Genomic DNA, 55469 nt, shown 5'->3' on the forward strand with positions numbered 1-55469 from the left:
GGCTCATCTTGATCTCGATCATCCGTACCTGCGGGCTGCGCGCCTGTTCGGCGAAGCGCTCGGGGTCGAAGCGCCCGTCTGGCGTGCGGCAGCCGAAGTAGCCGCTGCCCAGCTCCCAGACCAGGTCGCCGCCGTGTTCGCGGTGGTACGGGCTGATGCTGCCTTCGCCGGTGTCATGGGCGAAATTGCCGAGCTTGGCCCCCTGGTTCAACGCACGGATGGCATTGGCACTGAGCGAGCCGAAGCTCATGGCCGAGATGTTGAAGATCGACGCCGAGTAGGGCTGGCTGCACTGCGGGCCGCCGACCTCCACGCGAAAGCTCGCCGGGTCGGCCAGTGGCGCCGGGCGCATGGAGTGGCCGATGAACTCGAAGCCAGACTCATAGACATCGATGAGGGTACCGAACGGTTTGTCCGAGGCTTCGTTCTTGGCCCGTGCGTAGACCAGCGAGCGCTGTGCCCGGGAGAAGGGCAGGGCGTCGCTGTCGGCTTCCAGCAGGTACTGGCGGATTTCCGGGCGGATGCCTTCGACCAGGTAGCGGATATTGCCGAGGATCGGGTAGTTGCGCCGTACCGCGTGGCGTTGCTGCAGCAGGTCGAACAGGCCGATCAGGCTGAGCACGGCGGTGGCCAGGGTGAATGGCCACAGCCACTCGTGGTGGAGGAACGGCAGGCTGGCCAGGGTGAACAACACGCAGGCAGCGAAGAAGGCATAGCGACTGAGAAGTGACAGGCTCATACGGGGTCCTTGCGAATGGCTCGGTCAGGCTCAGGGCCTGGGCAAACCCCGACCATAGCCCGGTTGGACGGCGCTTTGCCAGCGTGCAGGGGAGGAGAAAAATGAAAATTCGGGTATCGAAAATCATTCTCGATAAATTATGTTATAAAGTATCAATTCAAACCTGAGGTGATTCACCATGAAACCCGATATTCATCCCGCCTACCGTCCTGTGCTGTTCCATGACACCGCTGCCGATGTGTATTTCCTGATCGGCTCCACCGTGGAGACTGACCGTACCCAGGTGCACAGTGATGGCCAGACCTATCCCTATGTGGCCCTGGATGTGTCCAGCGCCTCGCATCCGGTCTACACCGGCCAACAGCGCAAGGCTACCGTCGAAGGGCGGGTGGCTGGGTTCAACAAGCGCTTCGCCGGGTTTGCCGGCAAGGTCAGGTGATACGGTTGCGCTGCTTCATTCGCAGTTAAGGGACCTGGTTGCCATTTGGGGCGCGAAGCGGCCCCAAATGACTGTGGCCATCCACCTCGCCAAGCCGCATCAGCCCGAATACACGTCCCGCAGCAATTTCTGCCGCCAAACCTCCTGCTCCGCCCCTGGCGCCTCGACGAGAAACCGATACTGCCCGGCAACCCGCGTCGCCACTGCCACTCCGTCCCGGTACAGTAGGCGATTGCCGCCCACCGCCGGCACCTTCGCCCCCGGCAGCAAGGTTCCGAGCAGGTTCAACGGGTCGCACGCACTGACCATCACCAAGGCGCCGTCCATGCCCCGGCGCCTGACCTGGCGCAACAGCCCGACCGCCTCCGGCAGGGCGAACTGCTCGCCGGCCAGCCCGGCGATGAAGCGCCCACCGCGAATCTCCCCTCGCGCCTCCAGTCGGTGATAGCAGCGCAGCAGGTCGCGCCAGGGCGGCAGCACATCGCTTTCCCGTTCCAGCAGGCGCCAACAGATCACCCCGTAGCGCCGCAGCAAGGTACGGGCGATGTGTTCCAGGCGCTGCTCGGTGTCCGCAGTGCCGCCCCCACGCCGGAGCAGCGCCCAGCGTCCGGCATGGGCCATGCTGCTGGACAGCGGCGGATGGCCACGGCGGCTGTTGCGCGACGTGCGCTTCGCCGCCGGCAGGATCAGGCTGCGCAGGCCGCTGAAACTGTCGGCCCCGACCAACCCCGAACCCACCAGCTCCTGCAGCGCCGTTTCCAGTTCGCTGGGCAGCAGATGGGCCTCGTGGGCCAGTTCGTCGAAGAACAGCGCACCCTGCTCCTGAAGAGCCTGGTGCACCCGTTGCGCACGCGGCGCCAATTGCTCGGGGTCGGGGGTGTTGGCCAGGCTGCGCCACAGCCCGAGGTGTTCGCGGGGCAGCAGCACCAGGGGCGTGCTGGACAGCGTACTGGTGGACACCGTGGCGGCCAGCCGGCTCCAGGCCCATTGACCGCTGCGGCAGGCATCGTCCAGCCAGTGCCGGCTGTAGTCCTCGATCCGCGCCGGCAGCAGCTCCGCCTCCCAGGCCCCCGCGGCGCTGGGGAAACCCTGCAACTGGCCGAGCGCCTCGGCCACCGCCTGCGGGCCGCGCAGCCGCGTCCCGGTGGCCAGGTGCTGCCAGTCGAACAGAAAACGCATGAAGTCCTGCAGGCTGACCGGTTCGATCTCCCGGCGCAGGCGTTTGATCGTGTAGCGGTGGATGCGCGCCAGCAGGTGCCTTTCGCACCATTGCTGCGCTTGCTGGCCGGGGCTGAAGTGACCACGCAGCACATAGCCTTCGCCCTCCAGGCGAGCCAGCGCCTGCTCGATGTCCGGGCTCGGCTGGCCCAGGGGCGCGGCGATCTGCGTCACCGTCAACGGGCCGAAAGCGCTGAGCCGGGCACGCAGCAGTTCGGTCAGCGCGGTATCGGCGTCGATCGGTTGGTCGAAGCCGGGCAGCAGCCCCAGGGGTGGTTCGAGACGGCCCAGGGGATACAGGGCCGTCAGCAGGTCGAGGCGTTCGCGGGCCAGCCACAGGGCCTGCCCTGCATCCTGCAGCAGGCAGGCGCGACCGGCCTTCGCCAATTGATCGAGCAAGCTCTCCCAGCCAGCATTGGCCTGTGCTTCCGCCCGGCTGATCGCACCCAGGCTCATCAGCGCTTCGTGCATCTCATCGGTGCTGGCCGGTTGCGGCCAGGCTTCGTCCCTTACGGCGGCGATGGCCTCGGGATCCAGCGCGCCCAGGTCGTCGCTGCTGCTTGTCTCGTTCCAGCGTCGGTTGAGCACGGCCTGGGTGCGGCGCTCCTCCAGCGGGGCGTCGTCGAGGAAGGTATACGGCCGTGCATTGAGGATGGCCGAGGCCAGTGGCGAAGGGGCGGGCAGGTCGCGGCTGAGCAGGCGCACCTCGCCGTTTTCCATGCGCCGCAGCAGGGCCAGCCAGCCTTCGCAATCCATGGCGTCGTGCAGGCAGTCGTCGAGGGTCTGCGCCACCAACGGATGGTCGGGGATCTGCCGCTCGCCGACGATGTTCTCGAGGCAAGCGATCTGGTCGGGGAACACCGCGGCGACCAGGTCCTCGCTTTTCATTCGTTGGATCTGCGGCGCCACTTTGCGTCCGCCGACATAGCGCGGCAAGGCCAGGGCCACGGCTGCGTTCCAGCGCCAGCGCACCCCGAACAGCGGGGCGTCGAGCAGGGCCTGGACCAGGATCGGCTCGGCGCTGCGGCTCGCCAGGTAGCGCCAGACCTCGTCCAGCTCGAAGCTGTGGCTGGTGGACAGCGACAGCACGATGGCGTCCTCGCTGGCCGCGGCCTGCAGTTCGAAATTGAAGGTCCGGCAAAAACGCTTGCGCAGGGCCAGCCCCCAGGCACGATTGATACGGCTGCCATAGGGCGAGTGGATGACCAGCTGGGTGCCGCCGGACTCATCGAAGAAGCGCTCCATCACCAGGGTCTGCTGGGAGGGCAGGGCACCGAGGACCTGGCGGGTACGGCCCAGGTAGTCGAGCAACTGGTTGGCGCTGTCCGGGGCCAGTGCGTAGTTTTCCTGCAGCCATGCCAGCACCGTGGCGATGTCGCCGGCGCTGCGCTGCAACTGTTCATCGAGCCGTGCCTGCAGGCGGGCGACCGCGGCGGACAGCTCGTCACTGCGCCCGGGAGCTTCGCCCAGCCAGAACGGGATGGTCGGCGGCAGGCCATGGGCGTCCTCGACCCGTACCCGCCCGGGCTCGACCCGCAGGATGCGGTAGGAGGCATTGCCCAGCTGAAAGATGTCACCGGCGATGCTCTCGACCGCGAAGTCTTCGTTGACGCTGCCGATGTTCAGCGCCTGCGGCTCGAGCAGCACGGCATAGTCGGCGGTCTCGGGGATGGTGCCGCCGCAGGTCAACGCGGTCAGTTGGCTACCCCGGCGCCCGCGCAGGGAACCGCTGACGGCATCGCGGTGCAGGTAGGCGCTGCGCACGCCCTGGCGGCCATTGAAGCCTTCGGCGAGCATGCGCAGCACGGCCTGGTAGTGTGCTTCGTCCAACTGCGCGTAGGGCGTGGCCTGGCGCAGGCAGTGGTACAGCGCCTGCTCCGCCCAGGGCTGGTTGCTCACCTCGGCGACGATCTGCTGGGCGAGCACGTCCAGCGGGGCCCGGGGGACATGCAGCTCGTCCAGTTCACCACGGCGCACGCAGTCGAGCAGGGCCACGCATTCGATGAGGTCGTCCCGCGAGGTCGGAAACAGCCGTCCCTTGGGCACGCCGTCGATCTGGTGCCCGGAGCGGCCGACGCGTTGCAGGAAGGCCGCGATCGAGCCGGGCGAGGCGATCTGGCACACCAGTTCGACGTCACCGATGTCGATACCCAGTTCCAGCGAGGCGGTGGCCACCAGGACCTGCAGCTCACCACCCTTGAGGCGTTGTTCGGCGGCCAGGCGATATTCCTTGGCCAGGCTGCCGTGGTGCGCCGCCACCGCCTGCGTGCCCAGGCGCTCGCCCAGGTGACGGGTCAGGCGTTCGGCCAGGCGCCGGGTGTTGACGAACACCAGCGTGGTGCGGTGCTCGCGGGCCAGGGCGGCGATGCGGTCGTAGACCAGGTCCCAGACATCCGTGGCCATGACCGCGCCCAAGGGTACGGGCGGGACTTCGATGGCCAGGTCGCGGCGGCGGGCGTGGCCGATGTCGACGATGGCGCAGGGGCGCTCGTGCCCCACCAGGAAGTGTGCGACGCGCTCCACCGGTCGTTGCGTGGCAGACAGCCCGATACGCCGCAAGGGCCTGGCGCACAGCGCCTGCAGGCGTTCCAGGGTCAACGCCAGGTGGCAGCCGCGCTTGTTGCCGGCCAGAGCATGGATCTCGTCGACGATCACCGTGTGCACGTTGGCCAGGCCTTCGCGCCCGGACGCCGAGCCGAGCAGTACATAGAGCGACTCGGGGGTGGTCACCAGGATGTGCGGCGCCAGCTTGCGCATGGCGGCACGCTCCTTCTGCGGGGTGTCGCCGGTGCGCAGCGCGGTGGTGATGCGCGGCGCTTCGAGGCCCTGGGCTTGCAGGGCCTGGCTGATGCCTTCGAGGGGAGCCTGCAGGTTCAGGCGGATATCGTTGGACAGCGCCTTGAGCGGCGAAACGTACACCACCTGGGTTTGGGCGGGCAGGGGGCCGGCGTGCGCCAGGCCCTGGCGGAACAGTTCGTCGAGGACGGCGAGGAAGGCGCTCAGGGTCTTGCCCGAGCCGGTCGGCGCGGCGAGCAGCATCGATTGGCCAGCATGGATCAGCGGCCAGGCGCGGGCCTGGGCGTTGGTCACGGTGGCGAACTGCTGGCCGAACCAGGCGCCGACGGCGGGGTGGAACAGTTCGAGCACCGGGTGGTGCTGGGCGGGGAGGTTCATGTGTCGTTTATGGCGGGCCTGGGACAGGTTGGCAAGGGGCCGTTCGTCCGCTGAAAGGGCTGCAACGCAGCCCCGATGTCGCTTGACTGGGCCTTGCCCGCGAAGCGGATGGCACGAGGCTTGTCAGCCAGGCCACCCCATGTGATCCTTCCGCGCCTTCAGCCAGCCCAAGAGCCCAGCCCATGAGCAAGATCATTCGCATCGCCGCCGCCCTGCTGATCGACCCCCAGGGGCGTACCTTGCTGGTGCGCAAGCGTGGCACCCAGGCCTTCATGCAGCCGGGTGGCAAGATCGATGCCGAGGAGTCGCCCGCAGCGGCCCTGGTGCGCGAGCTGCATGAAGAACTGGGGTTGCGGATCGACCCGCAGCAGGCCGTCTACCTGGGCAGCTTCAGCGCCCCGGCGGCCAACGAGCCGGGTTTCGAGGTGCAGGCCGAGTTGTTCCGGGTCGACAGTGCCGAGGCCGTGGCCCCGGCGGCGGAGATCGAGGAGACGGTGTGGCTGGCCGCCGACGAAGTGCCGGCCCTGCCCCTGGCGCCGCTGACCCGTGACCTGATCCTGCCGCTCTACCGCAAGGCCCTCAACGCACCGCGCTGACCCCGTCGAGGGTGGCGAAGGACGTATCCTTGGCCGTCAGCAGGAAGTCGCGCATGTACGGCGCATCGAGCATGTCGGTGCGTACTGCCGCGTAGAGCGTGGCGAACAGGCCCTTCTCGCCCAGGCGCTTGCCCTTCACGTAGCCCCGTGAGCTGTATTCGTGCAGCGCCCAGTGGGGCATGCCGCACACGCCACGGCCGCTGGCCACCAGTTGCATCATCATCACCGTCAGCTCCGAGGTACGCACCGCGGCCGGCTCGATGTCGGCCGGCTCCAGGAAGCGGGTGAAGATATCCAGGCGGTCGCGCTCCACCGGATAGGTGATCAGGGTCTGGTCGGCCAGGTCCTGGGGCACGATATAGGGCTTGCTGGCCAAGGGGTGCTGGTTGGCCACGGCGAGCATGGCCTCGTAGGTGAACAGCGGTACATAGGTGATGCCGGCCAGGTCCAGCGGGTCGGAGGTCACCACCAGGTCGAGGTCGCCCCGGGCCAGGGCCGGCAACGGTGCGAAGGCGAAGCCCGAGGCCAGGTCCAGTTCCACCTCTGGCCAGGCGTCGCGGAACTGGTCGATGGTCGGCATCAGCCACTGGAAGCAGCTGTGGCACTCGATAGCCATGTGCAGGCGCCCGGCGGTGCCACCGGCCAAGCGGGCGATGTCGCGTTCGGCGCTGCGCAGCAGCGGCAGGGTGGCATCGGCCAGTTGCAGCAGGCGCAGGCCGGCGCTGGTGAAGCGGATCGGCTTGGTCTTGCGCACGAACAGCGGCAACCCCAGGCGTTCTTCCAGTTCCTTGAACTGGTGCGACAGTGCCGACTGGGTCAGGTGCAGGCGTTCGGCGGCCTCCACCAGGCTGTCGGCCTCGCGCAGGGCATGAAGGGTTTTCAGGTGGCGGATTTCCAGCACTGCAGCACTCCGGGGAAACACTTGGTAAAAAATACAGGGTGTTGAGTTTCCCTCATGTTGCAGGTGCTGTCGACTGGCAACGCCCGCTGACCGCTCGGCGCCATTCATCAAACTGTCACGCAACTGTGGCAGCGCGCCCGCATGAATTTCATCAGACTCGCGCTCTACTGGGGATTTGCATTCTGGTGTTTCTTTTCATGCGGGTTTTACTGGTTTTCTTCTTCTTGCTGTGTAGCGTGCCGGCCAGCTTCGCCGTTCAGCGCTGCGACGCCCAGGTGCCGGTGCAACGGGCCGAGCTGGGCGAACTGAGCCTGGTGTACCAGAGCGTCGGTGCACCGTCGGACCCTGCCTTGCTGCTGGTCATGGGCCTGGGCGGACAATTGATCCACTGGCCCGACGACGTGGTCGAGGCCCTGTGTCGCCAGGGCTTTCGGGTGATTCGCTACGACAATCGGGATGTCGGCCTGTCGCGCTGGAACCAACTGCCGGCCTCGGCCAACTTGACGGTCGAGCTGTTGCGCTACCGCCTGGGGCTGCCAGTGGCTGCGCCCTATACGCTGACCGACATGGCCGGGGACGGTTTGCGCCTGATGGATGCACTCGGGGTCGAGCGGTTCCATGTGCTGGGGGTGAGCATGGGCGGGATGATCGCCCAGCACCTGGCGGCCATGGCGCCCGGGCGTGTGCGCAGCCTGACCCTGGTCATGTCCAGCTCGGGCGCCGAGGGCCTGCCGGCGCCCAGCCCTGCGTTGGTGCAACTGTTGGCGCGCCGCGATGCGCCGAACCGGGCGCTGGCCATCGAGCACCAGGCCGACCTGCTGGCGGCCTTGGGCAGCCCCGAGGTCGCCGATGACCGTGCGGCCCTGCTGCACCAGGCGGCGATGGCCTACGACCGGGCCTTCAACCCGGAAGGGGTGAAGCGCCAGATCATGGCGATCCTCGCCGAGCCGAGCCGGGTGGCGCTGCTCAACCAGTTGCGCGTACCCACGCTGGTGGTGCATGGCACGGCCGACCCGCTGTTGCCGGTGATGCATGGGGTGCACCTGGCTGCGCATATCCGGGGGAGCCAGCTGCGGCTGATCCCGGGTTTGGCCCATCGCTTCCAGGAGCCGTTCAAGGCGCCGTTGCTGGGGGCGGTGCTGCCTTACCTGAAGGCGCATCGTGAAGACCTGACCCACCTTGCCAGGCTTTGACGCTGCACCGTCTCGAGGCCGGTCAGTTAAGCGGCGGGTTGTCATTTTCGGGGCTGCCGGCGATGGGGCCGGTACAGACGCGACCAGTCTCAGTGAAAGCGCATCCACAGTGTCACCAGCACGGTCGCCGCCACCAGCCAGGCCAGCGTGGCCAGGGCCAGCGAGGTCTCCAGGCGCATCCGGTCGACCAACAGGTACAGCGCCGCCAAGTAGACGAAATAGGGAATGATCGACCACATGCCGAACAGGATGGTGGTCTTCAGGTCCGCCAGCGGTCGCCCCTTGCCCACGATGTAGTGGGCGATCAGGGCAAAGGTCGGGAACAACGGCACCAGGCCTGCGATGTAGTAGTTGCGGGTCTTGGAGAGGATGGCCAGGAGCACCACCACGGCGGCACCCAGGCCGGCTTTCAGTACGAGGTCCACGTCGGTTTCCTTCGGCTCAGGCGAGGCCGTATTTCTTCACTTTGTCGAACAGCGTGGTCTTGGCCATGCCCAGCTCCTGGCTGGCTTGGCTGAGGTTGCCCCCGGTGCGTTGCAGGGCATCGCTGAGCAGGTTGCGCTCGAAGGCCTCCACCGCTTCGGCGAAGCCCAGGCCTTGGCTGGCACCGCCGCCGCTTTTCTTGAATGCCGGCAGGCCCAGCGCGTAGCGTTCGGCGACATTGCGCAGTTCGCGCACGTTGCCCGGCCAGTCGTGGGCCATCAGACGCGACAAGGTCTGGCTGTCCAGCTCCGGCACCTCGCGGTCGAAGCGCAGCGCCGATTGCTGGAGAAAGTGCTCGAACAGTTGCAGGATGTCCTCGCGGCGCTCGCGCAGCGGCGGCAGCTCGAGGGTGACCACGTTCAGGCGGTAGTACAGGTCGCTGCGGAACTGGCCGCTCTGGCCCATGGCGTCGAGGTCGGACTTGGTCGCGGCGATCACCCGGCAGTCCACCGGGATGCTCTGGTTCGAGCCCAGGCGCTCCAGGGTGCGTTCCTGCAGCACGCGCAACAGTTTGATCTGCAGGTTGAGCGGCATGCTCTCGACCTCGTCGAGGAACAGGGTACCGCCATTGGCATGCTCGATCTTGCCGATGCGCCGCTTGCCGGCACCGGTGAAGGCGTTGGCCTCGTGACCGAAGATCTCGCTCTCGAACAGGTTTTCCGGCAGGCCGCCGCAGTTGAGGGCGACGAAGGGCTGGCCCTGGCGTCGGCTGAAGTCGTGCAGGCAACGGGCGACCAGTTCCTTGCCGGTGCCGGTCTCGCCCTCGATCAGTACGTTGGCCGAGGTGTCGGCGACGTTGGCGATCAGCTCGCGCAGGTTCTGCATGGCCGGCGAGCGGCCGATGATGCGCCCTTCGAGCGTGCTCTGGCCGGCCAGCTGGCGGCGCAGCGCATGCACTTCGCGGGACAGCCCGCGTTGCTCCAGGGCCCGGCGCACCACGTCCACCAGGCGCTCCGGGGAGAAGGGTTTCTCCATGAAATCGTAGGCGCCGTTGCGCATGGCTCCGACCGCCATGTCGATATCGCCATGGCCGGTGATCAGCACCACCGGCAAGCTGCGGTCGCGGGCCTTGAGCCGGCCGAGCAGTTCCAGGCCGTCCATGCCCGGCAGGCGGATGTCGCTGACGACGATACCGGCGAAGTCGTCGCCGATGCGTTCCAGCGCCCGTTCGGCGCTGCCCACGCCTTCGCAGGCGATGTCTTCCAGGGCCAGTGCCTGTTGGCAGCCGAGCAGCACATGCGGGTCGTCTTCGACGATCAGGACGGTGAGGGGCGCTTGGTTCATAGAGGCTCAGCCAATTCGGTTGGGGGCGTGACCAGGGGCAGGGCGAGGACGAAGGCGGTGCCGCCGCTGGCGGGATGCTCGACGCCCAGGGTGCCCTTGGCGGCGGCGGCGAGGCTCGCCGACAGGGTCAGGCCCAGGCCCAGGCCGTGCTCGCCCGGTTTGGTGGTGAAGAAGGGTTCGAACAGGTGCTTGCGTGCCTCGGCATCGATGCCGTGGCCGTTGTCGCGCACCCGCAGGCGGTACTTGTCGCCCTGCGGTTCGCCTTCCAGCCACAACTGCGGCTGAGGCTGGCCGGCCATGGCGTCCAGGGCGTTGCCGATCAGGTTGACCAGGATCTGCTCCAGGCGGGTCTGGTCGATGGCCAGCCGCTGGTCGTCGAACTGGCTGTGCAACTGCAGGTGGCAGCTGGCGATGCGGTTACCCAGCACCTGCAAGGTGGCCTCCACCGCTTTGGCCAGCGAGGCCTGGCCGCTGTCGTCGCCGCGGCGGGCGAACGAGCGCAGGCTGGCGGTGATGCGGCCCATGCGGTCGATCAGGTCGTTCATGGTGCGCAGGTTGGTGCTGGCGGTCTCCAGGGCACCGCGCTCGAGAAAACGCACGGTATTGCCGGACAGGGTACGCAGGGCCGCCAGGGGCTGGTTCAATTCGTGGGCGATGCTGGTGGACATCTGCCCGATGGCCGCCAGCTTGCCGGCCTGGACCAGTTCGTCCTGGGCGTGGCGCAGGGTCTGTTCGGCATGCCGGCGCTCGCGGATCTGGCCCTTGAGCCGCTCGTTGCTGGCGCGAAGGTCCGCGGTACGCTCGGCGATCCGCCGCTCCAGCTGGCTGTTGGCCTCTTCCAGGGCCTCGCGGGCGGCCAGGCGGGTGGCGATCACCTTGCGGCGCTCGTTCCAGGCGATCGCCAGGATGGCCAGCAAGGCGAAGGCCGCGCCCACCAGGATGCCCTGCACCGTGGATTCGCGGTGCAGGTCCTGCAGCGGAGTGAGCAGGGTGAAATGCCAGGGGGTGTCGGCCAGGCGCCGGGTCTGGGTCAGGTAGGCCACCTCGTGGGGCTTGCTGCGGCCGTTCTCGCTGTTGGCCGGGAAGGTCAGCTTCTCGACGCCATCGGCCAGGGTTTCGCGAGCCAGGGGCTGCAACTCGTTCAGCGGCCACCAGTAGTACTGCAGGCTGCGCGCCAGGCGCTCCTTGATCTGCGGGGTCAGCGGGCGCACCGACTTGAGGCGGCGGGCCGGATCGCTGGAGAGGATGATGATGCCGTTCTCGTCGCTGACGAACGCCTCCAGGCGGGCGCGTTGCCAGCGCTCCTCGAGGGTGTCCAGGCGGACCTTGATCACCGCCACGCCGATGATCTTGCCATGCTCCTCCAGGCCGTGGGCCAGGTAGTAGCCGGCCTCGCCGGTGGTGCTGCCGATGCCATAGAAGCGCCCAGGCTCGCCGCGCACGGCATCCTGGAAATAGGCACGGAACGACAGGTCCTCGCCGAGGAAGGAGTCGGCGTCGCGCCAGTTGCTGGTGGCCTGGACCCGGCCGTTGGTGTCGAGGACGAAGATCGCCCGGCTGCGGCTGCGGCGGTTCAGGCCCTCGAGGTATTCGTTGACCCGCTGGCGAAAACCGCTGTCAGGGTCGGTGAGCAACTGCGAGACGCTGTTTTCCAGCTCCAGCAGGCTCGGCAGGTAGGTGTACTTGCTGATCTCGCTCTCGACGGTGCGCGCGTGCAGTTCCAGCTGGCGCTCGCCATTCTCGCTCAGGGCGCGGATGCCGTTGCTCTCGCTGACCAGGTAGCCGGCCATGCCCAGGCCGACCATCAGCAGGATGATCAGGGGCGGTAGGAGCAACTGGCGGATCAAGCGGGATTTCACGGCAGGCTGGGCAGGGCGAAGGAGCGAAGGGTCGCATTTCATCACAGTGGCCTTGTCACCACCAGCATCCGCTGCCCGGCGGGGCCGGGCAGCGGCGTGGGGCCTGCTCAGTGCTGCAGGATCTTGCTGAGGAAGTGCTGGGTACGCTGGTCGCGGGCGGCCTGGTCGCCGAAGAACTCTTCCTTGGTGCAGTCTTCGATGATGTTGCCCTTGTCCATGAAGATGACCCGGTTGGCGACCTTGCGGGCAAAGCCCATCTCGTGGGTCACGCACATCATGGTCATGCCTTCATGGGCCAGTTCGACCATCACATCCAGGACTTCGCTGACCATTTCCGGGTCCAGTGCCGAGGTCGGTTCGTCGAACAGCATGACGATCGGGTCCATCGACAGGGCGCGGGCGATCGCCACGCGTTGCTGCTGACCCCCCGAAAGCTGGCCAGGGTGCTTCTTGGCCTGGCTGCTCAGGCCGACCCGCTCGAGCAGGGCCAGGCCTTTCTTGGTGGCCTCCGCTTCGCTGCGGCCGAGCACCTTGCGTTGGGCGATGGTCAGGTTCTCGGTGATGGTCAGGTGCGGGAACAGCTCGAAGTGCTGGAACACCATGCCGACCCGCGAGCGCAGCTTGGGCAGGTTGGTCTTGGGGTCGGCGATCGAGGTGCCGTCGACCACGATGTCGCCCTTCTGGAACGGCTCGAGGGCATTGACGCACTTGATCAAGGTGGACTTGCCCGAGCCGGACGGGCCGCAGACCACCACCACCTCGCCTTTCTTGACTTCGGTGTTGCAGTCGGTCAGCACCTGGAAGTCTCCGTACCACTTGTTGACGTTCTTGATGGAAATCATACGGCGATCCTTTTTTGCAGGCGCTTGACCAGCCACGAAGCGGTGAAGCTGATGAGGAAGTAGACGACACCGGCGAAGATCAGGAACTCATGGGAGCGCCCGATGATGTCGCCGTTGGAGCGTGCCGAATTGAGGAAGTCCACCAGGCCCACGGTGTAGACCAGCGAGGTGTCCTGGAACAGGATGATGCTCTGCTGCAGCAGCAGCGGGGTCATCTTGCGGAAGGCCTGGGGCAGGATGATCAGGCGCATGGTCTGGCCATAGGTCATGCCCAGGGCCTGGGCGGCGCCCATCTGGCCCTTGGAGATCGATTGCACGCCAGCCCGCACGATTTCGCAGAAGTAGGCGGCCTCGAACATCATGAACGCCACCACGCAGGAGGTGAAGGCACCGACCGGGGTGTCCTCGCCGGTGATCCAGCGCAGCACGAATGGCACGGCCAGGTAGAACCAGGTGATCACCAGCAGCAGCGGGATGGAGCGGAAGTAGTTGACGTAGGCGCCGGCGATGTTCGACAGCAGCTTGCTCGACGACAGGCGCATCAAGGCCAGGATGGTCCCCAGCACGATGCCGCCGATCACGCCCATGACCATCAGCCTGAGGGTCATCAGCATGCCTTCCCAGAGCGCAGGCAGGGCCGGGACGATCTCGGTGAAATCCATGTCCATTACTTACCTCCCACGGAAATCAGGCCAGGTACCGAGACTTTCTTCTCGACCATGCGCATGAGCAGCATCAGGCCCATGTTCAAGGTGAAGTAGATCAGGGTGGCCAGGGTGAACGCCTCGAACAGGTTGGCGGAGAACTCGGCGGTCTGCTTGGTCTGGGCCAGCAGCTCCATGAGGCCGATCAACGAGGCCACGGAAGAGTTCTTGAACACGTTCAGGAACTCCGAGGTGAGCGGCGGAATGATGATCCGGTACGCCTGCGGCAACAGGACGTTGGTGTAGATCTGCGGCATGCTGAAGCCCATCGCACGGGCGGCCGCTTCCTGGCCGCGCGGCAGGGCCTGGATGCCGGTACGCACCTGTTCGCAGACCCGCGCGGCGGTGAACAGGCCCAGGCAGATGACCACGCTGATCAGCGCCGAGGTGGTCGGGTTGAGGTCCTGCTTGAACCATTCCTGCAGGCCTTCGGGCAGCAGGTCCGGTACCAGGAAGTACCAGATGAACAGCTGCACCAGCAGCGGCACGTTGCGGAACAGCTCCACGTAGGCGGTGGCGATGCCGGCCACCAGGCGGTTCGGCACGGTGCGCATGACGCCGAGTATGGAGCCCAGCAGCAGTGCGATGATCCAGGCGGAGACGGCGATGGCGATGGTCCATCCCAGGCCGGTGAGGTACCAGTCCAGGTAGGTTTCGCTGCCCACGCCGGTGGACTTGAAGAACACGCCCCAGTCCCAGTTGTAATTCATCGGGATTTCCCCTCAGACGGTTGTTTCACGGGCACCTTCGAACATCCGAGGGCGGTATGCGCCCTCGGATGAAAGGTTAGACACTAACGAGTGGCCCGTCGGGTTAATTCGCGCTCGAGGTGAGCCACGGGCCACGTTCAGGGGTCAGGACTGCTTTTCGTCCGCTGCCTTGTCGGTCGGCTCGGCGATCAGCTTCTTCAGCTCTTCGCTCATCGGGAAGTTCAGGTTCAGGCCTTTTGGCGGGATCGGTTGCTGGAACCACTTCTCGTAGGTCTTGTTGATCTCGCCCGACTTGTAGTACTCCACGATCGCCTCGTCGACCGCTTTCTTGAACGCCTCGTCACCTTTGCGCACCATGCAGCCGTAGATCTCGTAGGACTGCGGGGTACCGGTGATGACCCAGTCGGCAGGCTTGCGTGCCTTGGCCATTTCGCCGGCGAGCAGGGCATCGTCCATCATGAAGGCCACGGCGCGGCCGCTTTCGAGCATGTTGAAGGCTTCGCCGTGGTCCTTGGCGGAGATCACGTTCATCTTCATCTGCTTGTCGGCGTTCATCGCCTTGAGGATGCGCTCGGAGGTGGTGCCGGCGGTGGTCACCACGTTCTTGCCGGCCAGGTCCGGGAAGTCCTTGTAGGCCGGCTGGCCGTCCTTGACCTTGGTCAGCAGGCGGGTACCGACTTCGAAGATGCCCACGGAGAAGCCGACCTGCTGCTGGCGTTCGACGTTGTTGGTGGTGGAGCCGCATTCCAGGTCGACGGTGCCGTTCTGCACCAGCGGGATGCGGGTCTGGGAGGTGACCAGGTTGTAGCGGACCTTGATGTCGGTGCCCAGTTGCTTTTTCAGGTGCTCGACGACGGCCAGCTGGATGTCGTGGGAGTAGCCCACGGGTTGTGGCTTGCCGGCCAGGTAGGAAAACGGAATGGAGGAGTCGCGGTGCCCCAGGGTGATGGTCCCCGAGTCCTTGATCTTCTTCAGGGTGCCGGTCAGTTCCTCGGCCATGACTGGCGAAGCGATGACCGCGGCCGCGATGGCGGCGCCCAACAGATGACGAACGATGCGCATCAAATTTTCCTCGACGTTGTTTTTTTTATGGAGCCGTTGGCGGACTCTTCGTTCAACGAATACAGCATGAAGCGGTGTGCATTCGGCTACCAAGTGTAGAGCATGACTCATGCCAAGCCCTGATACTGATCATAACGCCGCGTAAATACTGGGGATTAATCTTTTCTGACGGTTTTCCAGGGAATGTTTGTGTACGGATTTCCGAATGGATGGGTGTGAGCCGTTCGGGAATCCGAACGGGTTGGCGGTTGTGTGCAGGCCTGCCATTCGGGGCCGCTTCACGCTCCATCGCCGGCAAGCCGGCTCCCAGGTTCGGCACCGATCTCAAGAACGGCGCGACCACCCTGTGTGGAGTCGGTTTGCCGGTGATGGGCTGCAAAGCAGCTCTATTGGCAGAAGCAGGTCCAGGCCAGGCTCAGGCCGCACGCACGCGCGCACGGTTCGACTCGGCACGCTGCAGGTACTCGCGCAGCCCCTGCTGCTCGGCCTGGCTGGTGAACAGACCCAGCTTGGTACGGCGCCAGAGGATATCGTCGGCGCTGATCGCCCATTCCTCGCTGCACAGGTAATCCACCTCACGGCTGAACAGGCCGCCGCCGATGGCCTGACCGAGGTCCTCCGGACCCTGCACGCCTTCGAGCAGGCGCCAGGCTCGGCTGCCGTAGGTTTGCACCCAGCGCCTGGCAATATCCTCCGGCAACCAGCTGCAGCGGGCCAGCAGGCCGTCGACCAGGGCCTGGACGGTGGTCATGCGCTCGCCGCCGGGCAAGGGCGCGCTGGCGGTCCAGCTGTCGCGCATGTGGGTGAAGAACGGCCGTAGTTCCGCCATGGCCGACTCGGCCAGCTTGCGGTAGGTGGTCAGCTTGCCGCCGAACACCGACAGCAGCGGCGCCTGGCCCTCGGCGCTGGACAACGCCAGGGTATAGTCGCGGGTGACCGCCGAGGGGTTGTCCGATTCGTCGTTGCACAGCGGCCGTACCCCGGAATAGGTGTGCAGGATGTCGGCCCGCCCGAGCTGGTGGTTGAAGTGCTCGTTGACCACCTTCAGCAGGTAGTCGGTCTCCGCCTCGGTGATCGCCACCTCGGCCGGATCGCCGCTGTATTCGCGGTCGGTGGTGCCGATCAGGGTGAAGCGCTCCAGGTAGGGGATGGCGAAGACGATGCGCTGGTCTTCGTTCTGCAGGATATAGGCATGCTCGCCCTCGTACAGGCGCGGCACGATCAGGTGGCTGCCCTGGATCAGACGGATGCCGTAGGGCGCGTCGAGCCCCAGGTCGTCCTTGATGAAGCTGGCGACCCAGGGGCCGGCGGCGTTGACCAGGGCACGGGCACGGATGGTCTGCCGGCTGCCATCGGCGAGCGACAGCTCTACCTGCCACAGGCCATCGACCCGCTCGGCGCCCAGGCAACGGGTGCGAGTGCGGATGTGTGCGCCTTTCTCGCGGGCGGCCATGGCATTGAGCACCACCAGGCGGGCGTCGTCGACGGCGCAATCGGCGTATTCGAAACCGCGGGTGATGGCGGGCTTGAGCGGGTTGCCCGGGCCGAAGCGCAAGCTGCGCGAGGCGCCCAGGCGCTTGCGCTTGCCCAGGTGGTCGTAGAGGAACAGGCCGGCGCGGATCATCCAGGCCGGCCGCAGGTGCGGGCGGTGGGGCAACACGAAGCGCATCGGCTTGACGATGTGCGGCGCCTTGGCGAGCAGCACCTCGCGCTCGGCCAGCGCCTCGCGGACCAGGCGGAACTCGTAGTGCTCCAGGTAACGCAGGCCGCCGTGGATCAGCTTGCTGCTGGCCGACGAGGTGTGACTGGCGAGGTCGTCCTTTTCGCAGAGCAATACCTTCAGGCCGCGCCCGGCCGCGTCGGCGGCGATGCCCACGCCATTGATACCGCCGCCGATCACGGCGAGGTCGTAGCAATCGGCGAGGGGGAGCAAGGACGAAGCGGGCTGTGACACGGCAAGGCCTCCGGGAGTGCTGTTCATATCGAATGTGAACATTTATGTTCGTTTTCGAAAATACTAGCGCAATGAAACGCCTGTCGCCAGTTAGTCCTTATAGGAAAAGCTGATCAGATGACAAGAAAATGAACATTATCGAACATAAGGTTGGCGCTTTGCGGTGAGGCAGTTGCCGTTTGGGGGCTGCAAGGCAGCCCCAGCGCCCTTGAGAAGGAGCGCGAGTGGTCTGGACAGCAGCCCTGGGCTGCTCAGACCACTTCCAGGCGGATCTTGTGCTGGTTGAGTAGCTGGGTCAGGGCGGGAGAGGGCGCCTGGTCGGTCACCAGGCAGTCGACCAGCCTGATCGAGCCGAGGCGTACCATGGCGTTGCGGCCGAACTTGCTGGAGTCGGCGGCGAGGATCACCTGGCGGGCATTGGCGATGATCGCCTGGGATACCCGGACTTCCTGGTAGTCGAAGTCCAGCAGGCTGCCATCCTCGTCGATGCCGCTGATGCCGACCAGGGCGAAGTCGACCTTGAACTGATTGATGAAGTCGACGCTGGCCTGGCCGACCACACCGCCGTCGCGGCGTACGGTGCCGCCGGCCACCAGCACCTCGAAATCATCCTTGGCGCCGAGGATCGCGGCCACGTGCAAGTTGTTGGTGATGACCTTCAAGTGGTTGTGGTTGAGCAGGGCACGGGCGATGGATTCGGTGGTGGTGCCAATGTTGATGAACAAGGAGGCATGGTCGGGAATCTGCCGGGCCACGGTTTCGGCGATGCGCTGTTTCTCGTCGCGCATCTGGTCGGCGCGCATGGCGTAGGCGGTGTTCTCGATGCTCGAATCGTAGGCTGCGCCGCCATGGTAGCGGCGTAGCAGGTTGCCTTCGGCGAGCTGGTTGATGTCGCGGCGGATGGTTTGCGGGGTGACGACGAACAGCTGGGCCATTTCTTCGATACTGACGTAACCGCGCTCGCGCACCAGTTCGAGGATTTGTTGTTGGCGGGGAGGCAGATTCATGGGCGGTCCTTTTGGGCTGCCGGACAAATTCTGCAATGAAACCAAAAGGCAGCGGCAAGCGGCAAGCTACAAGCGACAAGAAAAGCCGAACACGCCAGCCGGTGTCCCTATGCTTGGCTTGCAGCTTGCAGCTTGCAGCTTGCAGCTTGCAGCTTGCAGCTTGCAGCTTGCAGCCTACGCCTCCCAATCGCGGGTACGATCCACCGCTTTCTTCCAGCCGGCGTAGAGCTTCTCCTTCTGCGCCTCGTCCAGCTGCGGGCTGAACTCGCGCTCAATGATCGCCTTGTCGCGCAACTCGTCCAGGCCGCTCCAGAAGCCGCAGGCCAGGCCGGCCAGGTAGGCGGCGCCGAGCGCCGTGGTCTCGCGCATCCTTGGCCGTTCGACGCAGGTGCCGAGGATGTCGGCCTGGAACTGCATGAGGAAGTTGTTGGCCACCGCGCCGCCGTCCACGCGCAGTTCGCTCAGGCGCTGGCCGCAGTCCTGCTGCATGGCGTCGAGCACGTCACGGGTCTGGTAGGCGATCGACTCCAGGGCCGCACGGATGATGTGATCGACCTTCACCCCACGGGTCAGGCCGAACAGTGCGCCACGGGCGTAGGGGTCCCAGTACGGTGCGCCAAGGCCGGTGAAGGCCGGCACCAGGTAGACGCCGTTGCTGTCCTTGACCTTGCTGGCGAAATATTCGGTGTCGAAGGCATCGTTGACGATCTTCAGTTCGTCGCGCAGCCATTGCACGGTGGAGCCGCCGTTGAATACCGCGCCTTCCAGGGCATAGGCCACCTCGCCGCGAGGGCCGCAGGCGATGGTGGTGAGCAGGCCATGGGAAGATTTCACCGCTTTGTCGCCGGTGTTCATCAGCAGGAAACAGCCGGTGCCATAGGTGTTCTTGGCCTGGCCGGGCTCCACGCACATCTGGCCGAACAGTGCCGATTGCTGGTCGCCAGCGATGCCGGCGATGGCGATGCCGCTCTTGGTATGGCCGTACACCTGCGAAGACGGACGTACCTCTGGCAGCATCTGCCGTGGAATGCCAAGGATCTCGAGGAGCTTCTCGTCCCACTGCAGGGTGTGGATGTTGAACATCAGGGTGCGCGAGGCATTGGTGTAGTCGGTGACATGCACCTTGCCGCCGGAGAATTTCCAGATCAGCCAGCTGTCGACGGTGCCGAACAGCAGCTCGCCCCGTTCGGCGCGGGCCCTGGCGCCGTCGACGTTGTCGAGGATCCACTTGAGCTTGGTGCCGGAGAAATACGGGTCGGTGACCAGGCCCGTGGTTTCGCGGATGTACGCCTCATGGCCGTCGCGCTTGAGCTGCTCGCAGATCTCGGTGCTGCGCCGGCATTGCCAGACGATGGCGTTGTACACCGGGCGGCCGGTTTCCTTGTCCCAGACCACGGTGGTCTCGCGCTGGTTGGTGATGCCCAGCGCGGCCACCTGGGCATGGCTGATGCCGGCCTGGGCCAGGGCTTCGACCATGGTCGCGCTCTGCGTGGCGAAGATTTCCATCGGGTCGTGCTCGACCCAGCCGGCCTGCGGATAATGCTGCACGAACTCGCGCTGGGAGGTACCGACCACGTTGGCGTCACGGTCGAAGATGATGGCCCGCGAACTGGTGGTGCCCTGGTCCAGGGCGATGATGTAGTTCTTGTCCTGGGTATCTGTCATGTCGGTGGCCTTGCACAAAATAGGAGTAGGTCAGGGCAGGCCGGGCCCGGGGCCCGGCGGCGTCAGGAAACCTGGGTGTCGCCCTGAGGATTATCGTCTGTTTGCCGGTTCGCGGCTTGTGCCATCGGCAGGTGGCGGGCGATCAGGCCGCGATACAAGGCGGCGCCCAGGCAGGCGCCGAGGATCGGAGCGAACAGCGGCACCAGGAAGTAGGGCACGTCGCGTCCGCCGGTGAAGGCGATCTCGCCCCAGCCGGCCAGGAAGGTCATCAGCTTGGGCCCGAAATCCCGCGCCGGGTTCATCGCAAAGCCGGTGAGCGGGCCCATGGCACTGCCGATCACGGCGATCAGCAGGCCGATGAGCAAGGGCGCCATGGCGCCGCGGGGCAGGCCGTTGTCGTCGTCGGTCAGGGCCATGATCACCGCCATGAGGATAGCGGTGATGACCAATTCGACCAGGAAGGCCTGGGCGATGGACAGCGCCGGATGCGGGTAGGTGGAGAACACCGAGGCGAGCTCCAGGCTGGCCTGGCTGCCACGGGCCATGGCGTGGGCTTGTTCGAAATCGAAGAACAGGTTGCTGTACAGGGTGTAGACCAGCGCGGCGGCGCAGAAGGCACCGCAGACCTGGGCGAGGACATAGAACGGCAGCTTGCGCTTGTCGAAGCCGGCGAACAGGCACAGGGCGATGCTCACGGCCGGGTTCAGGTGCGCGCCGGACACGCCGGCGGTGAGGTAGATCGCCATGCTCACGCCGATCCCCCAGATGATGCTGATTTCCCACAGGCCGAAGCTGGCGCCGGCGACCTTGAGCGCGGCGACGCAGCCTGTGCCGAAGAAGATGAGCAGAGCGGTGCCGAGGAACTCGGCCGTGCACTGGCCGGAAAGCGTCGGTTGTCTTGCAGCAGTCGTCATGTATGACCTCGGTTCTTGTTGTTGTGAGGCGCTGGGCGCTCGACAGCAAAGCCCGGTGTCTATCCCCATTGACCCCGGGCGGACGTAAGAAAATGCACCTTAAAAGTGCATCGAATATTCGCAAACGAAAAAATATAGACAAGAAACGCTGATGTCAAAGGTCGAAAGTGAACGGTCGGCCACAATCTGACTGGTTGCATTCACTGCGAACTCGGAGGTCGTGAGGCATGTCAGCCATGTGCTGGCTGGCCTGTAGGATTTGCCCTAAAGTAGCCGCCGACCTGTCATCGACTGGAGCCGTACATGACCCCCGCCCTCGACCTGCTGAAGAAGGCACGTGCCGAACACCGTGTGCACAGCTACGAACATGATCCCAAGTCTGCGTCCTATGGCCTGGAGGCGGCGGAAAAGCTCGGGCTCGATCCCCAGAGGGTGTTCAAGACGCTGCTGGCCTGCAGCGAGAAGGGCGAGTTGCTGGTGGCGGTGGTGCCGGTGGGCGGCACCCTCGACCTGAAGGCGCTGGCCCAGGCGGCGGGCGTGAAGAAATGCGAGATGGCCGATCCAGCTGCAGCGCAGCGCGCCACGGGGTACCTGGTGGGCGGGATCAGCCCGCTGGGGCAGAAGAAGCGCTTGCGCACCTTCATCGACGAATCGGCGCAACAGTTCGAAACCATCCATGTGAGCGCTGGACGACGCGGGTTGGAGGTGGAGCTGGCGGCGGCGGTGCTGGCTACGCATACCCAGGCGACGTTCGCCGGGATTGGGCGGGGCTGAGTTTTTGCCGTTGCGAAGCTTGAGCTGGCCCTTTCGCGAGCAAGCCCAAGCTCCGCTGAAACTCAGGTCGCCGAACTGTAGCGTCGTACCCCGTTCTCCGGGCGTGGCAACTGCGCCGCGACGCTGCCTGGTGCCGGGAACAGCACCAGGTGGTCGGCAGACACGGCAATGCCGACATCCTCGCCGACCTGATGATCGACATGGCTCGGGAAGATCGCCTCCAGCTGGCTGCCGGTGGGCAACAGCAGGCGATACAGGGTAGAGGCGCCGAGGAAGCTCTTGCCGATGATGTTCGCCCGCAGGTCGCTGTCCGGTGCGTAGACGATGTCGTCCGGGCGCAACAGCACATCCACCGAACTGCCTGGCGCCATGATGTAGGCACGGTTGCCGCGCAGCTCGCCCAGCTCGGTATTGACCGCCTCGTGGCTGCTCATCTGCCCGCGGATGAAATAGCCCTGGCCGATGAAGCTGGCCACGAAGGGCGTCTGCGGTTCGTGGTAGAGGTTGTAGGGCGTGTCCCACTGCTCCAGGCGTCCTTCCCTGAAGACGCCCACATGGTCGCTGACGGCGAAGGCTTCTTCCTGGTCATGGGTCACCAGGATGGCACTGGTCCCGCGGCTCTTGAGAATGTCGCGGACCTCATGGCTCAGGCGCCGGCGCAGTTCCACGTCGAGGTTGGAGAAGGGTTCGTCGAGCAGCAGCAGTTGTGGTTCCGGAGCCAGGGCCCGGGCCAGGGCCACGCGCTGTTGCTGGCCGCCGGACAACTCATGAGGATAGCGTCCCCCCAGCTTGCCGAGCTTGACCAGCTCGAGCATCTCCTCGACCACCTCGCCCTGGCGTGGATGCTTGCCCAACCCGAAGGCGATGTTCTGCGCCACGGTCAGGTGCGGGAACAGGGCGTAGTCCTGGAATACCATGCCGATCCGGCGTTTTTCCGGCGCGAGGGTGAAGCCGGCGCGGGAAATGACCTCGCCGGCCAGCTGGATCTCGCCTTCGTGCACCGGCTCGAAGCCGGCGATGGCGCGCAGGGTGGTGGTCTTGCCGCAGCCCGAGGAGCCCAGCAGGCAACCGATGTCGCCTGCGTTCAGGTGCAGGTTGAGGTTCTGGACGATGCGCTGGTCGCCGTAGCCGCAGGCGAGGTTGCGCAGGTTGAGCAATAGGGGTTGACTCATGCGTGGTGGTAAGCCGGTTCTACAAGGAATTCCAGAAGGGCCTTCTGCGCATGCAGGCGGTTCTCGGCCTGGTCCCAGGCGACCGAGCGTGGGTCGTCGAGCAGGTCCAGGCTGATTTCCTCGCCACGGTGGGCGGGCAGGCAGTGCATGAACAGGGCGTCGGGTGCCGCCAGGTCGAGCAGTTCGCGGTTGACCTGGTAAGGCGCGAAATGCGCCAGGCGCCGTGCAGTTTCCTCCTCCTGGCCCATGGAAGTCCAGACATCCGTGCTCACCAGGTGAGCGCCGCGCACCGCTTCCTTCGGGTCGCGCATGACTTGCACGCGATCGCCGGCCTGGGCGAGGAAGCGCGGATCGGGCTCATAGCCCTCCGGGCAGGCCACGCGCAGTTGGAAGTCGAACTGGATCGCCGCTTCGACATAGGTGTTGCACATGTTGTTGCCATCGCCGATCCAGGCCACGGTCTTGCCCTGGATCGAGCCACGGTGTTCGAGGAAGGTCTGCATGTCGGCCAGCAGCTGGCAAGGGTGCAGGTCGTCGGACAGGCCATTGATCACCGGGACGCGCGAGTGAGCGGCGAACTCGGTCAGGGTACCGTGGGCGAAGGTACGGATCATCACCGCATCGAGCATGCGCGACATGACGATGGCGCTGTCGCCGATCGGCTCGCCGCGGCCCAGCTGGGTGTCGCGGGGCGACAGGAAGATGGCCTGGCCGCCGAGCTGGATCATGCCGGCTTCGAACGACAGGCGGGTGCGCGTGGAGGACTTCTCGAAGATCATCCCCAGCACGCGGTTCTTCAGCGGCTCGAACAACACGCCGCGGTTACGCAGGTCCTTCAGCTCGATGCCTCGACGGATCACGCCGAGCAATTCGTCAGCAGTGAAATCCATCAGGGAGAGAAAGTGCCTAGCGCTCATGATTGACTACCTTATCTGCAACGGTTTGCAGGTCGACCGTATGGGTTTTCTTGACAACGGGAGTGACCTGCGGCGTAAGCCGCACGGGGCGGACGGAATAGGGAAAGGCGCAATACTATAATTAAATGTCGCCTCAAACCAAGGGGGGGAACGGTCGCTCTGTTGCAAAGGATGTCGTAACCCGTTGTGCAGCGACTGTTTTTTATTTTCTACAGGTTTTGTACACGGCTTGCAGGCCGCTTGGCAAACCTTGCGTCGCCAATCGTGCCGCCTGATGTCGCGGGATTCATGCGGCGAACCTCGCTGGTCGGCGCTGCGGGGCGAGCGCATAGTCGCAGTTCCACAACGTCACGGCGGAGGCGGCCATGAGCACGACCTTGCATCACCGAGCCTGTCACCTGTGCGAGGCCATTTGTGGCCTGAACATCGAACTGGCCCACGAAGCCGATGGGCGGGTACGCATCGCCTCGATCAAGGGCGACCCGCACGACCCGTTCAGCCGTGGCCATATCTGCCCCAAGGCCGTGGCCCTGCAGGACATCCAGGACGACCCCGACCGCTTGCGCCAACCCCACCGGCGGGTCGGCGGGGGCTGGCAGCCGATCGCCTGGGACGAGGCCTTCGCCCTGGCCGCCGACAGGCTGTGGAGTATCCAGCAGGCCCATGGGCGCAATGCCGTTGCGGTGTACCAGGGCAATCCCAGCGTGCACAACTACGGGCTGATGACCCACAGCAACTACTTTCTCGGCCTACTCAAGACCCGCAACCGTTTTTCCGCCACCTCGGTGGACCAATTGCCCCACCATCTGGCCAGCTACCTGATGTACGGCCATGGCCTGCTGTTGCCGGTGCCGGATATCGACCACACCGATTTCATGCTGATCCTCGGCGGCAACCCGCTGGCTTCCAATGGCAGCATCATGACCGTGCCGGATGTGGAGAAGCGCCTGAAGGCCCTGCGTGCGCGGGGTGGTCGGCTGGTGGTGGTGGATCCTCGGCGCAGCGAGACAGCGGCGATGGCCGACCGTCACCTGTTCATTCGCCCCGGTGGCGACGCTGCGCTGCTGGCGGCGATGCTCAACACCCTGTTCGCCGAGGGCCTGGCCCAGGGCTCGCACCTGCCAGTGAACGGGCTCGAGCAGGTACGCGAGGCGATTATGCCGTTCAGCGCCGAGGCGATGAGCGGGCTGTGCGGTATCGCGGCGGCCGATATCCGCCAACTGGCAGAGGATTTCGCGGCGGCCGAGCGGGCGGTGTGCTATGGGCGCATGGGCGTTTCCACCCAGGCCTTCGGGACCCTCTGCCAGTGGCTGGTGCAATTGATCAACCTGGTCAGCGGCAATCTCGACCGCGAGGGTGGGGCGCTGTGCACCGAGCCTGCGGTCGACCTGGTGGGCAGTACCTCGGGCGGGCATTTCAACCAGTGGCAGAGCCGGGTCTCGGGCCTGCCGGAATATGGTGGCGAGCTGCCGGTGGCTGCCTTGGCCGAGGAAATCCTGGCGCCCGGCGAGGGGCAGGTGCGGGCGCTGGTGACCGTGGCCGGCAATCCGGTGTTATCCACGCCCAATGGCCGGCAGTTGGACGAGGCCTTGGCGGGGCTCGACTTCATGCTCAGCATCGACCTGTACATCAACGAGACGACCCGTCACGCCGACCTGATCCTGCCTTCTACCTCGGCGCTGGAAAACGACCACTACGACACCACCTTCAACCTGCTGGCGGTGCGCAATGTCACGCGCTTCAACCGGGCGATCCTGCCCAGGCCGGAGGGCGCGTTGCACGACTGGGAGATCTTCGTCGGCCTGGCCAGGGCCTACGCCGAGCGTGCCGGGCTGGCACTCAAGCCGACCCTGGCACCGGCGCAGATGATCGACCTGGCCCTGCGCCAGGGCCGCCATGGCGACGATTCACCCTGGCGGTTGTCGCTGCAGACCCTGGATCGCCATCCCCACGGCCTGGACCTGGGGCCGTTGCGGCCGAACCTGGCCGGGCGCCTGCGCACCGCCAGCCAGGCCATCGAGGCGGCGCCTGCGGCCTTGCTGGACGACCTGCAACGCCTGGCTCGGCAGAGGCCGCCTGCACCGGATCAACTGCTGCTGATCGGTCGCCGGCATGTGCGCAGCAACAATTCCTGGATGCATAATTTCCATCGGCTGGTGAAAGGCAAGCCACGCCATCAGTTGCTGATGCATCCGCAGGACCTGCAGGCGCGCGGGCTGGCGGATGGCCAATGGGTGCGGATCCGCTCGCGTACAGGTGAGCTGGAAGTGCAGGTCCAGGCCAGCGAGGAGATGATGCCGGGCGTGGTCAGCCTGCCTCATGGCTACGGGCACGGGCGCCAGGGCGCGCAATTGCGCATCGCCAGCAGCCAGCCCGGGGTCAGCGCCAATGACCTCACCGACGAGCACCTGCTCGATGCTGTATCGGGCAATGCCGTGCTCAATGGCGTCCCTGTGCATGTGGAGGCCGCCTGAAGGCCGGCAGGGCCGAGCATGCTGCTCGGCTTTCCGTTACAATGCGTCACCGTGCCGACGACCGCGTCGGAAAGTTCAGCCGAGGTGCTCCATGGATATCATCGAAACAATCAAAGAGCAGATTGCCAACAACACCATTCTGCTTTACATGAAAGGCTCGCCGAATGCCCCACAGTGTGGCTTCTCGGCGCGTGCCGCGCAGGCCGTGATGGGTTGTGGCGAGAAGTTCGCCTACGTCGACATCCTGCAGAACCCGGAAATCCGCGCCAACCTGCCCAAGTACGCCAACTGGCCGACCTTCCCGCAACTGTGGGTCGGCGGTGAGCTGGTCGGCGGCAGCGACATCATGCTCGAGATGTTCGAGAAGGGTGAGCTGCAGACCCTGATCAAGGAAGCTGCCGCCAAGGCCAAGGCTTCCGAGGCCTGAATCGGCCATCGTCTGGGAGGCCGCTGACGTATTCACGGCCGGTCTTTCAGCCGCCATTCTGGGGCCGCTTCGCGGCCCATCGCCGGTTTGCCGGCGATAGGCTGCAAGCAGCCTCAATGCCGCTTGACTGGCTGGCAATATGAATCAAGGCCGCTCCACAGGCATGGCGCTATTCTTCATAAGCGCTGTGCGTGTGGAAGCGGCCTTGTGTCGTGAAAGGACTGCGAGGCAGCCCTGACCATTGCTTGCCTTATTCTTCGCCCATCTGCGACTGCAGGTAGTTCTCGATACCGATCTTGTCGATCAGGCCCAGCTGGGTTTCCAGCCAGTCGATATGTTCTTCCTCGGATTCGAGGATGTCTTCCAGCAGCTCGCGCGAACCGAAGTCGCCGGCAGTCTCGCAGTGGGCGATGGCGGCCTTGAGGTCGACCAGGCCTTTCTGCTCGATCTTCAGGTCGCATTCGAGCATTTCCTTGGTGTGCTCGCCGATCAGCAGCTTGCCCAAGTCCTGCACGTTGGGGATGCCTTCGAGGAAGAGGATACGCTTGATCAGTTTGTCAGCGTGCTTCATCTCGTCGATGGATTCCTTGTACTCGTGCTTGCCGAGCTTGTTCAGGCCCCAATCTTCGTACATGCGCGCGTGCAGGAAGTACTGGTTGATCGCGACCAGCTCGTTTCCGAGGATCTTGTTGAGATGCTGGATGACGCTTACGTCGCCTTTCATGTCGGGTTCCTGCCCTGTAGAAGTGTGCCAATACAAGGAAGTTTGAGCCCGATAACTTCTTCTGTCAAACCTAAGTTATTGAATAATAAGTGAAATTTAATAGGAATAAGAATGTTTGTGAACCGCGTTATGGTGCTAACTTATTGAATTTCAGACATAAAAAAACCGGACACAAGGTCCGGTTCTTCGAATTCGTTGTCTAGGCCACGTTGAATTCAACGGGGTAGGGCAGGGCGGCTTGCTGGCTGACCTGCAGGTCGGTCAGGGTTTCGCGGACCACCTGCTTGGCCAGGCAGGCGCATTTGCCGCATTGGCTGCCGACATTGGTGGCGGCTCGGACTTCCTTGTAGCTGCAGCATCCTTCATAGATCGCATCGCGGATCTGTCCGTCGGTGACGCCGACACAAAGACACACATACATAAGGTCAGACCATAGCTGGTTGATTTGATGGCTTGGAGATTAATGGTAATGAGAATGCTTGTCAAAGCGCATTCTCGCCCGGTGCGCATTCGCGCGACCGGCGGTTGGCATTCGGCCTGTCACGCGAAGCCGTGTATGATGGGCGGCCTTTGTCGGATGCCGGGCGGGTCTACCCGTCCGGGCCACGGTTTTTCACCATCATCAGGAGATAACGAATGAGCGTGCTCGTTGGTAAACAAGCCCCGGATTTCACCGTTCCAGCCGTGCTGGGCAACGGCGAGATCGTCGACAGCTTCAACCTGGCTTCGGCCATCAAGGGCAAGTACGGCCTGGTGTTCTTCTACCCGCTGGACTTCACCTTCGTCTGCCCGTCCGAGCTGATCGCCCTGGACAACCGCATTCCTGACTTCCAGGCGCGCGGTGTGGAAGTGATCGGCGTGTCGATCGACTCGCACTTCACTCACAACGCCTGGCGTAACACCCCGGTCGACAAGGGCGGTATCGGCCAGGTCAAGTACACCCTGGCGGCCGATATCTCTCATGAGATCTGCAAGGCCTATGACGTCGAGTCCGAGGGCGGCGTTGCCTTCCGTGGCGCCTTCCTGATCGACAAGAACGGTGTCGTTCGCTCGCAGATCATCAACGACCTGCCGCTGGGCCGTAACATGGACGAACTGCTGCGCCTGGTCGACGCCCTGCAATTCCACGAAGAGCACGGCGAAGTCTGCCCGGCCAACTGGAAGAAAGGCGACAAGGGCATGACCGCTTCGCCGGAAGGCGTCGCTGCCTACCTGAGCGAGAACGCCGGCAAGCTGTAATCGCCCGCGAAAAAAACCGGCCTTCGTGGCCAATGTCAGTCAGTTAAGCGGCGCTTTGTCATTTTTGGGGCTACCTTGCAGCCCATCGCCGGCAAGCCGGCTCCCACAGGGACCGCGGCGACCACACATGATGCGGTTTGCACGGACAGTGTGGGAGCCGGCTTGCCGGCGATGGGGCGCGAAGCGGCCCCAAATGACAACTGAAAGTCTTAACTGACTGGCATTGGCCTTCGTGGCCGGTTTTTTTTCGCTTGGGGTTTCGAGAAAAAGCTGTTCGTGCCCGACTCTCGCTTGCCGCTCAGTCGTTGAAGTCCCGCCAGCCGCCCATTTCCTTCCAGCGATTGACGATGCCGCAGAACAGCTCGGCAGTCTTCTCCGTGTCGTAGCGTGCCGAGTGGGCCTCGCGGCCGTCGAAGTCGATGTCGGCGCTCTGGCAGGCTCGCGCCAGGACGGTCTGGCCGTAGGCAAGGCCCGCCAGGGTGGCGGTGTCGAAGCTCGAGAAGGGGTGGAACGGGTTGCGCTTGAGGTCGTTGCGCGTCACCGCGGCATTGAGGAAGCCCAGGTCGAAGCTGCTGTTGTGGCCGACCAGGATCGCCCGCTTGCAGCCATTGGCCTTCAATGCCTTGCGCACCCCGCGGAAGATGTCGGTGAGCGCGGTTTCCTCGCTCACCGCCATGCGCAGCGGGTGATCCAGCTTGATACCGGTGAACTCCAGGGCCGCCGGCTCGATGTTGGCGCCTTCGAACGGCTCGACGCGGTAGAAGTAGGTGTGCTCCGGGAACAGGAAACCCTTCTCGTCCATGCCGATGGTGACCGCGGCGATCTCCAGCAACGCATCGGTGGCGCAGTTGAAGCCACCGGTCTCGACGTCGACCACCACCGGCAGGTAGCCGCGAAAACGCTCGGCCATCGGATGGCGCGAACCACCGCCTTGACCTTCCTGGTCATCATCAAAGAGAACTTCGCTCACGCCTTGCCCTCCAGCAGGCGCCAGCGCAGTTTTTCACCGGCGCGCAGCGGGACCACGGTGTTGTCGCCGAACGGCAGGCTGTCCGGGGCGGCCCACTCTTCGCGGACCAGGGTAATGGTGTCGGTGTTGGCCGGCAGGCCATAGAAGGCCGGGCCGTGCAGGCTGGCGAAGCCTTCCAGCTTGTCCAGTGCGTTGCGTTGCTCGAATGCCTCGGCATACAGCTCGATGGCCGCATAGGCGGTGTAGCAGCCGGCGCAGCCACAGGCGGCTTCCTTGGCATGGCGGGCATGCGGCGCCGAGTCGGTGCCGAGGAAGAACTTGGGGTTGCCGCTGGTGGCCGCGTCCAGCAGCGCCACCTGGTGGGTGTTGCGCTTGAGGATCGGCAGGCAATAGAAGTGCGGGCGGATACCGCCCACCAGCATGTGGTTACGGTTGTACAGCAGGTGCTGGGGGGTGATGGTCGCGCCGACGTTGGCGGGCGCCTCGGTGACGAATTGCGCGGCATCGGCAGTGGTGATGTGCTCGAACACCACCTTCAGCGTGGGGAAGCGCTCGACCACACGCCGCATATGCTCGTCGATGAAGCGCTTCTCGCGATCGAACACGTCGATTTCCGCGCGCGTCACCTCACCGTGCACCAGCAGCGGCATACCGGCCTCGGCCAGGGCCTCGAGGGCTGGGAAGATATTGTCGATGCTGGTCACGCCCGAATCGGAGTTGGTCGTGGCGCCGGCCGGGTACAGCTTGGCGGCGTACACGAAACCGCTGGCCTTGGCCGCGCGGATATCCTCGGGGCTGGTGCGGTCGGTGAGGTACAGCACCATCAGCGGCTCGAAGCGGCTGCCGGCAGGCCGCGCGGCGAGGATACGCTCACGGTAGGCACCGGCTTCGGCGGCATCGCGCACCGGCGGAACGAGATTGGGCATGACGATGGCGCGGGCGAAGGTGCGCGCCACATCGCCGACGGTATGGGGGAGGACGGCACCATCGCGCAGATGGATGTGCCAGTCGTCGGGGCGCAGGAGGGTCAGGCGATCGGACATTGGGGATTCCAGGCGGTTCGAACTCAAGGACGAATGCTACCGGAAAACCCCGGGGCGAGCACGGCTATCAAGTTTTCCGGGCGGCGTCCGATAGCCTGCTGGTAAGCCGCCAGAATCTGTGGAGCCGCCTGTGCACCAGCGTTACCTAGCCCTGTTCACCCTGCTTGCCAGCCTGCCGGCTGGGGCACTGACCTTCCAGACGCGCGTGGAGAACATCGCCTGGACAGTCGAGGGCGATCAGTTCGAATGCCGGCTGGTCCAGCCGATCGACGGTTTCGGCAGTGGCGAGTTCGTGCGGCGAGCCGGTGAACAGGCGGTTTTCCAACTGCGCTCGCACAGCAACGTCCTGGGCGCAGGCTCGGCGACCTTGCTGGCCGCCGCGGCGCCCTGGCAGCCCGGGCGGGGCGACATCAACCTCGGCGCGGTACGACTGGGGCGCAGCGGGGTGCTCTTGAGCTCCTCCCAGGGCCAGGCCAGCCGTTTGATCAATGGCCTGCTCGATGGGCGCAGCACGGTGGTGCGCAACTACACCGGCGAAGGTGGCAGGCCCATGGAAGTGCGCGTGCTGCCGGTGAGTTTCGCCAAGGCCTACAGCGACTACCAGCTGTGCGTGGGCAAGCTGTTGCCGATGAACTTCGACCAGATCCGCCAGACCCAGGTAGGCTTCCCCAGCGCGGGCATCGACCTGGACAGCGCGGCCCGCGCCCGCTTGGACGTGATCCTCGACTACCTCAAGGCCGACCCGTCGGTGAACCACATCGAGCTCGACGGTCACTCCGACAACAGCGGCAATCGCCTGACCAACCGTGACACCTCGCGGCGCAGGGCCCTGGCGGTCGCCGACTACCTCAAGGCCCACGGCGTGCCCGAAGAGCAGATCAGCGTGCGCTTCCATGGCGAGCGCTACCCGCTGGTGAAGAACAACAGCGCCGCCAACCGTGCGCGCAACCGCCGGGTCAACATCACCCTCGATCGTGTCACGCCGGTCGAGCAGCCCCAGCAAAAGCCTGCTGCGCAGCCACCTGCGGCGCCGGCAGCCAACGCACCGGCCCCTGCTACCGCCGTACCACCGGCCGGCAAGGCGTCCTGAGTGCGACCGGTGGTCGCGCTCTCGACAGTTCTTGTCGCTTTGTCGTCACAAGCTGTCGCCCCACTGTAAATTTTTCGGCAGGGCCGGTAGAATCGACGGCTTTCCGTACAACCCCGTGGAGTGATGGCATGGCGGACGTAAAAAAGGTCGTACTGGCGTATTCCGGCGGCCTTGATACTTCGGTGATTCTCAAGTGGCTGCAGGATACCTACAACTGCGAAGTGGTGACCTTCACCGCTGACCTGGGGCAGGGCGAGGAGGTCGAGCCGGCCCGCGCCAAGGCACAGGCCCTGGGCGTGAAAGAAATCTACATCGACGACCTGCGCGAAGAGTTCGTGCGCGATTTCGTCTTCCCGATGTTCCGCGCCAACACCGTCTATGAAGGCGAGTACCTGCTGGGTACTTCCATCGCCCGTCCGCTGATCGCCAAGCGCCTGATCGAGATCGCCAACGAAACTGGCGCCGACGCCATTTCCCATGGCGCCACCGGCAAGGGCAACGACCAGGTGCGCTTCGAGCTGGGCGCCTATGCGCTCAAGCCAGGCGTCAAGGTCATCGCGCCATGGCGCGAATGGGACCTGCTGTCCCGCGAGAAGCTGATGGACTACGCCGAGAAGCACGGCATCCCGATCGAGCGCCACGGCAAGAAGAAGTCGCCGTACTCGATGGACGCCAACCTGCTGCACATCTCCTACGAGGGCGGTGTCCTGGAAGATACCTGGACCGAGCACGAGGAAGACATGTGGCGCTGGAGCGTCTCCCCGGAGAACGCCCCCGACAAGCCGACCTACATCGAGCTCACCTACCGCAACGGTGACATCGTCGCCATCGACGGCGTCGAGATGACCCCGGCCACCGTGCTGGCCACCCTCAACCGCATCGGCGGCGAGAACGGCATCGGTCGCCTGGACATCGTCGAGAACCGCTATGTCGGCATGAAGTCCCGCGGCTGCTACGAAACCCCCGGCGGCACCATCATGCTCAAGGCCCACCGTGCCATCGAGTCGATCACCCTGGACCGCGAAGTCGCTCACCTGAAGGATGAGCTGATGCCCAAGTACGCCAGCCTGATCTACACCGGCTACTGGTGGAGCCCGGAGCGCCTGATGCTGCAGCAGATGATCGACGCCTCCCAGGTCAACGTGAATGGCGTGGTGCGCCTGAAGCTGTACAAGGGTAACGTCGTCGTCGTCGGCCGCAAGTCGGACGACTCGCTGTTCGATGCCAACATCGCGACCTTCGAGGAAGACGGTGGCGCCTACAACCAGGCCGATGCCGCTGGCTTCATCAAGCTCAATGCACTGCGCATGCGCATTGCCGCCAACAAGGGCCGTTCGCTGCTCTGATCGGCATGTAGGGCAGACAGACCCTCGGCCTTGTGCCGTAATGCTGCTCACTTAAGTCGGATATGACATCGATTGGGGCTGCCTTGCAGCCCTTCGCGGGCGAGCCCGCTCCCACAGGAGCGTGCATTCCTTGAGGTTTGCAGCGTACTTGTGGGAGCGGGCTTGCCCGCGAAGGGCCGCAAGGCGGCCCCAATGGCTTAAGTGAACAGCATTACGGCCTTGTGCCGGTTTTTTTCAAGCCCCGGGATCAGCGGGGCGTCCACTTCTCTTCGCCATGCTCCAGGGCGTTCACCGACAGGTGAATGCAGGTCCGGGTATCCAGGTTGTGGAGCACCCAGGTGCGTGCGCGCGCATGAGGCTGGGTCAGGGTCCGCAGGATATGCTGCTCGATCATCTTGCGCGTATCGGGGCCGGATAGCGCAATGGTCATGGCTTTCCGTGCATCGGCCTGATCCGTACTCACCTTCGACGACGAGGCGTCAGCCTGGGCTGCCGGTTCCGGCCGTGCCGGCTGGTACAGCGACCGATAATTGAAGTTCAGGGTGAGAAAAAACAATACCGTCAGGAAAAACGGAAAACCGACCAAGAACCAGGTGTAGATCGTCTGGCTGTTTTCGCTGAGAAACGGCAACGATGCCAAGGCGGACGCCTCGATGATGCCGGCGAAGATGGCGATGATCGTCAGGGGACTGATGGATTCTGTATGCCGCATGGCGCTTGCCTGATTAGCGATTTTTCCTATCTCTATCCCGTTCCCGTTGTGGACGGAAAGATGGATTATTTCCCGCTGAAGCAATACTTCCTTAATTCTGCCCGATTGCAGTTATTAATTACCGATACGACTGGAATATTCCTTCAGTTAGGAAGAACGATACGAACTTGGCCCGGGTAGAAGTCAGTGCTAGCGTTTGGGCATCTTTGAATGGGCGGCCGATGGGACTGCCCTAAAAGCAAGGCTGTAGGATATTTCTCTAACTTATGTAGGCTTCTTCTTTGTCTGGCCGTGTGCCGTAAATCACCGCACCATTCAGTGATTGGCTAAGTTATTGTGGTGCTTCAAATTAGAATAACGAATCAATGGATATCGCATGAATAAAGTGCTTATCGTGGATGATCATCCGGTTATCCGCCTGGCCGTACGCATGCTGATGGAGCGGCATGGTTACGAGGTGGTGGCGGAAGCCGACAATGGTGTGGACGCTTTGCAACTGACCCGGGAGTGCCTGCCCGATATCGTGGTGCTGGATATCGGCATCCCCAGGCTCGATGGGTTGGAGGTCATCGCCCGCATGACCGGTGCCAGCCCGGGGAGCAAGGTCCTGGTGCTCACCTCCCAGGCGCCAGGGCATTTCTCGATGCGTTGCATGCAGGCCGGCGCTGCTGGCTACGTATGCAAGCAACAGGAACTGACCGAGTTGCTCAGTGCGATCAAGGCGGTATTGTCCGGATACAGCTACTTCCCCAACCAGGCCTTGCACAAGAGCCGTACCTGCGTGAATGGCGGCAGCGAGAAGGAAATGGTCGAACGTCTCTCCGGCCGGGAGATGATGGTGCTGCAGCAACTGGCGCGCGGCAGGAGCAACAAGGAAATCGCCGACAGCATGTTCCTCAGCAACAAGACCGTCAGTACCTACAAGACCCGGCTGTTGCTCAAGCTCAATGCCCGGTCGCTGGTCGACCTCATCGAACTTGCCCAGCGCCACGACCTGACCTGAAACGCAAAAGCCTCCGCAAGGGAGGCTTTCTCGGGTGTCCGATGGCTACAGGTCGTAGTCGTAGTCGGCCAGCTGCTTCTGCAGGCGCCGCTCCTCGAGAAGGTTGTCGATGGTGCGGCGTTTGCTCAGGTTGGTCTTCGCGGGTTCCACCGGAGGCTCTACGTCGTCTTCCAAGGTGGTGAGATCATCGTCGATCGACAGGTCGTCTTTATCGGTGCTCATGATTTACTCCAAGCCAAGGGGCCATTGGCCGTCCTTATAGCGAGAAAGCCGAGTCCGGTAAAAAAGATTTTTTCAATCGTATACGCGCGTTTTTCTCTATTGCTTCAATCGTCCGAGGTCTTGTGCTTGTACTCGCACAAATCCTCGATACGGCAGCTTCCACAACGCGGCTTGCGGGCCTGGCAGACATAGCGGCCATGCAGGATGAGCCAATGGTGGGCGTCGAGCAGGTAGTCCTTGGGCACGAACTTGACCAGCTTCTTTTCCACCTCCAGCACCGTCTTGCCGGGGGCGATGCCGGTCCGGTTGCTGACCCGGAAGATATGGGTGTCGACCGCCATGGTCGGTTGCCGGAAGGCAGTGTTGAGCACCACGTTGGCGGTCTTGCGACCTACCCCGGGCAAGGCTTCGAGCGCTTCGCGGGTCTGGGGTACCGCACTGCCATGCTGCTCGATGAGCAGGCGGCAGGTCTCGATGATGTTCTTCGCCTTGCTGTTGTACAGGCCGATGGTCCTGATGTATTGGCTCAGGCCATCGACCCCCAGGGCATAGATGGCCTCGGGGGTATTGGCGACCGGATACAGGCGGGCGGTGGCCTTGTTGACACCCACGTCCGTCGCCTGGGCGGAAAGGATCACGGCGATCAGCAGTTCGAAGGGGGTGGTATAGGCCAGTTCGGTCTTGGGGTCGGGATTGTCTTCGTGCAGCCTGCGAAAGATCTCCAGGCGTTTGGCGGCATTCATGGGGTCAGAGGCTTCCTTGACGGCGTGAGGGGGCAGGGCCCGGACGCAGACGATTGTACAAGGCCAGCAGCAGGCCGAGCAGTATCAACCCGCCCGGGGCCAGGCTGGCCAGGTGCAGGCCCGGCCCCAGGGTCAGCCATTGGCGGCAGGCGCCGAGCAGCACGTACAGGGCCAGCAGGCCGGCGAGATGGATCGCCAGGTAGCGCCAGCGTGATGCGTCGGGGAGCAGACAGTCCGCTGCCAGGCACTGCACGCTGAGCAGGGCCGGGTAATGACCGAGCGTCAAGGCAAGCGGCAGGGCCCAGGCCCGCAGCCCCAGTTGCAGGCAGCTCGCCAGGGCCGCCAGCAGCAGCAGGCTCGCCAGCAGGCGCGCGGCCCCGGTAAGTGACGCGCGCAGCGGGGCCATCAGGCCCTGGTGCAGCACCATCAGCACCAGGGTGCTCAGGCCTATCGTGATGGCTTGTGCCAGTGTCGAAGTTGCGCCGAGCAGCGGCACGAGGCTGATGCCCGGCAACCAGAACCTATTCATGGGCGTCTTCCCCCAGCAAGGAGGCACGGTGTTCGTCGAAGTAGCGCAGGGCATCCTGCAGCGCCGCGATCACTGCGCGCGAGGTGACGGTGGCGCCTGCCAACTGGTCGAACTCGCCCTGGTCGCGTTTCAGTGCCCAGCTGCCTGCGCGCGTACGGCCCGAGAACTGCTCCAGCCAATGCGCCTGGGGATCGGCCAGGCGGGCGCCCAGGCCTGGGCTCTCCTGTTGTTCCAGCACCTGTATCCCCAGCAGGCGCCCGTCCGGATCGATGGCGATCATCAGCAGGATCGGCCCGCCATATCCCTGGGCCTGGCTGCGCAGCAGGATAGCGCTGGGTTTGCCGGCTCGTGTCGCGCGGTAGCCGGCCAGCAGTTGGCTGTGGGGCAGGCGCGTAGCGGCCAGGGGCAGGGGCGCTTGCAGGGGCTGGTTGTCGTAGCTGTCCTGGGGAAGTGCCGCCAGCCAGCGCCGGGCGTGCAATTGCTGTTCGGCTTCGGCGATCGGGGCCTGGGTCCACTGGCGCCAGGCCAATGTCACCGCCACGGCCAGGCCGGCGACCAGTGCCAGCAGCACGGCATTGCGCAGCGCCGGCGTCATGGGGTGGCCTGCTGGCGGCGTGCGGCCTGGCGCTCCAGGGCGGGCACGGCAAGGTTCATCAGGAGGATGGCGAATGCCGTACCGTCGGGGTAGTTGCCCCAGGTGCGGATCAGGTAGATGAGCACGCCGGCGCCGAGCCCGAACAACAGCCGAGCCAGGGGGGCCTTGGGGCCCGACACCGGTTCGGTGGCGATGAAGAAGGCGGCCAGCATGGTCGAACCGGAGAACAGGTGCAGCAGCGGCGAGCCGTTGGAGTCGGAGCCCGAACCGTTCCAGCACAGCAGGCTGAACAGGAACAGGCCCGCCAGCAACCCGGCTGGCGCATGCCAACTGATGACCTTGCGCTGCAGCAGGAACAGCCCGCCAAGCAGGAACGCCAGGTTGATCCACTCGCTGTCGCGCCCACCGATGCTGCCGAATCCCGGATGCTGGGCGAACAGTTCCTCGACGGTCAGGCTGCGATTATGGCGCAGGCCGTCGAGCACCGTGGGCTGGGCCCAGGCATCGATCTGCCCGTGGCCGGTGAAGGCCAGTTGCAGGCTGTCCAGGAACCCGCTCGCCTGGCCCGGCCACTGGGTCATCTGCAAGGGAAAGCTCAGGAGAACGAAGGCATAGCCGACCATCGCCGGATTGAACAGGTTGCGGCCGACGCCACCAAAGGCCTGCTTGCCGATGCCGATGGCCACGGTCGCGGCGATGACCGGCAACCACCAGGGCGCATGGGGGGGAAGGGCGACGGCCAGCAGCACGGCGCTGACCAGGGCACTGCCATCGGCCAGTGCCGGCGCCGGGGGCTGGCCGCGCATGGCCAGCAGCAGGGGTTCACAGGCCAGGGCGGTGCCGGCACACAGCAACAGGTTGAACAACACCCCCCAGCCCTGGAGCCAGAACAGGCTCAGCAGGCCCGGCACGCAGGCCAGCAGCACCAGGCCCATGGCCGAGCGCAGGCGTGGGTCAGGCGCTGACATGGCCTGGCCCGGCCAGCAGAGCATCGAGGCGTTGCTGGGCCTGTTCGGCGGCCGCTTCCAAGGCGTGCAGTTGGGCGCGTTGTGCGTCGTTGGGGGTAGCGCCGAAGGCGCTGCGGGCTTTGCTCAACTGCGCGCGGCTCATGGCCGCGGCGATCTTCGCCTGCTTCAGCGTGGCATCGGCATTGGCGGCCTTCTGCGCCTTGACCCGCTCGATGGCCGCCTTGATCGGGTCTTGGAGGGCGGCGCTGTCGGGCGTCGAGACGGCCGCGCCTCGCTGGCGCGCCAGCTGCTGCGCCTGCCGGCGTGCTTCTTCGCGTCGCAACCTGGCATTGCGTTGTTCATGGCGATGACGGGCATGGTCGCGTCGCTGGGTGCGTGCGCTCAATTGCTCGGCGGTACGTGCCAGGCCACTGACGATGGGCACCACATTGTCCGGTACGGCGACCAGGTCGATGCAGTCGACCGGGCAGGGGGCCAGGCACAGGTCGCAGCCGGTGCACTCGCTGGCGATCACCGTGTGCATCAGTTTGGCGGCGCCGACGATGGCATCCACTGGGCAGGCCTGGATGCACTTGGTGCAGCCGATGCATTCGGCTTCGCGGATATAGGCCACCTGGGATGGGGCGCTGCCACGGGTCGGGTCGAGCGCGATCACCGGTACATCCAGCAGTCGTGCCAGTGCGGCGATGGTTTCGTCGCCGCCCGGCGGGCATTTGTTGATCGCCTCGCCAGCGGCCAGCCCCTCGGCGTAGGGGCGGCAACCGGCATGGCCGCACTTGCCGCACTGGGTTTGCGGGAGCAGGGCGTCGATGCGTTGAATCAGGCTCATTGTGTGAATAATCCGTTGAAACCGGAGAAGGCCATGGCCATCACCCCGGCGCCGAGCAACTCGATGGGCAACCCGCGCAGGGCGACGGGCATGTCGATATGATCGCTGCGCTGGCGCAGGTCGTCGAACAGCGCCAGGGCGAGCCAGAAGCCCAGCCCGCCGGCCAGGCCCCAGGCCAGGGTCGCCAGCCATCGTTGTGGGTCGTGGGAGGCCTGCAACAGCAAGCCTAGCAGCACGACAGTGGCCGCCAACGGGGTGGGCATGTGCTCCAGCGGCCAATCAGGCCGCAGGCGTGCCAGCAGGCGTGGCACACCCCAGGCCAGTAGGGCGAGCAGGGGCAGGAACAGGAACAACTGCAACGCCTGCAAGCCCAGCGGCACCAGCACCAGGGCCTGCAGCAGCTGCCCGCAAGTCAGCCCCAAGGCGATCACCAGTGCGCCGGACAGGCCGAGCGCATGGATCCGCAGGCGAGAGACGGGCTCCCTGTGCAGGATCAGGTGAGTGACCAGCGCAGCGCTGACCAGGACCAGGATGTAGTCGCTCATGGGGATGCCGATGGCTGGGAGCTGCCGTCATTAAACATAGCTTATTGAGGTAGCAGAGGGCCTGTGGGGCGGGGCCCTGTGCTGGTCAAGCGGTGCCTTGCGGTCCTGGGGCCGCTTCGCGCCCCATCGCCGGCAAGCCGGCTCCCAGGTATTGCACAAGCCCCGGGGGCGGCGCTTTTCTTGTGGGAGCCGGCAAGCCAGGCCCCACCGGGGCCGTGCTGCCTACTTGATGCGCTGGCCCGGCTTGGCGCCGCTGTCGGGGCTGAGCAGGTAGATTTCCTCGCCGCCAGGGCCGGCCGCCATGACCATGCCTTCGGAGACGCCGAAACGCATCTTCCGTGGCTTGAGGTTGGCCACCATCATGGTCAGGCGACCCTCCAGCTTGGCAGGGTCGGGGTAGGCCGACTTGATGCCGGAGAACACGTTGCGGCGCTCGTCACCGATGTCCAGGGTCAGGCGCAGCAGCTTGTCGGCACCTTCCACGGCCTCGGCCTTGACGATCAGTGCCACGCGCAGGTCGACCGCGGCGAAGGTGTCGAACTCGATCTCGGCCGACAGCGGATCCTTGGCCAGTTCGCCATTGCCGGCCGGAGCTGCCGGTTGGGTGGCGGCCAGGTCTTCCTTGCTGGCGGCGACCATGGCTTCGACCTTGGCTGGCTCGATGCGGCTCATCAGCGCCTTGAACGGGTTGAGCTTGTGGTTTTCCAGGCGCGACAGGTGATCGTTCCAGGTCAGCGGGGCGACGTTGAGGAAGGCTTCGGCATCGGCAGCCAGCACCGGCAGCACCGGCTTGAGGAAGATCACCAGGTGGCGGAACAGGTTGATGCCCTGGGCACAGATGGCCTGGACCTCGTCCTGCTTGCCTTCCTGCTTGGCCAGGGCCCAGGGCGCCTTGTCGGCGATCCAGGCGTTGGCGCGGTCGGCCAGGGCCATGATCTCGCGCATGGCGCGGGCGAAGTCACGGCCTTCGTAGGCCTCGGCGATCGAGGGGGCGGCATTGAGGAACGCCTCGCTCAACTCGGGCGCGGCGTCACCGGCAACCAGTACGCCGTCGTTGCCCTTGTGGATGAAGCCTGCGCAGCGGCTGGCGATGTTGACCACCTTGCCGACCAGGTCGGAATTGACCTTCTGCACGAAGTCGTCCAGGTTCAGGTCGAGGTCGTCGACGCCGCGGCCCAGCTTGGAGGCATAGTAGTAGCGCAGGTATTCCGGGGCCAGGTGGTCCAGGTAGGTGCGCGCCTTGATGAAGGTGCCGCGCGACTTGGACATCTTGGCGCCGTTGACGGTCAGATAGCCGTGCACGTTGATGCCGGTCGGCTTGCGCAAGCCCGAGCCTTCGAGCATGGCCGGCCAGAACAGCGCATGGAAGTTGACGATGTCCTTGCCGATGAAGTGGTACAGCTCGGCCGTGGAGTCTTCTTTCCAGAACGCATCGAAGTCCAGCTCCGGGCGGCGCGCGCAGAGGTTCTTGAAGCTGGCCATGTAGCCGATCGGCGCATCCAGCCAGACGTAGAAGTACTTGCCCGGCTCATCGGGGATCTCGAAGCCGAAGTACGGCGCATCGCGGGAGATGTCCCATTCCTGCAGCCCGGAGTCCAGCCACTCGGCGAGCTTGTTCGATACTGCTTCCTGCAGGGTGCCGCTGCGGGTCCACTGCTGCAGCATGGCCTGGAAGTCCGGCAGCTTGAAGAAGAAGTGCTGGGAGTCACGCAGCTCCGGTGTGGCGCCGGAGATCGCCGACTTGGGGTTCTTCAGCTCGGTGGGCGCGTAGGTGGCGCCGCATTTCTCGCAGTTGTCGCCGTACTGGTCCTCGGCCGCGCACTTGGGGCAGGTGCCCTTGATGAAGCGGTCGGCCAGGAACATGCCTTTCTCGGGGTCGAAATACTGGGTCACCGAGCGGGTGGCGATGTGCCCGGCATCGCGCAGGCGGGTATAGATCAGGCTCGACAGCTCGCGGTTTTCCTCGGAGTGGGTCGAATGGAAATTGTCGAAGTCGACCAGGAAGTCGGCGAAGTCGCCGCTGTGCTCGGCCTGGACATTGGCGATCAGCTGTTCAGGGGTGATGCCTTCCTTCTCGGCGCGCAGCATGATGGCCGAGCCGTGGGCGTCGTCGGCGCAGACATAGATGCACTGGTTGCCAAGCAGCTTCTGGAAGCGAACCCACATGTCCGTCTGGATGTACTCGAGCATATGGCCAAGGTGGATGGAACCATTGGCATAGGGCAGGGCGCTGGTGACGAGAATCTGACGTGGCTCGGACATGGTGGCTCGGCTACTTAATCGGCTACGGGTGAAGAACAAGGATGATCGGCCACTATAAAGCGCCGACGAATATATTTCACCCCAAGGACGCATCTGTTGACGACTGACGGGTTAGCATAGGTGCCTGTTCCACATTCGAATTGCCAATGGGAGTCTCCATGAGTGCCGTCACACGTGCCGCCGTCGAAGGCGTGCTTCGCCAGTACACCGACCCCTACCTGAACCAGGATCCGGTCAGCGCCGGCTGCGTGCGCACCATCGATATCCAGGGCGGGCAGGTCAAGGTGCAACTGCAGTTGGGCTATGCCGCCGGGTTGTTCAAGAACGGTTGGGCGCAGGTGCTGGGCACGGCCATCGAGAACCTCGAGGGGGTCAGTGCCGCGCAGGTGTCGATCGACTGCGTGATCGCCGCGCACAAGGCCCAGGCCCAGGTACCGGCGATGGCCAACGTGAAGAACATCATCGCCGTGGCCTCGGGCAAGGGTGGGGTGGGCAAGTCGACCACCGCCGCCAACCTGGCCCTGGCCCTGGCCCGCGAAGGTGCCCGGGTGGGTATCCTCGATGCCGACATCTATGGTCCGAGCCAGGGGGTGATGTTCGGCATCCCCGAAGGTACGCGCCCACAGGTGCGCGAGCAGAAGTGGTTCGTGCCGATCCAGGCCCATGGGGTGGAAGTCATGTCCATGGCCTTCCTCACCGACGACAACACACCGATGGTCTGGCGTGGCCCGATGGTGTCCGGCGCCCTGCTGCAACTGGTGACCCAGACCGCCTGGGATGACCTGGACTACTTGGTCATCGACATGCCGCCGGGCACCGGCGATATCCAGCTGACCCTGGCGCAGAAGGTGCCGGTGGCCGGCTCGGTGATCGTCACCACGCCGCAGGACCTGGCTTTGCTGGATGCCAAGAAGGGCGTGGAGATGTTCCGCAAGGTCAACATCCCGGTGCTGGGCGTGGTGGAGAACATGGCCGTGCACATCTGCTCCAATTGCGGCCATGCCGAGCACCTGTTCGGCGAAGGGGGCGGCGAGAAGCTGGCGGCGCAGTACGGCGTCGACCTGCTGGCCTCGCTGCCGTTGTCGATGCTGATCCGCGAGCAGGCCGACAGCGGCAAGCCTACCGCCATCGCCGAGCCGCAGAGCCAGATCGCCATGGTCTACCAGGAGCTCGCCCGCCAGGTGGGAGCGCGGATCGTGCTGCAGGAAGCGGCGGCGCCGGCGATGCCGAGCATCACCATCAGCGAGGATTGACGCCTTCGTGGGAGCGCCCCGGTGCCGGTTCTGCTGCCATTGGGGCCGCTTTGCGGCCCATCGCTACAGATTGCAGGCACAAAAAACCCGCCAATTGGCGGGTTTTTTTGAAGCGCGTAAAGAAGGATTAGCCTTCGATGCGAACTTCTTCAGCCTGCATGCCTTTCTGGCCGCGGGTAGCGACGAAAGTAACAGCTTGGCCTTCTTTCAGGGTTTTGAAGCCGTCAGCCTGGATGGCCTTGAAGTGTACGAACAGGTCGTCACCCGACTGAGGGGTGATGAAGCCGTAGCCCTTCTCATCGTTGAACCACTTGACGGTACCGGATTGGCGGTTGGACATGGTCTGTCTCCTTGGACAAAGTTGGTTGCGGCACAGGAAACGCCCTGGCCGGGACTGAGTGCAAAGAGAGCGGAAAATTCAGCGATGGGCCGATGGGAATCGTGCATCAAACAGAGATTCTCGGTGTCACGTGCAGCACAGTGGCGTCACCTTAACCCACTTTCCGCGACCTGCCAATGGCCAAGAAGCGCTTTGGCGAAATTCGGATCAGTGGCCTGTACAAGCCCCGTCCGACGCGGGATAGGGCGTGGAACTTTAACCCAGGCGCCGGGACCGGTAAGATGCGCGTCTCGTTTTTCACCTTGCACTCTCAGGACACCCCCGCCATGAGCATCAAATCGGACAAGTGGATTCGCCGCATGGCGCAGGAACACGGCATGATCGAGCCGTTCGTCGAGCGCCAGGTGCGCGGCGGCGAGGACAGCCGGGTGATCTCCTTCGGCGTCTCCAGCTACGGCTACGATGTACGTTGCGCCGACGAATTCAAGGTATTCACCAACATCAACTCGGCCACCGTCGACCCGAAGAACTTCGATGCCGGCAGCTTCGTCGACGTCAAGAGCGACGTCTGCATCATCCCGCCGAACTCCTTCGCCCTGGCCCGTACCGTCGAGTACTTCCGCATCCCGCGCAACGTGCTGACCATCTGCCTGGGCAAGAGCACCTATGCGCGCTGCGGCATCATCGTCAACGTCACCCCGCTGGAGCCGGAGTGGGAGGGCCATGTGACCCTGGAGTTCTCCAACACCACGACCCTGCCGGCGAAGATCTATGCCAACGAGGGCGTGGCGCAGATGCTCTTCCTCGAGTCCGATGAAGAGTGCGAAGTGTCCTACAAGGACCGTGGCGGCAAGTACCAGGGCCAACGCGGCGTCACCCTGCCGCGCACCTGAGCCGACGAGCGCGTGGAATTCCGCGCGCGCCCGGCACTCCAATGGTAGAACCGCCCCGGCGCGCATGACGTGCGCCGGCTCTCGCCAGGAGCTGCCGATGAAACTCCATCCCGCCATCAGCGCGAAGCTGGCCGTCCTCCAGCCCAACCAGATCGGGTTGCTGGCATGGTCGCTGCTTGCGCATCCCCCTACGCCGGTACAGGCCGGTGGCGTACCCCACCAGCCCGATCCCGATACACCGCAACCGCCGGAACCCGGCGAAGCCCCACCCATGGAGCCGGGTGAACCGACCCTGCCCGACGAGCCGCCACCGTCCCCCGTGGCCTGACGGCCACGGCTGCCTGGGCGAGGCTCAGTTGGCCAGCAGGTAGCCGCTGCGGCAGAGCTGTTGCCCCGCGACGTGGGCGATGACCATCCCCGCCGTGGCCATGCGCCGTACGCTACGGGCATAGAGCAGGCCGGGCTGGGTATTGTGCACGGCCGTCACCCGGTCGCTGAGCGGGTCGATGACCTCGGCGACCAGTTGCCCGGCCTGCAGGTACTGGCCTGGGCTGGCATGGAACACCAGCAGCCCGCCCAGTGGCGCCGTGACCGGCTCCACGGCCGCCAACGGCGTGGCCGGGTGAGCCAGGGGCGGTAGCGGTGCTGCCTGCCCTTCGATCACCCCGGCATGGGTCAGGAAATCCAGTATCGCCTGGCAGTCCTGGCTCGCCAGCGTGTGGTTCACATCCGCCTGGCCGCGCAATTCGATGGTCACCGAGAAGCTGCCCAAAGGGATCGGGAAGCGTTTGCCAAAGCGCTGTTGCAGCTGCCACCAGACCAGGCTGAAGCATTCGTCGAACGACTGGCCGCCGGAGTCGGTGGCCAGCAGGCTGGCCTGGGCGCCGAGGTAGCGCGCCAGGGGCTCGACCTGTGGCCAGGCCTCTGGCGTGGTGTACAGGTGTTCGACCGCTTCGAAGTCGCAGTGCAGGTCCAGCACCATGTCGGCGTCGCAGGCCAGGCGTTGCAGGGTCAGGCGCTGGGATTGCAGCGGCGTGCGTGCCGGGTGGGCATCCAGGCCACGGCGCAGGTACTCGCGGATCAGCGCCAGGTTGTGCGCCGGGTCCTGGGTCAGGTGGCCTTCGATCTGGTCGCCGATGCTGTCCGAAAGGTCGACGAAGTTGCGGTTGAAGTTCTCGCCGCTCTGCAGTTCGAAGCGTCCCAGGGGGGCGTCCAGCAACACCTGCTCCAGGCCCACCGGATTGGCCACCGGCACCAGGATGATTTCCTGCTGCAGGCGCCCTTGCTGTTCCAGTTCGGCCAGGCGCCGCTTCAGGTGCCAGGCCACCAGCATGCCGGGCAGTTCATCGGCGTGTAGCGAGGCCTGGATGTATACCTTGCCGCCACCGCGCGGGCCGAAGTGGAAGCTGTGGAGCTGGCGGGCGATACCCGGGACGGGAGACAGCAGGTCGTGGGTCGAATGGTGCATGGTGGTCCTGACTGGTGACGACAATGGTCTGCGGCATGGGCTTGGCTAGAAGGATAGAAGCATAACTTCGGGCCTTGCGCCTACTCCTCGCGGGCGTGGTGCTGGAACTGGCGTTGCCGGTTCATCCGGCCCATTCGCCGGCAAACCGCATCATGTATGGTCGACTCGCATCCAGTGGGGCTTGCCGGCGATGGGGGGCGAAGCGGCCCCGGTCAACGGCCGGGCACCAGGGTCAGGCGCTGGGTGCCATAGGCGCGGGCGAAGTGCTGTGGCTGCAGCGGCAGGCTCATGAAACGCCCCTGGAACCAGGTATCCAGCCCGTCGGTGTGGTGCCGGCTGGCCGGGTTGCCGGACTGGCCGCTGCTGGTCAGCACCTGCAGCGGTTCAGCCTGGCCGAAGTCGACGATCATGCGTGCCGAGGCCGGCAGTTGGGTGTCGAAGCTGCTGCCCCAGGCATAAGGGGTGAGCGCCAGGGTGCTGAAGTCGCCACCGGCGGCCTGTGGCGAGCGACGGATGGCATCGCCCAGGCCATGGTAGGCCGGCGCCGGCCAGCGGTACTGATGCAGCTTGCCCCATTGCCAGGTACGGCGATCGGCCCCCAATTGGGCGATGCCGGCATCCACCGCCGCCGCCAGGCTGCGCGCGAGTATGCCGGGCTTGTCTTCCTTCTGTGGGGTGCCGCGATCGTCCCAGAACGGGCTGTCCTCGCGGCCCAGCAAGTGATCGGCCTGGGCCGAGTAGGAAAGCCGGGCGTTGCTGACGAAAGCCTGCCACGCCGGGCTGGACTCCGGGCCGAGATCGTCGAGGAAGGTCTGCCGGGCCACTTCTTGGAGGAACAGCTCGTACAGCGCGGCATCTGCCGACACTGGGCTCAGGCGGCCGTCGAACGCCTTGAGCCGGGCCAGGGTATCGCGGGCCTTTTCGCGCTGGTCGGCGGGCAGGGCAGCGATGGCCTGTTCGAGCGGCTGGGCCATGCCGGGGGCCTCGAACATCTGCTTGAGCTTGTCGGCCAGCAGGCTGACCTGGTCGTTCTGCAGCGCCGCCAGGCTGCGGCTGTCGTGGCGGCCGTTCTCGGCCAGCTGGGCCAGGCGCTCGGCGCGCTCGGGGTAGTACCAGGTGTTGGACAACTGCATGCCGTAGCCGCGTGGCAGGCTGCGCTGATTGGCATGGCCGATCCAGCCTGCGGGCGGGTCCTGGTCGTAGGGGTGGAGCATCGGGTCGGCAAAACCGTCCCAGTCGTAGCGCCCGTCCCAGCCTGGGGAGGGCAGCAGGCCTTGGCCTTCGCGACGGTTGGGATAGCGGCCGCTGACCTGCCAGCCGATGTGTTGTGGCTCGGCGAAGACAAAGTTGAGGGCCACGGCGCCGACTTCGCGGGTGCTGTCGAAGGCGCGCTCCACCGTCTGGGCACGGGTCAGGTCGAACAGCGCGTCGAGGCTGCGGTCGCCCTTGGCGAGGGGCAGGTGCAGCGCCAGGCCCAGGCCAGCATTGCCCGGCTGGCCGAGCAGGGTACCGTGGCGGGTCTCGTACATCACCTCGCGCTGGGGGCGCTGGCCGCGGACGAAGAAGGTCTCGTTGCGCGCCCGGGCGGGTAGCCACTTGCCGTCGGCCAGGTAGTTCAACTGGCTGCCCTGGCGGCGCAGTTGCTCCAGGTACAGGTCCTGGTTGTCGGCCATCACCGCGCTACCGCTCCAGGCCAGCTTGCCGTTGTAACCGGTCAGTACGATGGGCAGGCCAGGCAGCGACAGGCCGGCGACCTGGTACTTGGTGGTGTGGATCTGCACTGGGCTCAGGGCCCAGGTGGCCTGGCTGTCGCTGGCCAGCAGGCTCTTGCCGCTGCGGCTGCGCTGAGGCCCCAGGGCCAGGTTGGCCGATCCGGGGCTGCCAAGCAGGCCGAGGTCGGCGAGCGTCTGCCCGGCCGCCGCCAACGATGCCAGGCCCGGCAGTTGGCGGGTGAGGTCCAGGCCCTTGAGCTTGTCGATCTCGGCTTCGGCCAGCGGTTCGTCCGGGGCGCCGGGCAGCAGCCAGGCCAGCTTGTCGCTGCCGGCCTGCTGGGCCAGGGTCAGGGCGGCCAGTTCTTCCTGCAGGTTCACCGACTGGCTGAAGGCATAGAGGCTGAAGATCAGCGCCGAGTCTTCGGGTTTCCAGTATTCCGGGCGGTAGCCGCTGCGGGCGATGTCGGCCGGCAGCTTGTCGCGGTAGCGGAACAGGTAGGCATTGACGCCGCGGGCATAGACCTCGAAGAAGCGTTGCAGGCGCGGCGAGGCGTCGGCATACAGCTGGCCGGCGCCCTGCTTGAGATTGGCGGCGCGCATCAGCCGGTCGATGTCCAGTGCCTCTGGCCCCGCCAGCTCGGCCAGGCGGCCCTGGGCCAGCAGGCGCATGGCGAGCATCTGGCCGATGCGGTCGCCGGCATGCACATAGCCGAGGCTGAACAGCGCGTCGTGGAAGTTGCTGCTTTCGATCAGCGGCGCGCCCATGGCGTTGCGCCGCACCGAGACGTTCTGCGCCAGGCCCTTGAGCGGTTGTACGCCACTGCTCGGCGGCACGCTGTCCTGGTAGCCACCCAACTGACAGCCACCAAGGCCGAGCAGGCCAAGCAGCACGGCGGTGCCGCCGAAGTGGGGACGGAAGGGCGGAAGAACGGGGGCGGCCATGACAAGGCTCCTGCGGGGCGTGGCGGGGGTTCGAAAGGCGCTAAATTGCCGGGGAAAGCGGCAAGCTGCAAGCTACAAGCTGGAAGAAAAAGCAGCAGAGTGCACGGCCCACGCTTTCTTGTCGCTTGCAACTTGCAGCTCGCCGCTCAAGAGAGCCTCAAGCCCCGTGGCACTTCTTGAATTTCTTCTGGCTGCCACACGGGCAAGGATCGTTGCGCCCGACATCCTTCAGGGCATTGCGGACCGGCTCCTGGTGGCCGTGGTTGCAGTGCGGGCCGTGCACATGGCCATGATCGTGGTGGTGGTCGTGACCGTGGTTGCAGTCGGGGCCATGGACATGGGGTTGCTGGGTCATTGCAGGGTTACTCCGGTTGAAGATCGCCGGGGATTATCTCACCACTGCGCGACAAGTGCAGGTCCCGGCGAATGAGCAAGCCGGTATTCAGTTCGCCCTGCAGCCGGTAGTGCAATGGCTGCTCGCTGCGCAGCAGCTTGGCCAGGGGCTTGAGCTGCCGCCACAGGTTGGTCCGTGCGGTGATCTTGAAGGTCCGCCGGGCATGGCCGCCGACGCTGCGCCAGAGGCTGGTCTGGTCCTCGACCAGCAGCAGGTCGTTGAGCCGCACCGAGTAGGCCAGGTTGCGGATGAACAGGCGGCTGTCGTTGGGGTTGTCGACGCGCAGGTGCAGGACGAATTCCTGCTGGTGCAGCCGGGCCTTGACCGTCTCGACCTTGACCAGGTGCACCTCGGGCTGGCGCCAGTCGCTGCCGCCCCAGCCGGCGCAACCTGCCAGCAGCGTCAGCACGAAGCTGAAGACGAGCAGGCGGGCCAGGGCGATCATGCTCAGCTACCGATGTAACTGGCGCAGCACTTCTTGAACTTCTGCCCGCTGGCGCAGGGGCAGGGGTCGTTGCGTCCGGCCTTCAGCCCCACGGTCGGGTCGATGAAGTACCAGCGCCCGTCGTGCTGGACGAAGGCCGACCGCTCGCGGTGCTGGTGGTCGCCTTCCTGGTCGTGCCAGCGCGCGGTGAAGGTGACGAAGGCATGTTCAGGCTGACCACCGAGCACCTCGGCGCTCTCCACCTCCAGGCCCAGCCAGGTGCTGCTGGCACTCCAGGCGGCCATGGCGGCGCAGTCCAGGCCGGCCTGCTGGGCCGGCAGGGTGGTGGCCACCAGGTAGTCGACCAGGCCCAGCACATAGGCGCTGTAGCGCGAGCGCATCAGCGCCTGGGCATCCGGGGCCGGGGTGCCGGCATGGTAATGCCCGCAGCAGGCGTCGAGCAGGTTGCCACTGCCACACGGGCAGACCGAGACACTCATCGGGTCACCACCAGTACTTGCCGAAGTTTTCAGGGTTGGCCCAGAACTTGGCGTTGAGCCAGTCGGGGACCTGCTTGTAGTCATGTAGATCATAGGTGAACAGGCTCAGCACCTGCTCGTCGCGGCGAAACTTCTCGCTGGCCGACAGGGCCAGGGCGAAGAAGTCGGTGTCCTGCCAGCCACAGGCGGCCAGGTCTGCCAGCACCGCGACCCTGCTGGCATTGAGATTGCGGATGCCACCCAGCAGTTCCAGGCCGGCGCGCCGGGGCAGGTGTTCGAGGCAGTCGACCAGCACCGCCAGGTCGAAGCGCTGGGCAGCCAGCGGGGCCGGCAGCGGGCCTGGCGCGGCGACCTCGATGCAAGTGCCGGGGTGGGCCTCGGCGAAGGCGTCCAGGGCCGGAAAACGGCTGCCGACCAGCAGCAGGCGCTGGGGCGTGAAGCGCTCGAGCAGGGCGGCCAGCGCCTGCTGCGGCGTGCGTTGGGAAAAACCGTCGGTCATTGCCAATCCTCGTTCAGGTCGCTCAAGACTAACGGGCCGGCGCGCGCGGGCAAAGGGGCGAGCGGCCGCGTCGTGGCTTATTGCTGGCAGAGAGGTAATGCGCGGTCTTTACTCCCAAGGATCGGTCTTATGCCGATTCCCCCTAGGAGAAGCAACGAAATGAGCATAGTACGCACAGCGATACCCCTGGTTCTGCTCACCAGTGTGTTAACTGGTTGTGCAGGTTTGCAAAAAACCGACTGGCCGAAGTGTGCTGCCGTCGGGGGTGTGAGCGGCGCGGCCCTCGGCGCCATCGAGAGCTCCAGCTGGGCCGGATGGGGCGCGCTGCTCGGCGGTGGCCTGGCGGCGGGCTACTGCTGGGCCCATGGCGATGGCGACGAAGATGGCGATGGCGTGCCGGACAGCCGCGATAAGTGCCCTGGCACGCCGCGTGGCGTGCAGGTCGATGCCAATGGCTGCCCGCCGGAGCCGGTCGCCGTGGTGGAAGAGGTGGTGGTGGAGAAAGAGGAAGTCATCGTCATCCGTGACGTGCACTTCGAATTCGACTCCGCGCGCCTGACCGCCGCCGACAAGACCCGGCTAGACACCATCGCCACTCGCCTGAAGCAGGAAGCGCCGAGCGCCCGCCTGAGCGTCACCGGGCATACCGACAGCGTCGGCTCCGACAGCTACAACCAGAAACTGTCCGAGCGCCGTGCCCACTCGGTCACCGACTACCTGGTCGACAGCGGCGTGCCACGCAGCAGCTTCGTCTCGGTGGTGGGCGCAGGCGAAACCCAGCCGGTCGCGGACAACGCCACCGCCGATGGCCGTGCCATGAACCGTCGCACCGAGATCAAGATCGAGCGTTGACGGCAGGCGCCCGCGCCTTGAGAAGTGGCGCGGGCGCGTCTTTACTCCTGAATGACCGGTTCGGGCCGGTGACACAGGAGCATTCATCATGAGTGTTTTGTCGAAGGCGGCACTGCCACTGCTGGTGGCCTCCAGCCTGCTTACCGGTTGTGCCACCCACAGCGATGGTAGTGCGCCCCTCAATCAACGGAACTGGCCCCTGTGCAGCCTGCTCGGCGGGTTGGTCGGCGGTGGCCTGGGCGCCATCGAGAGTTCCAGTTGGGCCGCCGGTGCCGGCGTCGCTGGCGCCATCGCCGGTGGCTTGATCTGCTACGCCCAGGATGGCGACGAAGATGGCGATGGCGTCTTCGACCGTCGTGACCGTTGCCCCGATACCCCGGCCGGTACCGCGGTCGACCACATGGGCTGCCCATTGCCGCAATACCCACCCTCCACGCCCAAGGCCGAGGCGCCAGTCCCCGAGGTGATCACCCTCGACGACCAGGGGCAGGTGTTGTTCGCCTTCGACTCGGCCGAGTTGACGGCGGGTGCCAGGGAACGCCTGCTGGCCTTGCTACCCACGCTCAATGACCCCCGTGTGGCCAGCATCAGGGTCATCGGCCACACCGACAGTGTCGGCACCGATGGCTACAACCAGGGGCTGTCCGAGCGTCGCGCCAGCAGCGTCGCTGAATTTCTCATCAGCCAGGGGGTGGCGCCGAACAAGGTGACCAGCCAAGGGCGTGGCGAAAGCGAACCGGTGGCCGAAAACGGCACCGACGAAGGCCGCGCGCACAACCGCCGGGTGGAACTGCACCTCGACTGACTAGCAGGGAGGGAACATGAAATTCATCCTGGGGCTGGGCAAGGCCTTGACGGTGGTGTTCTGGTGGGTGGTGCTGGTGAACCTGTTCATACCCCAGCCGCTGCCATTCAACCTGTTGATCAATGCCGCGGGCATCGCCCTGCTGGGGCTGCATTTCCTGGAGGTGCTGTTCTTCAATGGCAGCCTGCGCGGGCGCAGCCATCGCTGGTTCGACCGCCTGCAGATCCTGCTGACCGGCATCTTTCACGTCATGTCCATTCCCAAGCCGCTGGAGGTGCCGCGCAAGGCGTAGATCGAGGCTGCCGAGGTGGCTCAAACCAGCAGCCGCGAACTGGCCACCGCCACCACCAGCAGCCCCAGCAGCAGGTTGATCCCCACCATCCGTCGTATCCGCCCCAGCACCCCGGCACCTGCCGCCCAATCCTCGGCCTGCACCGCCGCGCGCAGCTCCGGCAGCAGCAGCGCCTGGATCCGCAGGAACAGCGCGAACATGGCGATCCCCCCGCCGATCATCACCTGGATGTAGCGCGGTGCCGTCTCGAAGCCGGCGAAGCGCATATGCAACATGCCGATGCCGCTGATCGCCAGGATCGCTACCGCCAGCCAGACCCATCTGAAGAACCGTCGGAAAACTTCCACCCACAGCCGCAACCGTGCCGGCCCCTCCAGGGCCGCGACCGTTGCCGGGCGCAGCACCAGCCAGGCGAAGAATATGCCGCCGACCCAAACCAGGGCGGCCAGGACATGCAGGGTGTAGGGCAGGGCAAAGGCGAGCATCCGGATCTCCATGCGGCATAAAGGGCAATAGCGGGGTATGATAGCCGGCCCATGCGAAACACTGAAAATATATCCAGCCCTGCGGGCGCCCCCAGATCATGATCAGCAACGAACTCAAAGCCACCATCCAGGGCGCCTACACGCGTTTTCTCGAAGCCAAGAGCCTGCGCCCACGCTACGGCCAGCGCCTGATGATCGCCGAAGTGGCCAAGGTCCTCGGCGACATCGCCTGCGACGACGAAGGCCGCCGCGCCGGCGAGCCCGCCGTGGTGGCGGTGGAGGCCGGTACCGGTACCGGCAAGACGGTCGCCTACAGCCTGGCCGCGATCCCCGCCGCCAAGGCCGCCGGCAAGCGCCTGGTGATCGCCACCGCGACCGTCGCCCTGCAGGAGCAGATCGTCTTCAAGGACCTGCCCGACCTGATGCGCAGCAGCGGCCTGAACTTCAGCTTCGCCCTGGCCAAGGGGCGCGGCCGCTACCTGTGCCTGTCCAAGCTCGACGTGCTGCTGCAGGAGGGCCATGCCCAGTCGGCCACCGCCCAGCTGTTCGAGGAGGAGGGCTTTCGCATCGAGGTCGACGAGAAGAGCCAGAAGCTGTTCAACAGCATGATCGAGAAGCTCGCCGGCAACCGCTGGGACGGTGACCGCGACAGTTGGCCCGAGGCCCTGGAGGACCAGGACTGGGCGCGGCTGACCACCGACCACAGCCAGTGCACCGGCCGCCACTGCCCGAACTTCCAGCAGTGCGTGTTCTACAAGGCCCGCGAGGGCATGGGCAAGGTCGACGTGATCGTCACCAACCACGACATGGTCCTGGCCGACCTGGCCCTGGGCGGCGGCGCCGTGCTGCCCGACCCGCGCGACACCATCTATGTGTTCGACGAAGGCCATCACCTGCCGGACAAGGCCATCGGCCATTTCGCCCACTATTCGCGCCTGCGCTCCACCGCCGACTGGCTGGAGCAGACCGCCAAGAACCTCACCAAGCTGCTGGCCCAGCACCCCTTGCCAGGCGACCTGGGCAAGTTGATCGAGCAGGTGCCGGAGCTGGCGCGGGAGATCCGTACCCAGCAGCAGTTCATGTTCACGCTGTGCGAGCAGGTGGCCGACTTCCGCCCCGGCGAGGACATGGAAGGCCGCGAGCGGCCACGCTACCGCTTCGAGGGCGGCGTGGTGCCGGAGCAGATCCGCGAGGTGGGCATCGAGCTGAAGAAAGGCTTCGCCCGCCTCAACGACCTGTTCACCCGCCTGGCCGACTTGCTCAAGGAAGGCATGGACGGCGAGACCAACATCGGTATCGCCAGCCACCAGGCCGAGGAGTGGTACCCCCTGTTCGGCAGCCTGGTGACCCGCGCCCAGGGCAACTGGGAACTGTGGACCGCCTTCACCGCCGAAGACCCGCAGGACAGCCCGCCGATGGCGCGTTGGCTGACCCTGGCCGAGAGCGGCGCGCTGTTCGACATCGAGGTCAACGCAAGCCCCATCCTCGCTGCCGAGATGCTGCGCCGCAGCCTGTGGAACGTCGCCCATGGCGCCTTGGTGACCTCGGCCACCCTGACCGCCCTGGGCAAGTTCGACCGCTTCCGCATGCGTTCGGGCCTGCCCCGCGACGCGGTCACCTGCGTGGTGCCCAGCCCGTTCCACCATGGCGATGCCGGCCTGCTGCGGGTTCCGGACCTGGGCGCCGATCCGCGCGATGTACCCGGGCACACCGCGGCGATCATCCGCGCGTTGCCCGACATGCTCGAGGACGCCCGTGGCGCGCTGGTGCTGTTCTCCTCGCGCAAGCAGATGCAGGATGTGTTCGACGGCCTGGACCGCGACTGGCGCAAGTTGGTGCTGATCCAGGGCAACCTGTCCAAGCAGGAAACCCTCAACAAGCACAAGGCGCGGGTCGACGATGGCCAGCACAGCGTGCTGTTCGGCCTGGCCAGCTTCGCCGAGGGGGTCGACCTGCCCGGCGCCTACTGCGAGCACGTGGTGATCGCCAAGATTCCCTTCGCCGTACCGGACGACCCGGTCGAGGCGGCGCTGGCCGAATGGATTGAGGCCCGCGGCGGCAATCCATTCATGGAGATCGCCGTGCCCGATGCCTCGCTGCGCCTGATCCAGGCTTGCGGTCGCCTGCTGCGTACCGAGCAGGACCGTGGCGTCATCACCTTGCTGGATCGGCGCCTGGTCACCCAGCGCTATGGCAAGGCTATCCTCAACGCCCTGCCGCCGTTCCGGCGGGAGATTTCCTGACGGCCGGAGCATGATGCGCCGGTCCTCCGTCCACCTCTGTCGTCACCCATCGAGAGGAGAACGACCGCCCCATGATCCGCCGTACCCTGCCTGCCGTGTTCGCCCTGCTGTTCAGCTCGCCGCTGCTGGCCGGGCAGCAGACGTTGTTCAGCTTCGTGCGCCCGGCCTCCGTGGTCACCGTGACCACCACCGATGCCGACCTGCCGCAGTACAACGCGGAGCAGACAGCCGAGGGCGAGGTACTGCGGCGCGTGGTGTTCAACCCGGTGGCGCGGCCGACCTTGCGCTTGAGCCCGCAGAGCGGCGCCTGGGACTGGTCTGCCGGCCAGGCCCTGACGCTGCGCCTGCAGAGCGCCATGGATTGGGCCCTGACCGTGGACGTGACGGTGCAGAGCAGCGACGGCCGTACCCTGACCAGCCGTGTCGACCTGCCCGCAGGGCCCGCGCAGACCGTGATGGTGCCACTCAAGGCCCGTTCGCCGCTGAGCCAGGGCATGCGCGCCGGCCCTCCGATGCCCTGGGTCCATGAGGGCCAGCGCCTGCTGCTGGCCAGCAGTGAGGGGGAGGTCGACCTGGGGCAGGTCGTTTCCGTCAGCCTCAGTATCCCCAACCCCCGGGTAGCGCAGAGCCTGTTGATCGAGAAGGTCGGCATCCAGGACGATGACCTGGCATTCAAGGCGGCCTACGAAGGGCTGATCGACGCCTATGGCCAGTCCACCCGAGGGCGCTGGCCAGAGAAGATCATCAACGACCAGCAGCTCAAGGCCGCCGAGCGCCGCGAACGGCAGCAACTGCAAGGCTGGCTCGCCGAGCGTGGCAAGCAGCGCCTGGACATCTACGGCGGCCTGTTGGCGGGGCCGGTGTTCGAGGCCAAGGGCTTCTTTCGTACCGAGAAGCGTGATGGTCGTTGGTTCCTGGTGACGCCGGAAGGCCACCCGTTCTACTCCCTTGGCGTCAATGCCGTGGCCAGCGACGGCGGGCGCACCTACGTGGCCGGCCGCCAGACCCAGTTCCAGGCCTTGCCGGGCGAGGGCGAGCC

Annotated in this window: 54 protein-coding genes and 1 pseudogene (2 of these 55 running past the window's edge); 18 read left to right on the plus strand and 37 right to left on the minus strand. The window is 65.3% G+C overall.

Annotated elements, in window-relative coordinates; translation table 11 throughout:
* Window positions 1–739: the 5' end (the start) of an FMN-binding glutamate synthase family protein gene (locus ABFA30_RS08760; protein WP_253168352.1), read on the minus strand. 881 nt of this gene lie to the left of the window's left edge; the window shows 739 of its 1620 coding nt (coding positions 1–739); the start codon lies at window positions 737–739; the stop codon falls past the left edge of the window.
* Window positions 740–917: 178 nt separating this feature from the next.
* Between ABFA30_RS08760 and ABFA30_RS08765 the strand changes: the two genes are divergently transcribed.
* The gene (locus ABFA30_RS08765) at window positions 918–1178 is read left to right on the plus strand and encodes a type B 50S ribosomal protein L31 (protein ID WP_225788105.1); all 261 of its coding nucleotides are present in this window, start codon (window positions 918–920) and stop codon (window positions 1176–1178) included.
* Window positions 1179–1277: 99 nt separating this feature from the next.
* Here ABFA30_RS08765 and ABFA30_RS08770 read toward each other — a convergent pair whose 3' ends face one another.
* A complete protein-coding gene (locus ABFA30_RS08770; protein ID WP_410045348.1) occupies window positions 1278–5570 on the minus strand; it encodes a DNA glycosylase AlkZ-like family protein in 4293 nt (1430 codons plus the stop codon).
* A gap of 182 nt (window positions 5571–5752) precedes the next feature.
* On the opposite strand from ABFA30_RS08770, the gene ABFA30_RS08775 reads away from it, so the two are divergent.
* Window positions 5753–6166 carry an NUDIX hydrolase gene (locus tag ABFA30_RS08775; protein WP_410045349.1) on the plus strand — a complete coding sequence of 138 codons (414 nt, stop codon included), beginning with the start codon at window positions 5753–5755 and terminating at the stop codon, window positions 6164–6166.
* On the opposite strand, the gene metR is transcribed toward ABFA30_RS08775, so the two are convergent.
* Entirely contained in the window at window positions 6150–7067 is a 918-nt protein-coding gene (gene metR / locus ABFA30_RS08780) for a transcriptional regulator MetR (protein ID WP_225788108.1), read from the minus strand. The genes ABFA30_RS08775 and metR overlap by 17 nt on opposite strands.
* Before the next feature lie 197 nt (window positions 7068–7264).
* Here metR and ABFA30_RS08785 point away from each other — a divergent pair, with 197 nt between their 5' ends.
* A complete protein-coding gene (locus ABFA30_RS08785; protein WP_225788109.1) occupies window positions 7265–8260 on the plus strand; it encodes an alpha/beta fold hydrolase in 996 nt (331 codons plus the stop codon).
* Between the two features lie 89 nt (window positions 8261–8349).
* On the opposite strand, the gene ABFA30_RS08790 is transcribed toward ABFA30_RS08785, so the two are convergent.
* The 11 genes from ABFA30_RS08790 to ABFA30_RS08840 form a co-directional block, all read right to left on the minus strand.
* Window positions 8350–8685: a GlpM family protein gene (locus ABFA30_RS08790; protein WP_225788110.1), complete on the minus strand. Its 336-nt coding sequence runs from the start codon at window positions 8683–8685 to the stop codon at window positions 8350–8352.
* A 16-nt stretch (window positions 8686–8701) separates the two neighbouring features.
* Window positions 8702–10027: a sigma-54-dependent transcriptional regulator gene (locus tag ABFA30_RS08795; protein WP_368816138.1), complete on the minus strand. Its 1326-nt coding sequence runs from the start codon at window positions 10025–10027 to the stop codon at window positions 8702–8704.
* Complete coding sequence (locus tag ABFA30_RS08800; protein ID WP_253091430.1) at window positions 10024–11928, minus strand: ATP-binding protein; 1905 nt, start codon at window positions 11926–11928, stop codon at window positions 10024–10026. The genes ABFA30_RS08795 and ABFA30_RS08800 overlap by 4 nt, the downstream gene beginning before the upstream one ends.
* A gap of 65 nt (window positions 11929–11993) precedes the next feature.
* A complete protein-coding gene (locus tag ABFA30_RS08805) occupies window positions 11994–12728 on the minus strand; it encodes an amino acid ABC transporter ATP-binding protein (RefSeq protein ID WP_225788113.1) in 735 nt (244 codons plus the stop codon).
* Entirely contained in the window at window positions 12725–13396 is a 672-nt protein-coding gene (locus ABFA30_RS08810; protein WP_225788114.1) for an amino acid ABC transporter permease, read from the minus strand. Before ABFA30_RS08810 ends, ABFA30_RS08805 begins: the two co-directional genes overlap by 4 nt.
* The gene (locus tag ABFA30_RS08815; RefSeq protein ID WP_225788115.1) at window positions 13396–14142 is read right to left on the minus strand and encodes an amino acid ABC transporter permease; all 747 of its coding nucleotides are present in this window, start codon (window positions 14140–14142) and stop codon (window positions 13396–13398) included. The genes ABFA30_RS08810 and ABFA30_RS08815 overlap by 1 nt, the downstream gene beginning before the upstream one ends.
* Window positions 14143–14286: 144 nt before the next feature.
* A complete protein-coding gene (locus tag ABFA30_RS08820) occupies window positions 14287–15204 on the minus strand; it encodes a glutamate/aspartate ABC transporter substrate-binding protein (protein ID WP_225788116.1) in 918 nt (305 codons plus the stop codon).
* A gap of 415 nt (window positions 15205–15619) precedes the next feature.
* Window positions 15620–17158, minus strand: a complete 1539-nt coding sequence (gene glpD / locus ABFA30_RS08825; protein WP_253091429.1) for a glycerol-3-phosphate dehydrogenase — start codon at window positions 17156–17158, stop codon at window positions 15620–15622.
* Between the two features lie 251 nt (window positions 17159–17409).
* On the minus strand, window positions 17410–18165 hold the full coding sequence (gene glpR, locus ABFA30_RS08830) for a DNA-binding transcriptional repressor GlpR (RefSeq protein WP_410045350.1): 756 nt from the start codon (window positions 18163–18165) through the stop codon (window positions 17410–17412).
* A 174-nt stretch (window positions 18166–18339) separates the two neighbouring features.
* On the minus strand, window positions 18340–19830 hold the full coding sequence (gene glpK / locus ABFA30_RS08835) for a glycerol kinase GlpK (RefSeq protein WP_225788119.1): 1491 nt from the start codon (window positions 19828–19830) through the stop codon (window positions 18340–18342).
* Window positions 19831–19892: 62 nt separating this feature from the next.
* Window positions 19893–20744, minus strand: a complete 852-nt coding sequence (locus ABFA30_RS08840; protein ID WP_225788120.1) for an MIP/aquaporin family protein — start codon at window positions 20742–20744, stop codon at window positions 19893–19895.
* A gap of 303 nt (window positions 20745–21047) precedes the next feature.
* On the opposite strand from ABFA30_RS08840, the gene ybaK reads away from it, so the two are divergent.
* Window positions 21048–21518: a Cys-tRNA(Pro) deacylase gene (gene ybaK / locus ABFA30_RS08845; RefSeq protein ID WP_225788121.1), complete on the plus strand. Its 471-nt coding sequence runs from the start codon at window positions 21048–21050 to the stop codon at window positions 21516–21518.
* A 62-nt stretch (window positions 21519–21580) separates the two neighbouring features.
* Here ybaK and ABFA30_RS08850 read toward each other — a convergent pair whose 3' ends face one another.
* Together ABFA30_RS08850 and argF are read right to left on the minus strand one after the other, a co-directional pair.
* Window positions 21581–22690, minus strand: coding sequence for an ABC transporter ATP-binding protein (locus ABFA30_RS08850; protein ID WP_225788122.1), 1110 nt, complete (start codon window positions 22688–22690; stop codon window positions 21581–21583).
* Window positions 22687–23607 (minus strand): ornithine carbamoyltransferase, encoded by a 921-nt coding sequence (argF, locus tag ABFA30_RS08855; RefSeq protein ID WP_225788123.1) that lies wholly within the window; start codon window positions 23605–23607, stop codon window positions 22687–22689. Before argF ends, ABFA30_RS08850 begins: the two co-directional genes overlap by 4 nt.
* Before the next feature lie 365 nt (window positions 23608–23972).
* On the opposite strand from argF, the gene ABFA30_RS08860 reads away from it, so the two are divergent.
* Window positions 23973–26081: a molybdopterin oxidoreductase family protein gene (locus tag ABFA30_RS08860; protein WP_225788124.1), complete on the plus strand. Its 2109-nt coding sequence runs from the start codon at window positions 23973–23975 to the stop codon at window positions 26079–26081.
* Window positions 26082–26172: 91 nt separating this feature from the next.
* Entirely contained in the window at window positions 26173–26508 is a 336-nt protein-coding gene (gene grxD, locus ABFA30_RS08865) for a Grx4 family monothiol glutaredoxin (RefSeq protein WP_043206518.1), read from the plus strand.
* A gap of 250 nt (window positions 26509–26758) precedes the next feature.
* Here grxD and bfr read toward each other — a convergent pair whose 3' ends face one another.
* Both bfr and ABFA30_RS08875 read right to left on the minus strand, forming a co-directional pair.
* Window positions 26759–27232 (minus strand): bacterioferritin, encoded by a 474-nt coding sequence (gene bfr, locus ABFA30_RS08870; RefSeq protein ID WP_225788125.1) that lies wholly within the window; start codon window positions 27230–27232, stop codon window positions 26759–26761.
* Between the two features lie 199 nt (window positions 27233–27431).
* Entirely contained in the window at window positions 27432–27653 is a 222-nt protein-coding gene (locus ABFA30_RS08875; protein ID WP_225788126.1) for a bacterioferritin-associated ferredoxin, read from the minus strand.
* 215 nt (window positions 27654–27868) lie between these two features.
* Between ABFA30_RS08875 and ABFA30_RS08880 the strand changes: the two genes are divergently transcribed.
* Window positions 27869–28471 carry a peroxiredoxin gene (locus tag ABFA30_RS08880; RefSeq protein WP_225788127.1) on the plus strand — a complete coding sequence of 201 codons (603 nt, stop codon included), beginning with the start codon at window positions 27869–27871 and terminating at the stop codon, window positions 28469–28471.
* Window positions 28472–28769: 298 nt separating this feature from the next.
* Here the strand turns inward: ABFA30_RS08880 and rnt are convergent, their stop codons facing one another.
* Window positions 28770–29441, minus strand: coding sequence for a ribonuclease T (rnt, locus tag ABFA30_RS08885; protein WP_225788128.1), 672 nt, complete (start codon window positions 29439–29441; stop codon window positions 28770–28772).
* A complete protein-coding gene (pyrC, locus tag ABFA30_RS08890) occupies window positions 29438–30484 on the minus strand; it encodes a dihydroorotase (protein ID WP_225788129.1) in 1047 nt (348 codons plus the stop codon). Before pyrC ends, rnt begins: the two co-directional genes overlap by 4 nt.
* Window positions 30485–30614: 130 nt before the next feature.
* On the opposite strand from pyrC, the gene ABFA30_RS08895 reads away from it, so the two are divergent.
* Both ABFA30_RS08895 and ABFA30_RS08900 read left to right on the plus strand, forming a co-directional pair.
* Window positions 30615–31574: a flagellar protein MotY gene (locus tag ABFA30_RS08895; protein ID WP_253081798.1), complete on the plus strand. Its 960-nt coding sequence runs from the start codon at window positions 30615–30617 to the stop codon at window positions 31572–31574.
* A 128-nt stretch (window positions 31575–31702) separates the two neighbouring features.
* A complete protein-coding gene (locus ABFA30_RS08900; RefSeq protein WP_225788131.1) occupies window positions 31703–32920 on the plus strand; it encodes an argininosuccinate synthase in 1218 nt (405 codons plus the stop codon).
* A 247-nt stretch (window positions 32921–33167) separates the two neighbouring features.
* On the opposite strand, the gene ABFA30_RS08905 is transcribed toward ABFA30_RS08900, so the two are convergent.
* Complete coding sequence (locus ABFA30_RS08905; protein WP_225788132.1) at window positions 33168–33632, minus strand: hypothetical protein; 465 nt, start codon at window positions 33630–33632, stop codon at window positions 33168–33170.
* Window positions 33633–34008: 376 nt separating this feature from the next.
* Between ABFA30_RS08905 and ABFA30_RS08910 the strand changes: the two genes are divergently transcribed.
* Window positions 34009–34635, plus strand: a complete 627-nt coding sequence (locus ABFA30_RS08910; protein WP_225788133.1) for a response regulator transcription factor — start codon at window positions 34009–34011, stop codon at window positions 34633–34635.
* 45 nt (window positions 34636–34680) lie between these two features.
* Here ABFA30_RS08910 and ABFA30_RS08915 read toward each other — a convergent pair whose 3' ends face one another.
* From ABFA30_RS08915 to metG, 8 genes and pseudogenes are all read right to left on the minus strand, one after another.
* The gene (locus ABFA30_RS08915) at window positions 34681–34857 is read right to left on the minus strand and encodes a PA3496 family putative envelope integrity protein (RefSeq protein WP_225788134.1); all 177 of its coding nucleotides are present in this window, start codon (window positions 34855–34857) and stop codon (window positions 34681–34683) included.
* A 104-nt stretch (window positions 34858–34961) separates the two neighbouring features.
* Window positions 34962–35600, minus strand: coding sequence for an endonuclease III (gene nth / locus ABFA30_RS08920; protein WP_225788135.1), 639 nt, complete (start codon window positions 35598–35600; stop codon window positions 34962–34964).
* 4 nt (window positions 35601–35604) lie between these two features.
* Window positions 35605–36129, minus strand: coding sequence for an Rnf-Nqr domain containing protein (locus ABFA30_RS08925; RefSeq protein WP_410045351.1), 525 nt, complete (start codon window positions 36127–36129; stop codon window positions 35605–35607).
* Complete coding sequence (locus tag ABFA30_RS08930) at window positions 36122–36724, minus strand: RnfABCDGE type electron transport complex subunit G (protein WP_410045352.1); 603 nt, start codon at window positions 36722–36724, stop codon at window positions 36122–36124. Before ABFA30_RS08930 ends, ABFA30_RS08925 begins: the two co-directional genes overlap by 8 nt.
* Window positions 36721–37692, minus strand: coding sequence for an RnfABCDGE type electron transport complex subunit D (locus ABFA30_RS08935; protein WP_410045353.1), 972 nt, complete (start codon window positions 37690–37692; stop codon window positions 36721–36723). Before ABFA30_RS08935 ends, ABFA30_RS08930 begins: the two co-directional genes overlap by 4 nt.
* Window positions 37693–37708: 16 nt before the next feature.
* Window positions 37709–38521 (minus strand): annotated as a pseudogene (locus ABFA30_RS08940) (RnfABCDGE type electron transport complex subunit B); the annotation flags it as partial.
* Entirely contained in the window at window positions 38518–39066 is a 549-nt protein-coding gene (locus tag ABFA30_RS08945; protein ID WP_368816741.1) for an Rnf-Nqr domain containing protein, read from the minus strand. The pseudogene ABFA30_RS08940 and the gene ABFA30_RS08945, both read right to left, overlap by 4 nt.
* Window positions 39067–39288: 222 nt before the next feature.
* Window positions 39289–41328 (minus strand): methionine--tRNA ligase, encoded by a 2040-nt coding sequence (metG, locus tag ABFA30_RS08950; protein WP_410045354.1) that lies wholly within the window; start codon window positions 41326–41328, stop codon window positions 39289–39291.
* 158 nt (window positions 41329–41486) lie between these two features.
* Here metG and apbC point away from each other — a divergent pair, with 158 nt between their 5' ends.
* Window positions 41487–42581: an iron-sulfur cluster carrier protein ApbC gene (apbC, locus tag ABFA30_RS08955; RefSeq protein WP_253081548.1), complete on the plus strand. Its 1095-nt coding sequence runs from the start codon at window positions 41487–41489 to the stop codon at window positions 42579–42581.
* 127 nt (window positions 42582–42708) lie between these two features.
* On the opposite strand, the gene ABFA30_RS08960 is transcribed toward apbC, so the two are convergent.
* Entirely contained in the window at window positions 42709–42921 is a 213-nt protein-coding gene (locus ABFA30_RS08960; RefSeq protein WP_043213073.1) for a cold-shock protein, read from the minus strand.
* Window positions 42922–43247: 326 nt separating this feature from the next.
* Between ABFA30_RS08960 and dcd the strand changes: the two genes are divergently transcribed.
* Together dcd and ABFA30_RS08970 are read left to right on the plus strand one after the other, a co-directional pair.
* The gene (dcd, locus tag ABFA30_RS08965) at window positions 43248–43814 is read left to right on the plus strand and encodes a dCTP deaminase (protein ID WP_043213075.1); all 567 of its coding nucleotides are present in this window, start codon (window positions 43248–43250) and stop codon (window positions 43812–43814) included.
* A 97-nt stretch (window positions 43815–43911) separates the two neighbouring features.
* Window positions 43912–44142 carry a hypothetical protein gene (locus ABFA30_RS08970; protein ID WP_225788142.1) on the plus strand — a complete coding sequence of 77 codons (231 nt, stop codon included), beginning with the start codon at window positions 43912–43914 and terminating at the stop codon, window positions 44140–44142.
* Window positions 44143–44166: 24 nt separating this feature from the next.
* Here ABFA30_RS08970 and ABFA30_RS08975 read toward each other — a convergent pair whose 3' ends face one another.
* The 6 genes from ABFA30_RS08975 to ABFA30_RS09000 form a co-directional block, all read right to left on the minus strand.
* Window positions 44167–45282, minus strand: coding sequence for a succinylglutamate desuccinylase/aspartoacylase family protein (locus tag ABFA30_RS08975; RefSeq protein WP_225788143.1), 1116 nt, complete (start codon window positions 45280–45282; stop codon window positions 44167–44169).
* A 212-nt stretch (window positions 45283–45494) separates the two neighbouring features.
* Window positions 45495–47936: a penicillin acylase family protein gene (locus ABFA30_RS08980; RefSeq protein WP_410045355.1), complete on the minus strand. Its 2442-nt coding sequence runs from the start codon at window positions 47934–47936 to the stop codon at window positions 45495–45497.
* Between the two features lie 157 nt (window positions 47937–48093).
* Entirely contained in the window at window positions 48094–48291 is a 198-nt protein-coding gene (locus ABFA30_RS08985) for an SEC-C metal-binding domain-containing protein (protein ID WP_225788145.1), read from the minus strand.
* A 7-nt stretch (window positions 48292–48298) separates the two neighbouring features.
* A complete protein-coding gene (locus tag ABFA30_RS08990; RefSeq protein ID WP_253081551.1) occupies window positions 48299–48775 on the minus strand; it encodes an LEA type 2 family protein in 477 nt (158 codons plus the stop codon).
* Between the two features lie 2 nt (window positions 48776–48777).
* Window positions 48778–49254, minus strand: coding sequence for a YchJ family protein (locus tag ABFA30_RS08995; protein ID WP_225788147.1), 477 nt, complete (start codon window positions 49252–49254; stop codon window positions 48778–48780).
* A gap of 4 nt (window positions 49255–49258) precedes the next feature.
* Window positions 49259–49753 (minus strand): DUF6231 family protein, encoded by a 495-nt coding sequence (locus tag ABFA30_RS09000; protein WP_225788148.1) that lies wholly within the window; start codon window positions 49751–49753, stop codon window positions 49259–49261.
* Between the two features lie 159 nt (window positions 49754–49912).
* Here ABFA30_RS09000 and ABFA30_RS09005 point away from each other — a divergent pair, with 159 nt between their 5' ends.
* The 3 genes from ABFA30_RS09005 (at window position 49913) to ABFA30_RS09015 (ending at window position 51702) form a co-directional block, all read left to right on the plus strand.
* Window positions 49913–50605: an OmpA family protein gene (locus ABFA30_RS09005; protein ID WP_225788149.1), complete on the plus strand. Its 693-nt coding sequence runs from the start codon at window positions 49913–49915 to the stop codon at window positions 50603–50605.
* Window positions 50606–50693: 88 nt separating this feature from the next.
* Window positions 50694–51410, plus strand: coding sequence for an OmpA family protein (locus ABFA30_RS09010; protein WP_225788150.1), 717 nt, complete (start codon window positions 50694–50696; stop codon window positions 51408–51410).
* A 16-nt stretch (window positions 51411–51426) separates the two neighbouring features.
* Window positions 51427–51702, plus strand: coding sequence for a DUF1145 domain-containing protein (locus tag ABFA30_RS09015; RefSeq protein ID WP_225788151.1), 276 nt, complete (start codon window positions 51427–51429; stop codon window positions 51700–51702).
* Window positions 51703–51722: 20 nt separating this feature from the next.
* Here the strand turns inward: ABFA30_RS09015 and ABFA30_RS09020 are convergent, their stop codons facing one another.
* The gene (locus tag ABFA30_RS09020; protein ID WP_410045356.1) at window positions 51723–52187 is read right to left on the minus strand and encodes a CopD family protein; all 465 of its coding nucleotides are present in this window, start codon (window positions 52185–52187) and stop codon (window positions 51723–51725) included.
* A gap of 98 nt (window positions 52188–52285) precedes the next feature.
* Here ABFA30_RS09020 and dinG point away from each other — a divergent pair, with 98 nt between their 5' ends.
* Both dinG and ABFA30_RS09030 read left to right on the plus strand, forming a co-directional pair.
* Window positions 52286–54430, plus strand: coding sequence for an ATP-dependent DNA helicase DinG (dinG, locus tag ABFA30_RS09025; RefSeq protein ID WP_225788153.1), 2145 nt, complete (start codon window positions 52286–52288; stop codon window positions 54428–54430).
* 71 nt (window positions 54431–54501) lie between these two features.
* On the plus strand, window positions 54502–55469 hold the start of the coding sequence (locus tag ABFA30_RS09030) for a beta-galactosidase (RefSeq protein ID WP_225788154.1). The gene runs 1270 nt beyond the window's last position; the window shows 968 of its 2238 coding nt (coding positions 1–968); it begins with the start codon at window positions 54502–54504; its stop codon lies beyond the right edge, outside the window.

This window comes from Pseudomonas sp. HLMP, assembly GCF_046365545.1.
Lineage (GTDB): Bacteria > Pseudomonadota > Gammaproteobacteria > Pseudomonadales > Pseudomonadaceae > Aquipseudomonas > Aquipseudomonas guariconensis_B.

Excerpts from the sequence above, each read along its gene's own strand:
- ABFA30_RS08765 (WP_225788105.1), top strand. The coding sequence starts at position 918 with ATGAAACCCGATATTCATCCCGCCTACCGTCCTGTGCTGTTCCATGAC.
- ABFA30_RS08770 (WP_410045348.1), bottom strand. The coding sequence starts at position 5,570 with ATGAACCTCCCCGCCCAGCACCACCCGGTGCTCGAACTGTTCCACCCC.
- ABFA30_RS08775 (WP_410045349.1), top strand. The coding sequence starts at position 5,753 with ATGAGCAAGATCATTCGCATCGCCGCCGCCCTGCTGATCGACCCCCAG.
- ABFA30_RS08785 (WP_225788109.1), top strand. The coding sequence starts at position 7,265 with ATGCGGGTTTTACTGGTTTTCTTCTTCTTGCTGTGTAGCGTGCCGGCC.
- ABFA30_RS08795 (WP_368816138.1), bottom strand. The coding sequence starts at position 10,027 with ATGAACCAAGCGCCCCTCACCGTCCTGATCGTCGAAGACGACCCGCAT.
- ABFA30_RS08800 (WP_253091430.1), bottom strand. The coding sequence starts at position 11,928 with ATGAAATGCGACCCTTCGCTCCTTCGCCCTGCCCAGCCTGCCGTGAAA.
- ABFA30_RS08805 (WP_225788113.1), bottom strand. The coding sequence starts at position 12,728 with ATGATTTCCATCAAGAACGTCAACAAGTGGTACGGAGACTTCCAGGTG.
- ABFA30_RS08810 (WP_225788114.1), bottom strand. The coding sequence starts at position 13,396 with ATGGACATGGATTTCACCGAGATCGTCCCGGCCCTGCCTGCGCTCTGG.
- ABFA30_RS08815 (WP_225788115.1), bottom strand. The coding sequence starts at position 14,142 with ATGAATTACAACTGGGACTGGGGCGTGTTCTTCAAGTCCACCGGCGTG.
- ABFA30_RS08820 (WP_225788116.1), bottom strand. The coding sequence starts at position 15,204 with ATGCGCATCGTTCGTCATCTGTTGGGCGCCGCCATCGCGGCCGCGGTC.
- glpR (WP_410045350.1), bottom strand. The coding sequence starts at position 18,165 with ATGAATCTGCCTCCCCGCCAACAACAAATCCTCGAACTGGTGCGCGAG.
- glpK (WP_225788119.1), bottom strand. The coding sequence starts at position 19,830 with ATGACAGATACCCAGGACAAGAACTACATCATCGCCCTGGACCAGGGC.
- ABFA30_RS08840 (WP_225788120.1), bottom strand. The coding sequence starts at position 20,744 with ATGACGACTGCTGCAAGACAACCGACGCTTTCCGGCCAGTGCACGGCC.
- ybaK (WP_225788121.1), top strand. The coding sequence starts at position 21,048 with ATGACCCCCGCCCTCGACCTGCTGAAGAAGGCACGTGCCGAACACCGT.
- ABFA30_RS08850 (WP_225788122.1), bottom strand. The coding sequence starts at position 22,690 with ATGAGTCAACCCCTATTGCTCAACCTGCGCAACCTCGCCTGCGGCTAC.
- argF (WP_225788123.1), bottom strand. The coding sequence starts at position 23,607 with ATGAGCGCTAGGCACTTTCTCTCCCTGATGGATTTCACTGCTGACGAA.
- ABFA30_RS08860 (WP_225788124.1), top strand. The coding sequence starts at position 23,973 with ATGAGCACGACCTTGCATCACCGAGCCTGTCACCTGTGCGAGGCCATT.
- grxD (WP_043206518.1), top strand. The coding sequence starts at position 26,173 with ATGGATATCATCGAAACAATCAAAGAGCAGATTGCCAACAACACCATT.
- bfr (WP_225788125.1), bottom strand. The coding sequence starts at position 27,232 with ATGAAAGGCGACGTAAGCGTCATCCAGCATCTCAACAAGATCCTCGGA.
- ABFA30_RS08875 (WP_225788126.1), bottom strand. The coding sequence starts at position 27,653 with ATGTATGTGTGTCTTTGTGTCGGCGTCACCGACGGACAGATCCGCGAT.
- ABFA30_RS08880 (WP_225788127.1), top strand. The coding sequence starts at position 27,869 with ATGAGCGTGCTCGTTGGTAAACAAGCCCCGGATTTCACCGTTCCAGCC.
- pyrC (WP_225788129.1), bottom strand. The coding sequence starts at position 30,484 with ATGTCCGATCGCCTGACCCTCCTGCGCCCCGACGACTGGCACATCCAT.
- ABFA30_RS08900 (WP_225788131.1), top strand. The coding sequence starts at position 31,703 with ATGGCGGACGTAAAAAAGGTCGTACTGGCGTATTCCGGCGGCCTTGAT.
- ABFA30_RS08905 (WP_225788132.1), bottom strand. The coding sequence starts at position 33,632 with ATGCGGCATACAGAATCCATCAGTCCCCTGACGATCATCGCCATCTTC.
- ABFA30_RS08910 (WP_225788133.1), top strand. The coding sequence starts at position 34,009 with ATGAATAAAGTGCTTATCGTGGATGATCATCCGGTTATCCGCCTGGCC.
- ABFA30_RS08915 (WP_225788134.1), bottom strand. The coding sequence starts at position 34,857 with ATGAGCACCGATAAAGACGACCTGTCGATCGACGATGATCTCACCACC.
- nth (WP_225788135.1), bottom strand. The coding sequence starts at position 35,600 with ATGAATGCCGCCAAACGCCTGGAGATCTTTCGCAGGCTGCACGAAGAC.
- ABFA30_RS08925 (WP_410045351.1), bottom strand. The coding sequence starts at position 36,129 with ATGAATAGGTTCTGGTTGCCGGGCATCAGCCTCGTGCCGCTGCTCGGC.
- ABFA30_RS08930 (WP_410045352.1), bottom strand. The coding sequence starts at position 36,724 with ATGACGCCGGCGCTGCGCAATGCCGTGCTGCTGGCACTGGTCGCCGGC.
- ABFA30_RS08935 (WP_410045353.1), bottom strand. The coding sequence starts at position 37,692 with ATGTCAGCGCCTGACCCACGCCTGCGCTCGGCCATGGGCCTGGTGCTG.
- ABFA30_RS08945 (WP_368816741.1), bottom strand. The coding sequence starts at position 39,066 with ATGAGCGACTACATCCTGGTCCTGGTCAGCGCTGCGCTGGTCACTCAC.
- metG (WP_410045354.1), bottom strand. The coding sequence starts at position 41,328 with ATGTCCGAGCCACGTCAGATTCTCGTCACCAGCGCCCTGCCCTATGCC.
- apbC (WP_253081548.1), top strand. The coding sequence starts at position 41,487 with ATGAGTGCCGTCACACGTGCCGCCGTCGAAGGCGTGCTTCGCCAGTAC.
- ABFA30_RS08960 (WP_043213073.1), bottom strand. The coding sequence starts at position 42,921 with ATGTCCAACCGCCAATCCGGTACCGTCAAGTGGTTCAACGATGAGAAG.
- dcd (WP_043213075.1), top strand. The coding sequence starts at position 43,248 with ATGAGCATCAAATCGGACAAGTGGATTCGCCGCATGGCGCAGGAACAC.
- ABFA30_RS08970 (WP_225788142.1), top strand. The coding sequence starts at position 43,912 with ATGAAACTCCATCCCGCCATCAGCGCGAAGCTGGCCGTCCTCCAGCCC.
- ABFA30_RS08975 (WP_225788143.1), bottom strand. The coding sequence starts at position 45,282 with ATGCACCATTCGACCCACGACCTGCTGTCTCCCGTCCCGGGTATCGCC.
- ABFA30_RS08980 (WP_410045355.1), bottom strand. The coding sequence starts at position 47,936 with ATGGCCGCCCCCGTTCTTCCGCCCTTCCGTCCCCACTTCGGCGGCACC.
- ABFA30_RS08985 (WP_225788145.1), bottom strand. The coding sequence starts at position 48,291 with ATGACCCAGCAACCCCATGTCCATGGCCCCGACTGCAACCACGGTCAC.
- ABFA30_RS08990 (WP_253081551.1), bottom strand. The coding sequence starts at position 48,775 with ATGATCGCCCTGGCCCGCCTGCTCGTCTTCAGCTTCGTGCTGACGCTG.
- ABFA30_RS08995 (WP_225788147.1), bottom strand. The coding sequence starts at position 49,254 with ATGAGTGTCTCGGTCTGCCCGTGTGGCAGTGGCAACCTGCTCGACGCC.
- ABFA30_RS09000 (WP_225788148.1), bottom strand. The coding sequence starts at position 49,753 with ATGACCGACGGTTTTTCCCAACGCACGCCGCAGCAGGCGCTGGCCGCC.
- ABFA30_RS09005 (WP_225788149.1), top strand. The coding sequence starts at position 49,913 with ATGAGCATAGTACGCACAGCGATACCCCTGGTTCTGCTCACCAGTGTG.
- ABFA30_RS09010 (WP_225788150.1), top strand. The coding sequence starts at position 50,694 with ATGAGTGTTTTGTCGAAGGCGGCACTGCCACTGCTGGTGGCCTCCAGC.
- ABFA30_RS09015 (WP_225788151.1), top strand. The coding sequence starts at position 51,427 with ATGAAATTCATCCTGGGGCTGGGCAAGGCCTTGACGGTGGTGTTCTGG.
- ABFA30_RS09020 (WP_410045356.1), bottom strand. The coding sequence starts at position 52,187 with ATGCTCGCCTTTGCCCTGCCCTACACCCTGCATGTCCTGGCCGCCCTG.
- dinG (WP_225788153.1), top strand. The coding sequence starts at position 52,286 with ATGATCAGCAACGAACTCAAAGCCACCATCCAGGGCGCCTACACGCGT.